Genomic DNA, 57,671 nt, shown 5'->3' on the forward strand with positions numbered 1-57,671 from the left:
ATTAAATTAGTGGCATTGGTGTTAGGAAGCGCATTCCATGATTGACTGATGTTATCAAACGAATACATTGATGGGTTTCCTGTGCCTGTAGCATCAAACCCATTTGCATTTGTTAAAGATCCTGTTATATGAGTTCCTAATTGCCAGTTGTTTGAAATAAATGTACTAGTTGTAACAGGCGAACTTAATAATCTAAAGGCTCTTTTAGCCGAAACGTAGCGTTCTATCGTAGCGTCGCCCACAAAAGTACCTATTCCTGCACCTATTGATGCAGAACCTGTAATATCTGACTGGAACGTAAGTGATCCATAGTTTGTAACGGTACTATTATTTATTATTACAGAATTAGGATTGAATGTTAAAGCGGCACCAGTAGCTATTGTTATACCATAACAAGAATCCAAAATTAAAGTTTGACTGGGAGTAATTACCGGAAAGTTTGTTGCCCCACTTGGAATGCTTATGTTTGATGTTGGAGATAAGCCTGGGCTTACATTGTTTACCCAGTTTCCATTGTTTGTCCAATCTGTGTTGATAGCGCCGCTCCAAACTAGTTGTTCTAATTCAACAGTTACAGTTTGTGTGCAGGTTGTAATATTTCCTGCAGCATCTTTTGCTGTCCAAGTTATAATGGTTTCTCCTACAGGATAGATAGTGGTATTAGTGCCTGTCCAATTAGCAGTTAGTTGGTTGTTATAATTATAAGCAATTGGAGTGTTGTAAGTCGTTGGTGCATTATTAGTAAAAGTTACACCATTAAAAGATTTACCTTCTACCCAATTTGAAGTGGGCCCGTTTAGGGTGAAATTAATCAAAGTAATGTCATAACCGTTGCCAGAATCGTCTTTAATAGTAGTGACACCTGCGTTATTACCTCCAGCAATACCTTCATTAAAATGATATAAAGCAATCAATCCTGGTTGTGCCTCAATTTCGCTATTCATTTCTTTTTGAATTTGTTCCTGTGTGCGGGCAACATTCCAAACATGAACTTCGTCTAAAATACCGCCTAATCCCAAAGGAAAATAGTCATTTAGCAATTGATTAAAGTCGATAGTTGCGGTGAAGGTTGCTAAATCATAATTTGCAGCAATTAACGCGCTTATATTTGGAACAATGGTGCCTACAAGAATACCATTATGGTATACTTTTAGTATAGTACCATCAAAACTTAATGCTAAATGTTGCCATGTATTTACTTTAAATACATCTTTAATAAAATCAAGTTCAGGTGGGAACGATGGATTTTGTAGCCTAGGATATATCCATCCACTTATTGATGCTTGCTCGTTTTCTAGTAATACGTCGGTGAAGTCTGGGATTTTCAAGCCATTACCTATCCCGCCAAAATCTAAAGCATTACCAGTGGTAACACATCCATTGGTTATTGTTGGTATTCCTAGAGAAACATTTTTAGCCCCACATATTCCTGGAGTATTGTTTACAATTATATTGATAGGACAAGAAATAATAGGAGCTTCTGTGTTATTTACAGTGACAGTGACAGTGAATGTGCATTCGGAACTTCCAGAACTGTCAGTTGTCGTTGCTGTAACGGTCGTTTCTCCGATAGGGAACAGACTGCCAGAAGCAGGGGCGTAAGACGTTATTGCGTTTGGTGTTCCTGTAGAGGCTAAGGGGAAATTAACAATGGCTCCACATTCGTTTGGATCATTATTTGTTACAATGTTTTTTGGACATACGTTACAAATTCCTTCTGCAATCCAGTTTGAAGAATCTCCCGTTAAAGTAAACCCATAAAGTGTACCGTTAAAGTTGTTAGGTGAAAGATCATTAAGTGTACTTGTTCCTAGATTAGAACCATTGGGAACGCCTTGATTAAAGTTGTAATAAGCCAAAAGATTATTTTCTTGACCTGTTAAGTTACATTTATTTTTGTTTGATAAAACCTCAGCTTCAGTTAATGGTTTGTCCCAGATTCGGAATTCATCTATTTTTCCTTGATAGTTTCTGTCTGCACCCGCGGAAAACCCTCTTCCAATCACAAAATTAGGAAAAGTTGTTGCAAATGCTGTTGGAGAGGCATCTACTTTTTTAATTCCGTCTAGGTAAATAATGAATTTTCCAGCACTTTGATTACTTATTACAACTACATGGTGCCAATCATCAGATAATATCTCACCATTAGGAACAATCGAATATGCGCCAGAAGTTCCATATACATATAAACGACCAAGCGGCCAGTTGGAACTAAGCTCCATTCTAATTTCACTACCTCCATTTAAAATATCATTTGAATCAAAGATGTTTTGGTAATTAGTAGTTCCATTTGGTTTAAACCAGGTTTCAATAGTCCAGTTATTAACAGAGCCAAGGTTGCCTAAAGCAATATAATCAGTAGGGCCGCCAAAATCAAGTGCTTTCCCAGAAGGGGGTGTCTGGGCATAACTAAATAAAGTAAAGAAAAATAAAAGTAGGGGAAATAAAGATGTTGTGTGTAATTTTGTTTTCATAGAGATTCATGTTGATTAATAGCATTTTTTAACCAAGACATAATAGATAATAGAATATTACTGTTTTGTACTTAATAAATTTAAAAACCAGTAAAAATTATACATTTAGGTAGATTTTTTTGAGGGACTAATTGATGATATTAACGTTAAATAGGGAGTGTTAACGGGTATGATTAAATAGCAAAGCAAAAATAGATTTTTAAACTTTGTAAAAAAATACCACATACATGGTATTACTACGAAATGTTTGAAAATTCCGTCAAAATACACCGTTGTTTTCGCAAAAAATAAGTAACCCTTTTACGTCATGACAATTAGACTTTTTGAAGATGTTTTTTCGGTGTGATATTACGGTGTGAGGGCTCAGGTGAATTTTCAAAGCAATTTGTTTTGTAGTCAACTCCTTTTTTATAAGACTTATTATTTCTATTTCTCTTTTAGTAAATAAATCTAAATGTTCACAATAAATCTTTTCCTTAAAATGCGTGATATTAAATTCGTCTAAAAAAACGTCCCACTCAACAGTGTCATTTGTGTTCATAAATGAAATATCGGTAAGCATGGTCCAGTAACTTACTAAATCACCGTTTTCATCTGTTTGAAAGGGCGCTATTTGGCTAAGTACCTTTAAGAAGGAGCCATCCTTTTTTTGAATTCTAAAGCTTTTGGTTAAAAAATGACTTCCCTTTTTAATAGTGGTTTTATTAATGAAGTCTACACTAGTTTTTATAATACGGTTTACTAATAACTTATCTTCAGGGTGTATTTTATTTAAAACAACATCCATATTAAATTCGTCTTTACTATAACCGAGCATGGAAGTAACGCCCAATGTAAAAACAATTTGTGACTGATTCCAATCTAGAACGTACAGACATTGCTTGTTTGTAACAAAAGGTGTTTTTTTGAGTGTATTAAATTGCTTTTTTATGTTACTTAATCCATGAAAATCTTGAGTAAGCGAAGAAGAGAGGTTAATCATGAATCTTGAATGGATAAATTAATTTTTATTAAATTTTAATAAAATAAATGAGTTCCATACAAATAATCCGACAAAATACAGTAATAAGCACTTAAAAGGCTAATAGTTATTACAGTAAATTATTATTCACACTGTAGTCCTTTGCTTATTTTTTATAATTATTTACGGTAAATTCGTGTTTTACCTATAAAAATTCATCTCATCCAAATACGCCCAAACATTTTCTGGCAACATGGGTTTTACATTTTTAGAATTTTTAACGGCCTTACGTATAAACGTAGAAGAGAGTTCCATGATGGGAGCATCGATGTGATGGATTTTTTCATGCCCATCAAATTGTGTTTCCACGACATCCTTTGAAACACGTGGATAGACATAAATATGGTGGTTTTCAAGAATAATCTCGTAGTTTTTCCATTTATGGAAACTCTTTAAATTGTCTTCACCCATAATTAATGAAAACGTATGTTTCGGGTATTTTTCCTGTAAATAAGCGAGTGTATTTACCGTGTAGTTAGGTTGGGGAAGGTTAAATTCAATATCGCTTGGTTGTAGTTTATCATAGCCTTTTGTGGCTAAAAAAACCATTTCCAAGCGTTGGTAATTATCCAATAAGGAGCTTTTCTTTTTAAACGGATTGTGTGGCGTAACTACAAACCAAATAGCGTCTAAATTACTATATTCTGCCATGTGGTTGGCAATCACCAAGTGCCCAATATGTATGGGGTTGAAAGAGCCAAAATACAATCCGATTTTCATAAAAGCTTTTTTTTAAGAATTCACAAAATCGCTTACCAATTTCTCGGCTTCCTCCAGTGCGTTTTCTAAATGGTCGTTTACCACAATAACATCAAATAAAGGGGCGGTTGCTAATTCGGCCGATGCCTTGGCAACACGCATGTTTATTTTATCTTCAGTTTCCGTTTTGCGGTTTTTTAAACGAATTTTTAGGGCGTCTATACTTGGGGGTTTTACAAAAATGGCTAAAGTTTCATCAGGAAATTTTCGTTTAATACGCAAACCACCAGAAACGTCAATATCAAAAATAACATTTTTGCCCATGGCCCAAATGCGTTCAACTTCCGTTTTTAAAGTACCGTAAAAATTATCGCGATACACTTCTTCCCATTCTAAAAAAGAATCGTTTTTAATGTTGTTTTTAAAATCTTCTAACGATAAAAAATAATAATCTTTAGCATGTACTTCGGTGCCGCGTTTTTCTCTAGAAGTTGCCGAAATAGAGAATTCTAAATCTAATTTTTCAATACCTAATAAATGCCTTACTATAGTTGTTTTTCCTGAACCCGATGGTGCCGAAAACACAATAAGTTTTCCTTTTTTTGTAGTCTCTTGTTTTGTCACGAATACGCTAATATTTTCTATTTACTAATACTATAAAATCCAACTGAATACTTTCAGTTAATTACAGTACATTTAATAATTGTTCCTTAATTTTCTCTAACTCATCCTTCATTTGCACCACCAGTTGTTGCATAGGTGCATAATTACTTTTAGAACCAATGGTGTTTATTTCTCGACCCATTTCTTGGCCAATAAACCCTAGTTTTTTTCCGTTAGAATCTTTAGAATTAATACATTCAATAAAATAATTCAAATGGTTTTTTAAACGCACTTTTTCTTCAGTGATATCAAATTTTTCAATGTAATACACCAATTCTTGTTCAAAGCGGTTTTCGTCGTATTTGCCCTTTAATTCTTCTACACCCTTTAGTAAACGTTCACGCACACCAATAACACGGTCGGGATCCATGGCAATTACTTGCTCCAATAAATCATCAATAATAGCAACACGTTTATTAAAATCCTGTTCCAATACTTTACCTTCATTTAAACGGTGCTTGTTTAAATCTACAATGGCTTTATTAACTTCCACAGCAATGGTTTTCCACTCATTTTCGTCAATTTCTTCACGAACCGTGTTTAAAGCATCTGGAAAACGCACCGCCATTTTTAATAATTCAATATCATTACCAGCAACCACTTGGCGTAATTGCTCGATGTATTGCTTCACAACAGGCGTGTTAATTTGGGTAGATGTGTCTTCGGCAGTTGCTTCCACATAAATAGAAAAATCTACTTTACCACGTTCTAAGTTATCGGCAAGTAACTTTCTAATAGCTAGTTCCTTTTCTCTATAAATAGAAGGCATTCTCGCATTTAAGTCTAAACTTTTGCTGTTTAAAGATTTTAGCTCGATAGTTACTTTTTTGGTGGGCAATTGCAAAACAGATTTTCCATAACCTGTCATTGAATATATCATAAACTGGAGTATTAAGTTGTGCAAAGGTAATTAAAACCTAAACGATAGAAAACACCTATTTTACCTTGTGTGCACTATACTAAATATATAGACAAGTTTTTGGGCGTTACCACAAGGGTCGGGCTATACGTTACAAGTCCGCGCTCGTACCTCGCTGTGGGCTTTCCACTACTATCCCTAACGCGAGCTATCAGCCTTATTGGTTTTATGTTAAAAAAAGCAGTTTAAACCTATAAAGTAGTTTTTAAAGTAATTAATAAATACTTTTGTGACTATAGTTACTTTTTAAAAATAGATTAATGAAAGCCAGAACCCGTATACTTATTACCCTTGTTAGTTTTTTTGTGGTAGTTGCATGTAAAAAACAAAAATCAGATTCAGATGTTTTGACAGCAGATAACAGCCACACAGAACTAAGCGATAGTTTAATTAAAAACCCGCCCCAAGGTATGGTCTGGGTACCTGCAGGAACCTTTTTGCAAGGTGCTGTACCGCAAGATAAAATGGCTATGAAGCATGAAAAACCACAACACCCCGTAGAGGTAGATGGTTTTTTTATGGATATCACCGAAGTAACCAACGCTCAATATTCAAAATTCGTTAAAGAAACAGGTTATATTACTATTGCAGAACGCGTGATAGATTGGGAAGAAATGAAAAAACAATTACCAGAAGGTACACCCAAACCTCACGATTCTATTATGCAACCAGGCTCTTTAATGTTTAAGAAAACAAAAGAATCTGTTGCTAATTTATTCGATTTTTCACAATGGTGGCGTTGGGCCATTGGCGTGAATTGGAAACACCCAAGCGGACCAGATACAAACCTAGAAGGTAAAGAAAACCACCCTGTAGTACATATTGCGTATGAAGATGCACAAGCTTATTGTACATGGGCAGGCAGACGCTTACCAACCGAAGCAGAATGGGAATATGCAGCTAGAGGTGCGAATAATAATACCATATTTTTCTGGGGCGATGATCACGATAAATTATCTAAAAAAGCAAATAGTTGGGAAGGTGAATTTCCTGTATATAATACTTTAAATGATGGGTTTGAAAGAACGGCACCCGTTAAAACATATCCAGCTAATGGTTATGGTTTGTACGATATGGCAGGTAATGTTTGGGAGTTCACCACCGATTGGTATAACATGAACTATTACGACGCGTTGGCTGCCAAAAAAGTTACAACCATGAACCCAAAAGGAGCCGATAGAGCTTACAACCCAAACAACCCTTATTTACAAGAAAAAATAATTAAAGGAGGTTCCTTTTTATGTAGTGATTCCTATTGTGCAAGTTATAGAGTATCTTCTAGAATGGGTACCAGTATGGATTCTTCCGCAGAACATGTTGGTTTTAGAACCGTGGCAACTCCAGATATGCTAGCTAAGAAATAAAAGATACACTTTATCCATAAAAAAAAAGCTTTAGCATAATTGCTGAAGCTTTTTTTTATGGCGGGTAGTTTTAAAAGTAATCTGTTAAACTCAATGTAAACTTATAACTTTTGATATTTTCCAATGTCCGTTTTCATTGTGCCACATAATGATGAACTTGCTTGGTATGGATTCAGCATCTGGTTCTTGATTATTGTAAAATTTGTGAAACCCTATTTGAACAGCTCCATAATTTTTAATGGGATATACTTCAATAGTTCCATCAATTAATTCTCTTGTAACTTTATCGCAAATGTTCTGCTTAGTTCCTTCAATTAGTTCTTTTTTTGAGGTCATTAAACCTCCTTTATCGTGAAAAAACTCAATATCGTCAGAGTAAATTGAAGCCTGCTTTTCCAAATCACAGTCGTTATATGCGTCAAAAAACACCTTGTCCATTGCTTTTATTTCGTCGAATAACTTTTTGTCAACAGGAACATAGTTCCTTATTTGGGCGAATTTTTTTTCAGCTTTTGTTATACACGAAACAAAAGCGGTTATCAGAAATAGAATAGTAAATAGTTTAATTGATTTTTTCATATTCACGTAATGTTGATTTCAGGCTCTGTTTTCGCTTGCAGGTAACGTTTATGTGGCTAGTTTTTTATTTTTAAATAGTCATATATTTCATTGAATTTGTATTTCAACTCAATTATTGGTGTTAAACTTTTAATAGCATTTGGTAAATAACAACTCACATTTATTTCTATAAAATCAGGGTGAATTGAGAATGATTTAAGGTTAAAAGAATTTTCACAATCTTCATAATACTCCAAAGCCCATTCATAAGTTGATTGGTCGAGTTCGGCCTCTTTATCATTCAACATTTCTTTTAATTCTATTTTCTGCTTTTTAAATTGAGTTTCTTTATCCTTGAAAACACGTGTTTTAAATGCTCCTGTTATATCTATTATTTCTGAAAAGTCTAAAGGTTTTCCTGTAATTGTTGAATAGTTAAAGTATTCAGTCCAATATGAACAATATGCTCCGCAACCTTCAGCACTTATGTTTAGAGATAAAATGCCATTCTTGTTATATGTTACTTTAAAATCAATGTCAATAATTTGGTCATGTGCCCATTTTATCAAAGTTGAGTCAATGGAATCGGTCGGATATTCATTTGAGGTGAATTTATTCTTTAAATCAAAATTAATCAAAGAATCAATGCCTTTATTTCCTGTTTTAATAATTGGAAAATTTATACTGTCCGATTGAAGCTGGTTGAAACTATCACTAATCTTTAATTTTACAGTGAGCGTGTCAATTTGAACATTTTGTCCAAAAGCTCCAATTCCAATAAACACTAATAATATTGTTAAGATTTTTGTCATTTTCAAATTAGTGATAATGTTTGTGTAAATGGAAAGTTTCGTTGTTATGCACGTGATGTAGTAAAAAAACTGAATAAAAAATCCGACGTAATTTTCGGAAGTAATCTGAAATTAAGCAATTAAATATACGTGTTGTTGGCAACTAGTTTTTTTTTTCAGACGCTATGTTGCAATTCAATTTCGGGCATTTCATCATAGGTTCGGCCATTTAATTCTCTTCCGTTTTTCTTTTTGTTTTTTCCACCCCATTGTTTAAAGAAAAACGCTACATCAGCCTTTTCGCATTGTTCTTTGATATCAATTACCCAATCAGCATCCATTGGTCTTGGATTGTGTCCGCTTTCTCCGCCAACAATTACCCAATCTATATTTTTTAAATTCAGATTTGGTAGTTCTCCAATTAATGGTTCGAGAGACAGAAATTTTACTCTTGCATTAGTTTTTCTCAAAAAGTCAATTCTATTTTCTACTTTTTGTTCCTCAACAGAAACTCCCATCCAAATGTTATGTGTCCATTTTAATTCTTTATGCAATTCGAATAGTCTTTGGGCTCTTTTAGTCAAAACTTGAAAAACGTGTTGTGGGTTTTCGTTCATAACCTTAAAGACCTTTTTTATAAATTCTAATGGTATTTGTTCGTGAAATAAATCACTCATAGAGTTTACGAAAACTACTTTTGACTTTTTCCAAGTATATGGTGTTTTGAGTGCAGATTCGTGTGTGCGAACCTCGAAATTATCTTTGTATTTTTCAACGCCCATTGCTTGAAGTCGTTTAGACATAATTTCCGCATAACAGAATTTACAACCTTGAGAAACCTTGGTGCAACCAGTTGTCGGATTCCAAGTCATTTCTGTCCATTCTATACTTGATTGTGCCATTTTACTTTGAGATTATTTTATAAGTTACAATATTATCTTTTCTAAACACATTTACATAATTTAAGAAAGGTGATTTTCCTTCATATTCCAACTTACCTTGTTTTTTCATTAGCTTTAATAAATCAACTGCGTGTTGTGGAATATGTCCATTTGAATAAGTGTACATTAAGACAACTTTATTTGTAACGGTTTTTCTTTCTAAAAGTTTGGTTTCTAATTCGTTTTTAAATTTCTCAACTTTTGTCAATTTTTGTCCATCAAACATATCGAGTTGAATCTTACTGTTATCCTCATCAATGTCAAAATCAGCCTCTCCGTTTAAGTTATTTCTTTTCCAAGCTATATTCATAAATTTATCAACTGCGGCATAATTCTTTGCTCCAAATATGATTCCGTAAATATTTCTCTTTTTCTTGATTGAAAATGGAAATAATTTTAATTCCGAATTTTTTGGAAGCCTTGAATTGATTTTATTGAAGACCAAACGATGCATATTTCGATATTGCTCACTTTCCAACTCTTTAATATCTATTTCTAAAGCTTTTTTAAATTCTTCTGTCATTCCATATCTTCTAAAAAAAGAAGACGATACAAAATAGATAAAATCAGTTGTATTTAATCTTTCAAGTTCATCAATATATTCTTGGGAAATGAATTTTACACCGTTTTGGTCTAAATAGACTAATGACGGATATTCTTTAATTGTTGGAATTAGTTTGAAGAATAATTTTTCTGCATCTTCATTGTAATAGTTTACATTAAGGAAATACTTGAATTTTGGGTTTTGCGAAATAAAATCTTCACAATTCTTTTTGAGTAGGTCAAATTTATTCTGTGTTTTTCTATTAGGCTCAAATTCATTGAAGTGTAAAACAATTTTAGTTTTAGTTCTTAAAATATTACCTAAATGCTCATTTATTTTAGATAAAAGGCGAATTGGGCTGCCAGCTATATTGTTTGAATCATAACCTGGTCCAGAAAAAAAGTCAAATATATGAATCTCGCTAAAGTGAGCTTGTGGCAAAAATGTTGGAATCCAAGCTTGAGCATAATCCTCAAATATTTCGAGTTTTGTTATTGTTCCACTATCAAAAGGTTCAGAATGTATGTTTTTTCCACTCATTTTAATTTATATCCGGATGTTTCTTTAGTTTGTTACCTACAAGTGGGGATAGATAATTAATTATCTATCCCCACTGTATATATTCCTTCAAATCTAAAGAATTATATTACATAATAGATTTAAATTTTTTAGATAATTAAATTTTATTTAAGCTATTCTAATCAATCGTGATGTAGATAACCAGAACTTCAGAACTAAGAACAACTATTAAATGGTTGAAATCAAAACATTAATCGCAGAAAAATCAACTTTAAATAAGTTTTAAAGCAGGTTTAAAATCAAGAATTTTCCCTCTAGAAGCCTTTATATTCAAACACTGTACGGTGTTTCTGTTTGATTGTTGGGTGTGTTTCCTGAGATTTCGATTCCTTTTTTAGTATAAAAAGACGTGAAAAGCGTTACTGTATGGTTGCTTTTTTTACATAAAAAAACCTGTTAATCCATTGATTAACAGGTTTTAAGTACTCAAGGCGGAAATCGCCACCGTTAATTAACTTTTTTTACTAAGTCTTTAAAACCGCTGTAACCCCTTTATTTTTAAACACTTGTTAATAAAAACAACTAAATATTTATTAAAAGAGATTAAGCTAAATTAAATAAAATTAAGTACTTTTCGGCAAGAAATCGGCAAAATATTTTAAGGTGAATTTAAAATACTTTATAGTTAAAGGTAAAAAAAAATATTTAAGTATATATGTGCGTTTTTGGGATAGTAAACGAATCGACCAAAAAACCCGTACCGGAATAAGTGTTTTATATAGTGATTGGTCAGAAAGTAAGCAGCGATTAAAAATTAAAGCAACAACTACGAACGTTGACTATATTAATAACAAACTAAATAACTTAGAAGTATTTGTTATTGATAAATACAATAAAGATTACAGCAACAAAAAACACATTTCTAGCACCTGGTTAAAAGATTGTGTTACCAATTTTTTTGGAAGAGTAGAAGGCGATGAAGAACATAAGGCTTATTTGGTGCCTTGGGTTAAAAAGTTTGTTAAAGAAGCTCCAGACAGACTGCATAAAGGCAAGCAAATTAAAGCCAGATCGGTTAAAAATTATACAACTACTTTAAATAAATTAATTTCGTTTGAAGAACATCAAAAAAGGAAGTATCGTTTTGAGGATATAGATCTTAATTTTCATCAAGAATTCATTCATTATTGCCGAGACATTGAAAAACTTAACAATAACTCAATAGGTAATATTATATCACGTATTAAGACGTTTTGTAGAGAAATTGAATTTGATGGTTACGCTATAAACCCACAATATAAAAGCAGCAATTTTAGCGCACCAAAAAACGAAACGTTCGACACTTACCTTAACGAAGAAGAAATAAATAAAATTTTCAACCATGATTTTAGTAAATCTGAAAGGCTTGATAATGTTAGAGATTTATTCATTATTGGGTTAAGAACAGGTTTAAGGGTTTCAGATTTTCTAAGAATTAAAAAGGAAAATATTTTGGGCAATGTTATAAATATTACAACCCTAAAAACGGAACAAAACCTTACAATACCTATACACCCACAATTTCAAAAAATCCTAGATAAACGCCAAGGCGGTTTTCCTCAAAGTATTTCAGACCAAAAATTTAATAAATACATCAAAGAAGTATGTAAGGAAGCTGGAATTGATACACCAACTTACGGTTCTGGTGTTAAGGAAGGTGAAAAAAAGAAAACGTTAGATATTTTTCCTAAACATGAATTAATAACCAGTCATTGCTGCCGAAGAAGTTTTGCAACCAATTTGTTTTTAGCTGGATTTGATAACGCAACTATAATGGCTGCAACGGGACACAAATCAACTAAACAATTTATTCAATACGTTAAAGCTTCTAATGAAGAGCATATTAAAAAGTTAAGTGAATATTGGGAGAAACAAAATAAAAAAGGAAATTAGAATGGAATTCTATAACAAAATTGGACTTGGAAATTATTACAACAAATCAATTTATGAGAAGGTTGATTTATTATTAGAAAGTGGTGCTTTTAAAACCCATTTGGTTGGTTTTGATATAGCTGATTATTTTAAAGAGGATTTTGAGGATGATTACTTAATTAATAAACACGATGATGAAATTGCTAAATTACCTGGTCTTTATGTTAATCCAGACGTTTTAAAGGAAATTCATGGTGTTGTTTTAAAGGGAATCATTGACGACCCATATCCCCAAACATATATAGGTATTGAATTAATTGATGACTATCAATTCGGATTAATGGCAGTAACTGACAATGAATCTAAAAAAGAAGTTATTAAGGGTTACTTAAAAGAGACGGTTAAATTATTTTCAAAATTCTGTGGCTCTGATACATCCCTTGGACTTGTTTTCACCATGGGATTTAACAAAGAAGAATTCTTTAAGTATGTCTATGATTATTATAATACTCAGAATACTTTAAGACAACCAAATAGTTACTTTGTATTGAAAATGGATGTTATAGCTCATTTGTGTCCTCCTAGTGATAAAGCCGATATCAAGTCTTACCTGTCCGCAGTTGATTTCATGGTAATTAAAGATTATTATTGTCATATAGAGTTTTTAAAAGAGGAGTTGTTAAAATGTAATCAGTTTCAAAAAACAAGGCTTACACCACTTCAGCAAGTGTGTTACATACATAAATTGAAGGAAAAACCACAAGTGTTTTTTTCTCTTGATATTCAAGAAAAATTAAGACATTTAAACAATATGACAGGAGGAAAAAACCCCAATAAAGAACTTCAATTAAAAACGTTAGAATGGTTAATTGAATTAGATAGTTTCAAACATGATGAGTTATTAGAAAATATTTCTGAATATGCAAGGAAGCTTAATGAAATATGTGAAAACGATTTATCAAATTTACGTAAAGCAATTAGATCCTTATATTGTACAACTCCTATTAAATCGAAAAACATAAAATCAAATAAAGATATTCTCCATAATGAAAAGTATAATAATGAACAGAAAAAACTAAGATTAGCCTTTGATAAAATTTATGACTTTTTTTAGATTTGGGTAATGCTTGGGCATACCCAATTGTTTAAAAGCTATTAATCACCATTAAGTTTGCCTTATAGAAACAAAAAATAAGGAAATAATGGTCAAACAAATTCTACAAATCGAAAACACGGAATCTTCCGAATTCATTCCAAAAATTCTAAAAGGCTTCCAAGACATATTAAATAAACAAAATAATACTTCAAAAGATGATGAAGTTTTATTAACAAGGGAGAGTGCTGCAGAAATGCTTTCTATCAGCCTTGTTACGTTGTGGAAATATACAAAGGATGATATTATCCCTGCGTACCGCATTGGCACGAAAGTGAGGTATAAAAAAAGCGAAATTCTACTTGCTTTAAAACAGATGAACAAATTCTAACATAAAGAAACCCAATTACATTGGTAGTGTAATTGGGTTTTATATTTTTTATAGCAGCAGACAAAAACAAAACACGATGCAAGATAAGAATTTAATATTGGATTCAATAGATTCCATTGAAAACAAGATAGATAAATATGTTTTATCAAATAAAGAAATTGCAATTAACGAACTTAATAAAGTTATTTCTCTACTTCCAATCGAAATAAGAGATTTTATTGAAGGAGCATTTAAATACAAAAGAATACCTAAAGAATATTTATTAAGTTCTATTCTATTTGCTTTTAGTAATGCGGCTGGGTTAGCTTTCAAAATTGATTGCATGAACCATACAAACTACCCAAACTTATACTTTGCCATTGTTGGGAGCAGAGGAGATACCAAATCTTCTGCAATGGATCTAGCAACAGCACCACTTAATGAGGTTGATAACAAAGAATATAAAGAATTTAAACAAAAGGAAAAAGAGATGAAAGAACTGCCTTCTGAAGATATGGAAGAATTAAAAAGGACTCAATTGTTCGTTCAAAACGCCACGATAGAAGCTACCATGTATGTTCATTATAAAAATCCATATTCAGTAGGTGTGTTTGTTGATGAACTTACTTTTTTAATTGAAAAGATGGCTAATAATAATAGTAGTGAAGGTGCTGGTTGGAGAACTTTTCTTTTACAAGGTTACACCAACCAACATATAGATATTTCAAGGAAAACAACTGATTCTTATAGAATTAATACATCATGTCCATCTCTTTTGGGATCCATTCAGCATCAGTTCATTCCTAAAATGCTAGCGAATGGTAATTTAGAAAGCGGATTAATCGATAGGTGGCTTTTTGCTAATAAATTAACCGGTAATACAGAATTTTCCAAAGAGATAATGCCGAGTTCAATGGCTGCAAATTATAATTATTTGTTACTTAATTTATATAAGTACAGAAAAAGTGTAGAAGAAAACAAGCATGAGTACAACATCCCATTAAGCGCAGAATCTATAAATAGAATAGGTAGTTATTCTCAAAACCTTCTTAATAAACAAGAGGGTTTAGGAGAGTATAATAAGGAATATATTTCTAAAATGTTGATTAGCATCCATAAATTGGTTTTACTGGTGCATTTGATAAAAAACGCTGCTAAAAGTACTTTTAAAAATACCATAACAATTGATACTGTTGAACTAGCGATACTTTTAAATGAATTTTACTTTACAAATTTCAAAATTGTCATAGATAGTAAAGAAAAATCTTTTGATGAAAAATCATTAGTTAAAGAAATTTTTATAAAAGCTATCAAAAATGGAGCTAATCAGACAGATGTTATTAAAATAACAGGGTTATCAAAAGGATATGTTTCTAAGAAGTGGAATCACTATTTAAAGGAAGGAAACAGGAAACAGGAAACAACACCTCTAAACAGCTAAAACGACTAATTTTACTGGCTTTGTGTAACTTTATATCTATTGTTGGAGTTTACTTTAAATTCTTAAAAAAAAGAAATGGAAACTTTTTAATGTTTAATAAAACTGTCGGAACTATTGGTTTTTCTAGTTTGTAATAGAATTTTGCACAGTGTTTCTTGTTTCCAGTTTCCATAAGCTATTTATAAGATGCTAAAAAAGTTAAATATTAAATACAGCTTTGAAAAGAAAAGAAATTTCAATATTACTACTCCCTGTTGCAATAATAATAATAAGGATGGTAAGTTTGTAAATTATCAAGGTTTGCCTATTAATTATGGCTACTGCCATTCGTGCGGTAAAGCAAGTTTGCCAACTCAAATTTATAAAGATGATAAAGGCGATCACTATTTATGGGATGAAATAACATCTAAGTTTATCAACTTTACTAATGATATAATTCCAAACAGATTAATTAAAAATGAAAAACAAATATCCAATCCAACCGAGAATAGGACAATAAATTATGTTTCAGAGGTAGAAATATGGAAACATTATTTAATTGAACCTGAAAACAATTTACTTAAATATTTAAGAAAGACTTATGGAAACAAGAAAGTTGATTTAGTTAAAGAAATGTATGTTATTGGCACTTGTACCAAAGGTGGAACTGTTTTTTGGAACATAAGTAAAGAATTAAACGTTCAAAAATCTAAAGTTTGTTTTTATGACACTAATGGCAAAAGGACTAATCGGTTTCAAGTTCCATATAAAAATGAGGATGGTTTTTATTCATGTTTATTCGGAGAACATTTAATTCTTGATAAATATAGAGGTAAACAAATACTTGTTTTGGTAGAAAGTGAAAAAACCGCTATTGTAGGCGATATTTGTATGCCTAAATACACATGGTTAGCTTATGGGGGTTCAAATGGGTTAACGGAGGGGAAATTAAAGCCTTTAATAGGTCATAAAGTTCTAATAATTCCAGATATATCAAGAACTGCAACAGATATAATGCTTAATAAAATACCATATTTAATTAAGCTAGGAATTAATGCGAAGGTATGGGATATGACTTATGGTAAATCAGATGAGGAACTTAATGAGGAGGGTGTTTATAATAAGGATTTGGAAGATTTGATTAGGGATTTGATTAATTATTAAATCAGATTTTTTCACCAAGTACACCCACTTTTCTTTACGGGTGTGGGTACAGGTTTAAACTATATTATATCCCTAATATAGGTTCGTAAGAACAAAAAAATACACACCCTCATTTTTTTACGGGTGCGGGTACAGGTTTAAACCATATTATATACCTAATATATCATCGTAAGAAGCAAAAATAAACCCACACCCGTATTTTTTTTACGGGTGTGGGTACGGTTCAGACCATGATATATACCTAATATATGATCGTTAGAAGAAAAAATAAACCCACACCCGTATTTTTTTTCGGGTGTGGGTACGGGTTTAGACCATGATATATACCTAATATATGATCGTTAGAAACAAAAATACACCCACACCCGTATTTTTTTACGGGTGTGGGTTAGAAAAGATGTTCAAGAAAATCTAAAATATGGGTGGAAAAACCAAGAAAGCACCAATAAACCTAAAAACACCCGGAAACACACAACATTAATCATCATAACCACCAATCAAATTTTGTTGTATGTAACCACCCATAAAGCAACAAAAATCATAGATTTAAAAATCTAATATATATATATAAGAATTAAATGTTTTTATTTATAAACAGACATGAAATTATTATCATTTTTAAGAGCCAATAAAAGTTCTATTTTAAAAATTTCTTTTCAATTTATTTGTCCTATTTGTAATCTTCAACATGTTCAAATAAGCTAGATCCTGACTTTTTTTATTCCTAAAAACTGGTAGTATAGGCATTCTTTTTTTATCTAAATAACCCCATTAATTCACATTTTTCAAGAAATACACTTTTTATAAAACCATAACTGGATAAAGGAATATGCTTTGCATCTATTATTTGAGATTCTAAATATTGTTCTTTGGTCAGAGTTGAACCCAGCGCTTTGGCTGTATTGTAACCATCAATAATAGAAGTGAACCAAGTGATTCCTTCACTTTCATTGCACAATAGTGCCTTGTATCTCTCATCTATCGCGAAAACTCTTTGCCAAGCTTCTATTTCCTCATCAAAGCCAAATGATTCTATTTTCAAATCTAAGTCTTTTGGTTTTAGATTTATAATATCGTTGGAATTCAAGTCTATAGTAATTTTAAAATCAGTGATAGCAGGATGAGAATTTGAGTATGGATAAAATGCCTTATTTCTATTTGTTGTTGTCCCAATAATGGATTTTGTTCCTTTATAACTTGAATTACAATCGTTGCACATAGGCGCAAGATTTTTAAAATTTATACTATTGAAAGGATAGTTGCCTTTGGGTATGTAATGGTCATATGCTTCCTTTTTTGTATGATGTATTCCTTTTAAATCTCTAATACCGCAGAATGGACATTTCCCCTTTTTGTTAGAAGAGAAAAATTCTTTGTAATGTGTTGGAAGAAGCTTTGTTTTTAAAGAACCAAAATCGGACAAATTAAATGGTGATTCACTTCCATATAAATTACCATAAAATGCCTTTAGCTCTTTATGTAAATTCGCTTCTTTGGATTTTAAATCATCATAGGTTAAAACAGGAAGTTTTGGGTCTCTACATATTTGTTCAATATTATTATTGTTAGAATAGTAGTCAATTAGTTCTAACTTGAAAGCATCATCATTCACATCAGCAAAAGCTTTGTATATCTTTTCAATAGAACTATTAAAAAAATATGCAGATTTACCTTTCTCATTTTTTTTGGCGTTTTCAGGGTCAAAATCTACTTTGTCTAATTCTAAATAGATGTCATATAATTCTTTATTCTTATCTAATTTTGATGCATGAAAATCGCCTTCAGCAAAGAGCCAAACATCAGTAAATAGAAAGTCTAAATACCCTTGAAGTTTTTCAATATCGTGTGTTATGTAGGTGTAGTTAAATAACAATTTTCAATTATTTTAATTTTTTATAAGCATCATTTAATAGCAATAAACGTTCTACTGATTCCCCCATTTCTGATTTTACTTTTGAAATGAATAAGTCTAAATTATCTGGAGATTTTATTTCTTTTAATTCTTCTTTATAATCGGTAATTCGCTTTTGTGCAACCTTACCAATTGTATTGGGCATATTAAATATTTTAATACCTATTGAGTTTATTGAAGTTCCAAAAGTTTGAAAGTCTGGATGAAATGGCTTTTCTCCTTTTTTGAATACTTGGACATACTTAGAATCGCTATCTGAAAGTAAATAGGGAGAGTGTGTTGTAATTAACATTTCTCGCATAGTTTCGTTGCTGTCTTTTTCTTGTTGCTCGAAACAAAAGCGTAAGCTAGACAAAAATTTCGCTTTCCAGCTAGGGTTAAAATGCGTTTCCGGCTCATCTAATAAAAATAAGCTACGAGTGTCTTTAAATAATAAACATAAACCTAGAGAGTGTAAAAATTGATGTTCTCCATCTGATAATGCCTTAGTATAAATATTCTTTTCTAAACCTTTTTTCTTGATTTCAAAATTTTTGATATTTAATACCCTTTTAGATTCAATAGGTCTAAAGTTTATAGATTCACTTAGAAATATATTCTCTGTAGAATACGTGTTATTTTTGCTTTCTTGACTTACGGAATGTATTTCTAATATCAAAAGCAACTGAAACAACTCAAAGAGTTTTAAAGGGTTGTTTTCAAAATGAAATTGAAAAGCTTTAAAAGTAGCTTCATTTACTTTGTAATCTAGAATGAGATAGCTACTGCTGTTAGATTCATTTTCATAAAAATCATAATTCTCTTCTTCATACCAAGTAGTAGCACACTTTTTTAATTTTTCTAAATATGAACTTGTATTTTTGCCTTCTCTTTCTGCATCAAAATCAATATTGTTTAATAATGGATATTCCTTGCCTTCAAATTTTTTAAGAATATCTGTTTTAATGATTAACCGAAAAGAGTCTATTCCTTCAATACCAACATATTCCTTAAAAGGCGATAGAATATCCTTTTCTGAATCACTATTGGTATACATTAGTAAATTAGCTAATAAAATAAACTGGCTATAAGATTTGTCTACATAAATTAAAGAACTTTCAGGACTTGGGTCAATTATAGACTCGGTAATAAGATTATTGTAATATGCGTCATATTGAATAAAGCGACTTTTAAAAAAAGGGAAACTTAATGTTTCGTTTTCCCCTGATGCATAACCTACTACGTATTCTGGTAACAATGATTTTATTTGAGAACTTGAAAGCTTTTCTTCAAAATCAAAATCAGTTTTATTTACCCATTCAACAATAGGCCTAAAGCTTTCTTTCTTTGTAATGTGTATATGAGCAAATTTAGATAATGCTTTTTTATTACCTATTTCAGTAAAATATTTGTTATCAATAAAAATTAAATATTCTAACTCATACTCATTGACTTTATAAACTTTAGGGTCATAGTTTATTTTTTCTTCATTTGTTAAATCTTCGAAATCATCCCCGGAGTATTCTTCTTCATTGTTAAAATAACTAGGTTTATTGCTCAGATAAATACAATCTAAATGATAAAATATTTCTGATAAAGCTTCTAGTACATTTGATTTTCCACTACCATTTTTACCCGCAAATACATACGGATTAAAAGCCGTTGCTTGCCTCCAGTCATTTTTGTCAAGAAAAAACAGCTCAAAATCTTTTTGTAAAGACCTAAAACCATCTTCTTGATTTATTTTAAGCCTTAAAAGTTTCATCTGTTAGTTTAAGTTTTACCGTTGCAGTTTCTTCTTCAAATATTTGTTGTAATAATGGTGGTTTTGCTTCCAAAAACTTGAAAATTATTTGCTGCCAATTGGTGTTTGGAAAATCCATATCTCCTCCGTGATAAAAGAATTGATGTAGCTTTTCTTCAATATCTTGAAGTGTAAAAGACTCATCTTTAGTGAAATTGTCTTTTAGTAAAAATTGATAAAATTCATCACGACTGATTAAATCAAATATCCATTTCTCTTGTGTAGCTATAATTTCATCTGGAATACCTAAAAACGTAGCCAAATCAAGGTTCGTTATATCTACTTTTTCACCTTCTTTTTTTTTTATTTCAGACATAAGCGAGTCTTTTTTTTTAACGTCTTTTTTCGAAATTTCTATATAGCCCTTATAAGCCTCTTGCAGCAAACTATTGTACAAATGTTCTAACTCGGTTTTAGATTGGATTAAGGTTTTCTTTTGTGCTTGTATGTTGCGGTAAATAGTCTCGAATTGGTTTTGGAGTTCGATCGGTGGAATATGAATATTAAGAGATTTAATATCATTGAAATTTAAGCCTGATTTAGCAGCTCCCTTATTATATCTCTCTAATAAATGTCTTCCGCCTAAAGAAGAAATATATGCACTTATAAAGTATGGATTTAATTCATCATTAAACCTTAATAAGGCAATATGTTGGTTAATGAAAGTATCTCCAATGTCATCTGGAACAACAGCTGTTCTGCCTAAATCAGCTGTAATAGATAATAAAACGTCTTTAGGCTGGATTTTAGTTCTTTTTGCTTCCGCTGTATTGGGTGTGTCAATAAATTTAAGTTCCTCTAAATTAAGATTATTGTAACCAAGATTATTAATTCTTAAAAATTTATCACCAGTTTCACGATAGTATTTTGCCCATCCTCTGGAGCCACTTGTCATAAAGTCTAAGAATATTCCTAATTCATCAGATTTCCAGTTTTTTATATTAGTTGGAGCTTCCCCAAACATCTCCAAAAACTGAGCTCTTAATAGCTCGTCTAATTGCGTAATGCTTTCTTCTCTTTTTTTAACCAAAACATAAGCTTTGTCCAGTAGAGATACTATTTTGTTTTGGGTTTCTATTGGTAAAATCGGAATATCAAGATTCTGAATATATTTTTTAGAAATATGCTTTAAACCCGCTCCTTTAAAACCTCTTTCAAGAATATGAATATTTCCGAATAAATAATAATAAACAAACTTTTCGTTAAATTCTTTCTCTTCTTTTTTGACAGCTACAATACAATCCGTTGAAGTTGCAAAAGGTTCATTTGCAAAATGAACACTTGCACTACCACCAGTACCAAATATTAGTGCATCTTCAAAATATTGAGCTGTATCTAATCGTTTTTTTAAAATAGAACTAGAAGTATAAAAAGGGTATTTACCTTCTTCTATTCCATCACCTGCTTTAACTTTAGATTTTTTAGCAAAATCAAATAGGTTTTCAAATTTTTCAGTTATCATCCTATCAAGTCATTTAATTCTTCCATATCCGCTAAAATGACTTTTTCCATTTCAATTAATTTAGCTAAAATCTCTTTTGGTGGCTCATAGGTTTGCTCAGTATATTCATATTCTTTGTAACGGTTGTGGCTTAAGTCTAGGTCATTTTCTTGTATTTCGGCAAGTGGCACGAAAAAGTGGTTTTTACGGTCAGGATATTCAGTTGTTTTTCTAGCTGTATATTCACTTTTTACAATGGGTAATGGGTTTTCTGGTAATTTTCTTCGGTTATCGTCTAAACTATATCCATCATTTTCCATAGCATAAAACCAAACTTTTTCCGTATGCCATTTTTTACTGTCTTCTTCTACTTTGGTAAACACCAAAATAGCTGTTTTTACACCTGTATAGGGTTTAAATGCACCTGCTGGTAATGAAATTACTGCTTCTAGTTGGTTGTCTTTTAATAAAATTTCACGAGTTGCTTTTTGCGCTTTAGAACTTCCAAATAAAACTCCTTCTGGTATAATTACCGCAGCTTTACCACCAGCACGTAGCATTTTAGAAATTCGTGCTAAAAACAATAGTTCTGTAGAACCTGTATCAATACCTAAGTCTGGGTTTACATCTCCTTTGTCTAACTTACCCGTAAAAGGTGGGTTGGCTAATACTATATCATAATCGCCAGTTTCATTGTAGTTCTTACTTAAAGAATCTTTGTATTCAATATGAGGGTTGTCTATACCGTGCATCATTAGGTTCATTAATCCCAAACGCACCATAGTGGTATCTATATCAAAACCATAAAAACAATCGTTTAATATTTGCTTGTTTTTATCGTCTAAAACAGATGAAATAGAAGCTCTTTCAAAACCATCTTCATCTGCTACTAATAATTCGGGTTCTTTTTTACGTACTAAGTCTGATAAAATATATTGGTAAGCACCCAATAAAAACCCACCAGTACCACAAGCTGGGTCGGCTATTTTATGCCCTAACTTAGGTTCTGTTAATTCTGCTAATAATTTTATTAAATGCCTTGGTGTACGGAATTGCCCGTTTTTACCTGCCGTAGCAATTTCGCTAAGTAGCATTTCATACACATCACCTTGTATATCTTGAAATGCTTGTTTACCGTCTTTTGCGTCTTCTGCTATTTCTAAAAATATTTCATCTACTTTTTTAACTGATTCTACCAATAAATTTGGTTTTTCTATAATGAAAACTGCGTTCTTCATATACTTGGTAAATGAAGACGTTTCATCATTTAAATCTTTTATATGCGGAAATACATTGTTTCTAAAATGTAAAAGCATTTCATCAGCAGGTTTAGTTCTAAAGAAGCTCCATTTTAATTCTTTTTTTGGTCTAGGAGCTAGGGCTTCTTCTCTTTTTTTGTATAATGCAGTTTTTTCTATTTCGCTAGCATCGGGTTTTGGACGATAAAGACTTTCATCTATCCAAGGAGTGTATTCGCCATCAAATTTAGATTCATACGCTTCTCCTGTAAACACAGCATCACGTTCTCTTTTACTTTCTAATTCATCTAATCTTTTCACAAATAACAAATACGTGATTTGTTCTATTGCAGTAAGAGGATTGGCAATACCGCCACTCCAGAAGGTATTCCAAAGACTGACGATTAAACCTTTTAATTTTGGATTATTTTGTAACATTATGCTGCTAATATTTTTGTTGTTAGTTGTAGTATTTCGTTAATTTCTTTAGGCGAAAATACGCCTCTTATTCCTTCTGGGTGAATCATTGTAAATGGCGATTCTATCAAGTTTTTCTTTTCTAGGTTTCCTTTTTCTAGAATGTATTTTTTTAAGATATCTAAAAACTGTAATTGTCTGCTAGATAAATAATTATGTTCTTTAACAAAGGCATCAAAAGCATTTGCAACGCTATCACTGAATGTTTCTAATACTTCAAGACCTAAAATATGTTTGATAAACTGTAAAAATTTGGCTTTTCTGTTTTGATAGACCCTTTGCAATAATCCAATGGTAATATGTGGGTTTTCTTCGTGTAATTCTTGAGCTAGTGTTTCCACTTCTTCTTCAGTTATCGCATTACCACCAATTATTTTTTGAAGTATTGGATTTGAGTCGGTTAACTCTCTTATTTTTTCCTCTACCATTTCTTTGTAACGAGTAATACTTACTGCTTCATTTTGTGGTCCAAACTCTACCATTTCTTTGGCTACGAGTTCGTCTTCAAAGTTAAATTTAGAAGGTCCAGAGGTAGTGTCTCTAGTATCAATATATCTAGCTAATGGAGATAATTTATCAATTAAATTATTGAAATCATTTTCTTTAATGTTGTTCCAGAAATGATTGCGTTGAGCATCTTTAATAAGCTCCTGTTGTTTAGCTACTATGTTTAATGATAGCGGTAAATCAGAAATACGTTCTATTAAAGCACCTTTAAGCATATCGTACTTTTCTGCTTCATTTTGCATTTTAGCCAAAGAAACCTCCAAAACATCTTTCTCAAAACGCATAGCTTTATAGTCTACGCCAGAAATAGTTCGCATTAGAGGAAGTATTTCAGCTTTTAAGAAGTTTATTTTATCAGAATTTATATCCTCCCAAAAATTTGGGTCGTTAACGTTTGAAACCGCTTTGCTATTATCTTTTATGACTATTGAGTTTGCAGATAGCAATGCTATTTGTTTTAGAAGTCTTTTACTTTCTTCTAAAATGGTTTCTTGTGCACTAGCTTCTATAGCTGCATCTAATTTTTTCAGCCTTAAACCAAATAATTTTACTGGTATAGGTATGCCTTGTTTTAGTTCTTTTCCTTTCGGCTTTAGCTTGAAGTATTCAAAATTATCCCAACAATCTAAAATTAAAAACACGTCTTTTTCCGTACACCAAGATTTCATTTGAGTAGGTTCTAGCAATCGAGTTCCTCTACCTATCATTTGCCAAAATTTAGTGTAAGAGTATACTGGTTTAGCAAATACTAAGTTTACCAACTCTCTAATATCAATACCAGTATCTAACATATCTACACTGATAGCAACTCTCGGAAAATCTTTCTTTTTAAACTGGTCTAGTAAACCACCTTTTCCGTGAACTCTTGAATCTTCAGAAACCATTACTTTGGCTAACTCACCATTGTATTGTGGATAGAGTTGGTCAAATATTTCTTCAATACGTCTTGCGTGAGCAATATTGGCACAGAAAAATATTGTTTTCCCAGGCAATACACCATTGATGTCTTTTATGGATTCCTCCATAAATTCCTTTACAATTAAAGTATTCGTGCCTTTATTAATAACTTTCTTTTCAAGTTCCGTTCCTTCAAAATTAATTTCCGCAACTTCTTTTCCTTCAAGAATTAGTTTTTTTTGATCTTCTAAAGAAATCGTTCTTTTACTAATGCCATCCGTTTGAAATTTGGTTTTAATTTTCATTACTTGAAAATTGCACAAATAGGGAGGTACATTATTTACAGCTTCTTCATAAGTGTAAGCAAAAGAAGGTAAACCATCTTCACAATTAAATATTTTAAAGGTGTTGTGGTCAATTACATCTGTTGGGGTAGCTGTTAAGCCAATAGTTATTGTATTAAAATAATCTAGGACTTCTTTGTATGTGTTATAGATACTTCTATGACTTTCATCAATTACTATTAAATCAAAAAAGTGAGGTGATAAGGTTTCTTTTTCTTCTCGAACAATATTGAGCATTGTTGGATATGTTGAAATATAAATTCGTCTATCCTTTGCAATACTTTTCTCTCCTTGTTTAGGCCATCTAGGTTCGTTAGGTAAATGTTCCTTAAAAGCCTCAAGTGCTTGGTCTCTTAATGCTATTCTATCGACTATGAACAGTGCTTTTTCTGCCCAGCCTGCTCGCATAAGTGCCTCAACTAAAGCAATGGTTGTTCTAGTTTTACCTGTACCAGTTGCCATTACTATTAAAAATGTTCGTCTTTTTTGTTCCAGTCCATCCATTACCGAACGAATAGCTCTTATTTGGTAGTCTCTACCTGCAACCTTTGTGTTTATAAGTTCACTAGTAAGTGGCTTTTTTGCTTCTCTTATGTATTGGTAGCGTTCCAAATCTTCTCTGGTTGGATAGCCAACAACTTTTCTTGGAGGTGCATTTTCTAAGTCCCAAAAAAAAATGTCGTGACCATTAGTGTAAAAACAAAACGGTAAAATATCATTGGTTTTCTTTTGAATATTGTAGCAGTATTGTTTTGCCTGCTCCTTACCAATATTAGCATCTTTAGAAGATTTTTTTGCTTCGACAACTGCTATAGGCTTACCATTTTTGCCTAGTAAAACATAGTCAGCGAATTGATTGTTACTATAGGTTTCACTTGTCTCATTAACATTATTAACTACGAATTCAGCAACTACTTGAGTTCTGTCAACAACATCCCATCCAGCTTCTTTGAGATGTATATCTATTAGTTCTTTTCTTGTAGTTGATTCGTTCATTTCTATTCTTTTTTAGAACCTATAAAACCTTTAAATTAAATGGATAACGCGTCTGCTTTTTTATAAGCATTTGTTATATTAACTATTCAGAATCTCTTATATACACTGATTATTAAAATACCATTTCAGCAACTAATGTAAATAGATTTTTTAATTTCATTTTATTAAATGGTGAATTTTCTTCAATAGTTCATCAAAACATGTAATTGTAAGTTAAAGTGAATAATAAAATTTAACCAACCATAATTAAAGTACTGTTTTAAAAAAAGATTTATTTTCGGCAAAATTTCGGCATAAAACCAATAAAAAAACCTATAAAATATTGATTATTAATATTTTATAGGTCTTAAAAGTACTCAAGGCGGGAATCGAACCCGCACTCCGAAGAACCGGATTTTGAATCCGGCGCGTCTACCAATTCCGCCACTTGAGCTTGAATACGACTGCAAAAATATATATTTTTTCCATATTATTCATAAAAATACTGCGCAATATACTTTTTAGGTTAAAATAAATGCATAAATTTGCACCTCGTTTAAAATAAGGCGTGCTTTTACGCTATAAAACAACATGTTAACTATGCCACTTGTGATTACTGAAGCTAAAATTTTTGCGTGTACTCAAAGTAAAGTACTTGGAGAGAAAATTGCTAAATCATTTGGAGTAGAATTAGGTAATGTTATTACCTCTACTTATAGCGATGGCGAGTTTCAGCCATCTTACGAAGAATCTATTAGAGGAACCCGTATTTTCATAATAGGGTCTACCAATCCTGGCGCTGAAAATTTAATGGAAATGTTGTTAATGATTGATGCTGCGAAACGCGCTTCAGCAAGACACATTACCGCAGTGTTACCTTATTTTGGATGGGCAAGACAAGACAGAAAAGATAAACCAAGAGTGCCAATTGCAGCGAAATTAGTTGCTAAAATGTTGGAAGCAGCAGGCGCAACGCGTATTATCACTATGGATTTGCATGCAGACCAAATACAAGGTTTCTTCGAAAAACCTGTAGATCATTTATTTGCATCCACTATTTTCTTGCCTTATTTACAAAGTTTAAAACTAGACAACCTAACTATTGCTTCACCAGATATGGGTGGTTCTAAAAGAGCCTATGCCTATTCAAAAGCATTAGGAAGCGATGTTGTAATATGTTATAAGCAGCGTGCAAAAGCCAATATTATTTCGCACATGGAATTAATTGGTGATGTAACTGGTAAAAACGTAGTGTTGGTTGATGATATGGTTGATACCGCAGGAACCTTAACCAAAGCAGCCGATTTAATGATGGAACGTGGCGCACTTAGTGTAAGAGCCATTTGTACACACCCTATATTATCTGGAAAAGCTTACGATAATATAAACAATTCAAAACTAGAAGAACTTATAGTAACCGATTCTATACCTGTTAAACCGTTAAGTGATAAAATTAAAGTTTTAAGCTGTGCAGATTTATTTGCAGAGGTTATGGAAAAAGTACACAACAACAAATCTATCAGTTCAAAATTTGTGATGTAAGCTTTAAAAGGCTTACCAAAAAAGAATAATTATTAATAACTATATATTTTAAAAATGAAGTCAATTACAATCAACGGATCTCAAAGAGAAAGCGTGGGCAAAAAAGCAACTAAAGCCTTACGTAATGCTGGTCAGGTTCCTTGCGTATTATACGGAGGAGACAAGCCAGTTCATTTTAATGCAGAAGAATTAGCGTTCTCTCATCTTGTCTATACACCTAATGCGCACACAGTTGTGATTGTTTTAGAAAATGGCGATAAATACAACGCAATTCTACAAGACATCCAATTTCACCCAGTAACAGATAAAATTCTACACATCGATTTTTACCAGTTATTCGAAGACAGAGAAATCTCTATGGATATTCCTGTAGTATTTGTTGGAAACTCTCGTGGTGTTAAAAATGGTGGTGTATTACGTAAAAACAAACGTAGTTTACGTGTTAAAGCGTTACCAGCTAACTTGCCAGATTTTATCGAAGCAGATATTACGCCTCTTAAAATTGGAAGTAAACTTTATGTTACTACTTTAGAGAATGAAGCATACAAATTCATGCACCCAGATAATACAGTAGTATGTCTTGTAAGACGTTCTAGAGCTGCAATTATCGATGATGAGGATGAAGAAGAAGGAGCAGAAGGAGCAGAAGCTGCACCAGAAGCAGAAGCTACTCAAGAATAAATACATTCTTATATTAAATATTAAAAGCATCCTGAATTATTCAGGATGCTTTTTTATTTTTACACAGTTAATACAAACCACTGGTGTATAAAAAGTAAAGCAATTAAAAATTTGGGCGTTACCACAAGGGTCGGGCTATACGTTACAAGTCCTCGCTCCCCCGAAAAGGCGGGGCGCTGTGGGCTTTCCACTACTATCCCTAACGCAGGTATCAGCAATCAAAAAACAAAACCATGTGGCAGTTTTTATCAAACATATTTAAAAAGAAACCGCAAAGCGAACAACAAGACACAATGAAAAAATATTTAATAGTTGGTCTAGGAAATATTGGCGCAGAATATGCCAATACCCGACATAATATAGGATTCAAAATATTAGACCATTTTGCAGCCCAAGAGAACATCACATTTCAAACGCAAAAACTAGGTGATGTTGCCACCTATAAACTAAAAGGTAGAACCTTCATTTTTCTAAAGCCAAGTACCTACATGAATCTAAGCGGAAAGGCAGTGGTATATTGGTTAACTAAAGAAAATATTCCGTTAGAAAATTTGTTGGTAATAACCGATGATTTAAACCTGTCTTTCGGAAGTATTCGTGTAAAAACCAAAGGAAGCGATGGTGGCCATAACGGACTAAAAGACATTCAAGCCAAATTAAACACAGCAGCCTACAACCGTTTTAGGTTTGGTATAAGCGACGCTTTTAATAAAGGGCAACAAGTAGATTATGTGTTGGGTGAATGGACCGATGAAGAAAACCAAGAACTGAAAGAGCGTCTAGATACATCCATCGAAATAATTAAATCCTTCGGGTTGGCAGGCATCAATATAACCATGAATACCTTCAATGGTAAATAAATTGTAAGCCTCATTACTACGAGTAAATCGTCAAGGCTAGGTACGAAACAATCTCAAGTTGTATGCTTCAAAGCACATTCAGGTTGAATGATGAGATGGCTTCGTACCTAGCAATGACGTTAATATTTGGCTTTTAAACACTCCCTTTTACTCAATAATAATTTTCTTTGTAGATTTCCTCAAACCATCACTCACAATTAATAAGTACATACCCGATTGTATATTATTTAATTGTAATTCTTGACGGAAATCGCCACCATTAGGGAATTCATTTTCATAAATACGTCTGCCTCTCATATCATAAACAGAGGTGTTTACAGCGCGTTCTAAAGATCCATTTAATTTTATAATAAACTTGCCGTTATTAGGGTTGGGATATACAGAGAAGTTCTCAAAACCAAATTCCTCAATAGCAAGTGTTGGCATAATGCTTAGTGTGTAATCTTCAACTTCACCATCAAAACTATTTTCGCAGGCGGTTGGTTGTGAGCCATCTTTATATTTGGTGGTCACCCTCATGACAGTGTTTCCTAAATTAGCTCCCACAGGAACCGTAATTGAAAGCGGTGAATTGCTTGTGGCTCCATTTGTTTTATTGGTAGTATCACCTAAAATATATTCCTCTCCAGCATCATCAAAACTACAGTTCTGGTTCCAGTCTATCCAAACTTTGGTAGTTGTAGTAAAGTCTCCATCTGTATTAGCGTTCACGCTTAAATTGTAAGTGTTATCTCTTTTTACATTAGTAGAAATACTTTGGTAATTTGAGTAGCCAGACGGTTTGGTAGAAAAGTTGTTAATAGTGTTGAAAAGTACTAATGATGTACTTGTGTTGAACGACGTGTTTGCAATAGATTTACAATGGTTGTTGTAATACGGGAAATTTAAATCCTTGGTTTTAGTTTTGGTTGTTGCTGTACCTGTAAGGGTAATGGTGTAGTCGCCTAAAGTTGCTCCAGATAAATTACTAATAGTCATAGTTACAGATCCAGAAGTACTTAAATTTGTAGGCGAAAAGGTAACCGAAGAACCACTTGGGTGTCCGGAAGCGCTAAATACGGTATTTTCAGAAAAACCGTTAGCTGTTACATAATCAAAATGAAAAGTAGCGGTTGTTGCTGCGCATGCAATAGGGTCTAGAGTTTCTTCAACCATGAAAAAATTGGGCTCAGCGGAAATTGAGAAATCAAAATTAGAAACGTCATAAAAAATATTATCAGCAGCTTCAATGTATAGTCTTGCTGTGTCTGTATCTGGAATTGAAGGCACGGTATAGGTGTGTGTACCATCATTAGGCGTGTTGGACGCAATAGTGATTGGGAATGTTAATCCGCCATCAGTCGATAACTTAATGTTTACGTTCTGGCAGTTTATAGTCGCGTTTTTAGTTTGTCCAATTTCCCAATTTATAGTTACGTTGCCACCTTGAACCCATGATGTGGGGTTCGTTACTGTAAAGGGTGTTACATCTTCAACCGTAATTTTCATAGTATCAAAACTACTTTGGCCACCACTTGCAGCAGCAGGGGCTCTATCTCTTATGGTTAAGGCCCAATTTAAAGTACGACCAACAGTGGAAACTGTTTCCCAATCACTCCCTAAAGTCGGGTTTGTTTGTGTGGTTTTGCCAGCTAATACACTGCTTAATTTGGGGATGTATCTATTAGAATCTGTGGTTGGTGGTAGTGATCGGTTGGTAGAACCTGTAACTAAATCGGGTCCGAAATTTAAATAACTTACCAAATCACTGTCTGTTTGTTCCCAGCAGTATGTTAGGTTGTCGGTGCCATCCGCATCGGTACCAATTCCTTTTAGAATATAGGCGGTTCCTTTGGGGATACTAAAATCGGCACCTGCATTAGCTATGGGTGGGTTGTTGGTAATTGTTTCTGTTGTTTGACAGCTTTTAGTAGCTAATCTGGCAAGTATTTGTTTAATACTGTGATAATGAAAATACGGGCCGCTATTGGTCGCAACATTATTAGAGCCGGTAATACCTGCGTAGGCCATAATGGTGGTGCCACTTCCTGGTTCAGAGTTTACACCCGCGCCTTCTATTTCGTAGGCAAATGTATGGCTGGCTCCCATTTGGTGCCCTATTTCATGAATTACAAAATCGATATCAAAAGTGTCGCCTTCAGGAACTCCGTTAGACGGCGAGGTGAATCCGCTTCCTTTTTTGTGGTCGGTTGTACTAATGGTATCATCGTCGCATACACAACCAATGCACCCTGCAATACCGCCACCACCAGTAGCTCCAAATAAGTGTCCAATATCATAAGCAGCATTGGCTTGAAGAATGGTAGCTCCTAACTCGTTAGATAGTGTGTTTTGAAGTTGAAGACTCCAGCCTTCAGCACTTTCAAAATTATCGGTATTTGCACCTATACTGGCTTCAGAGTAAGGGTCTGTTGTCGCATTCGTATAAATCAACTGTGTCGCATCAATAAGTTCGAAAGTAACAGCCATGTCTGTTTCAAATATTTCGTTAACACGACTTAAAGTTACATTAATAGCAGCTAGAGCATCAGCAATGGCATCACCATTTAAATCATTTTTGTCGTTATGATATTCTGTATATTCCGAAGTTGTAGAAATGGCGATTCTGAATTTTTGAAGTGTTTTGTTGTTGGCACCTCCTTCGTTCAAGGTTGTTTTTGAAATGAATCCGCTTTTACTAAATGTTTTATTAACCTCGTCAAACGTTTTACATTCAAATCTATCTTTTGTAAATTCTTTAGCGCTTCTATTATATAATATATATTCCTTAGAACCTTTTGTAGTAGGTTGCATAAAAACCATTGCGTTATCACTATAAGAAATCATGGTTTGCACGCCTTGTGGCGACACACTCATACGCAAGCGGGCTCCAGAATTTGTTGTACTTACACCAACATACGATTTAATATCGGGGTATTTCGCTGCTAAACTTGGTGCGAATACAGAGGCTTCATACACTTTAAAAGTTTCTAAAGTGCCTGCTTCTCCAGGAATAGAAATAACCGTCGATTTTTGTTTTGTTTTAGAGTTTCTTCCAATAGTTCCTGTAAGTGATTCTGTTAACGAGGCGGTGTTAAGTTCGAAATTAAGAACCTTCTTTTCATCTAAATGTAATTTTGAAATGATATCAGAATTTTTGGAGCTTTCAATTTTTTTCCAAGAAGAATTTTGAGAAGACACCGAAAAGATAGACAAAAATATTGCTATTGATAAAACATAATGTAGTTTTGCTTTCATAAAAAGTATTTGGGGCTGTTTTTATTGAACACGAATACCAAATTTAGCTTTTTTTAATCAAAATAGCAATTAACTGCTTGTTATGAGCAAAATTAAAAATATCAACGCATATAAATCTGTAGAACCTAGTATAGTTACTATAGGTACTTTTGATGGGGTCCATGTTGGGCATCAAAAAATAGTGAAGCGTTTAATTAATATTGGAAATCAAACCCAATTAAAATCGGTTATCCTTACTTTTTTTCCGCATCCGCGTATGGTGTTGCAAAAAGATTCGGGTATTAAATTAATAAACACCATAACCGAGCGTGGTGCTATTCTAGACGCCCTAGGTTTAGATTACTTGCTTATTAAAAAATTCACCAAAGCCTTCTCCCGACTGTCTGCTGAAGATTTTGTGAAGAAAATTTTAGTAGACACACTCAATGTTAAAAAAGTAATTATTGGGTATGATCACCGGTTTGGTAGAAATAGAAATGCCGATATTAATGACTTGAAGAAGTTTGGCGATTTGTATGGTTTTGAGGTGGAAGAAATTTCAGCTCAAGATATTGACGATGTCGCGGTAAGTTCTACAAAAATTAGAAAAGCGTTAGAGGAAGGCGATATTGCTAAAGCCAATGCCTTTTTGGGCTATCCGTTTATGTTAACCGGAAAAGTGGTAGAAGGCAAAGCTTTGGGTAGACAAATTGATTACCCAACAGCAAATATTCAAATTGCTGAAGACTATAAACTAATTCCTAAACATGGTGCTTACGTGGTGAGTGCCGTTATAAATAAGAAGTTGGTTTATGGTATGATGAATATTGGCTTTAACCCAACGGTGGAAGGGCAAGAAGAAACCATAGAAGTTCACTTTTTCGATTTCAACAAAAATATTTATAGTAAAACCGTTCAAATAGATTTGTTACATCGCCTACGTGACGAGCAAAAATTCGAATCGGTTAATGCTTTAAAAGATCAATTATTAAAAGACAAAGAGGTGTCTCTTAGCTATATAAAATCTCATTTTAATTAGAATTTTGGTTGAATGGAGCCTGTTTCAGTATCGCAGGTTACTTTCAAACTATTAATTTGATTTTACTTTCAAAAGAAGTCCAATTATATGCGCAATTCATTAAATTTGTCGCTTAAATTTTCAAGACATGTTACAAGTCCCTTTTATTAGAGAAAACAAAGATTTAGTAATAACTAGATTAGCAAAACGAAATATAGATGCTACTCAAATGATAAATGATGTTATTTCTTTTGATGAAGAAAGAAGACGCATTCAAACCGAGTTAGATAATACCTTGGCAGAATCGAACGCGCTTTCAAAAGAAATAGGCAACTTGTACAAATCTGGCGAAGCACAAAAAGCCAATATTTTAAAGGAAAAAACAAGTCAGTTAAAGGAAACATCTAAAGAATTGAATGATGCCCTTAATACGAAATCAGACGAGTTAAATCAATTGCTTTATAAAATTCCGAATGTTCCAAATGAAATGGTGCCAAACGGAACTGCAGATACTGATAATTTAGAGGTTTTTAAAGAAGGCGCTATTCCTGTGTTGCATGAAGGTGCTTTACCGCATTGGGAATTAGCTAAAAAATACGATATCATCGATTTTGAATTGGGTAATAAAATTGCTGGTGCAGGATTTCCTGTTTATAAAGGCAAAGGTGCTAGATTACAACGTGCTTTAATTGCTTATTTTTTAGATAAAAACACGGCTGCGGGTTATACCGAATACCAATTACCACACTTAGTAAACGAAGCGTCTGGTTTTGGTACAGGGCAATTGCCAGATAAGGAAGGGCAAATGTATCACGTTACCGAAGATAATTTATATTTAATTCCAACGGCAGAAGTACCAGGAACCAACATTTTTAGAGATGTGGTTTTAAATGAAAGTGAATTGCCTGTTAGTATTACAGGTTATACACCTTGTTTTCGTCGTGAAGCAGGAAGTTATGGGGCGCATGTACGTGGGTTAAACAGATTGCATCAATTTGATAAAGTTGAAATTTTACGTGTGGAGCATCCAACAAAATCTTATGAAGCGTTGGACGGGATGGTTGCCCATGTAAAAACCATTTTACAAGAGTTAAAATTACCTTATAGAATATTAAGACTTTGCGGTGGCGATTTAGGATTTACATCGGCATTGACTTATGATTTTGAAGTATTCTCTACAGCACAAGATCGATGGTTAGAAATATCTTCGGTGTCAAACTTTGAAACTTTTCAAGCCAATCGTTTAAAACTACGTTTTAAGAATAGTGATGGTAAAAACGAATTAGCACATACTTTAAATGGTAGTTCTTTGGCATTACCACGAGTTTTAGCAGGTATCTTAGAAAACTATCAAACGGAAGCTGGTATTGTTATTCCAGAAGTTTTACAAGCATATACAGGCTTTAAAATTATTGATTAACACTAAGTAAGTCACAAGTTTAAAATCTAGTAATAACTTGATTTTAAACTTTATCGACATGAATAATCGACGAAATACACGTTAATGACGTTGTTTAACGATTTTCTGTCGATTTTCTTTGTGTGATTAAAAATATTTTCGAAGTTAGAGGCACCAAATCTATTAAACCACTAACCATGAAAAATTTCAAACGCTTAGTAATTTTAATTACACTCATTTTTTTCGCAGGCAAAGTATTGTTTTCAGATTTTGAAATCTCAAAATCCGAAAACAAAATCACTGCTATTGTGAGTAAATAAGGGAGTTGATTCTTTATGTAATGATTGTCCCCAATCAGTATTGCGCCGTTTTTTTTAAAAACGTTAGTTAATAGAACATTTATTTTGGTTGGTAAATGCCCGAATTTTTATTCGGGCATTTTTTTATAATTATATTAGCAGAAGCTACACAGCGCATTTGTTATCTTTGCCACATGAGAATCCTATTTGTTTTATGCTTTCTATTTAGTGCCCTTGTGTATGCGCAAGATGATGCATTGGCTTTAGATTACTATAAAAACGGGCATTTTGAAAAGGCCTTACTTGAGTATACGAAGTTGTATGAACAGGCACCTTCAAGTATTGATTATATTTCTAAAATAATTAGTTCTCATCAAGAATTAGAGCAATACGACAAGGCTGAAACATTTTTGTTGAAATTAATGGACCGCGTTTCTTATCCGCCATTTATGGTGGAATTGGGTTACAATTATCAGCTTAGAAATAATTTACAACAAGCTAATTTCTACTATAATAAAGCCTTAACAAGTCTGGATGAAAAGCCGGCTTACGTGTCTCATATTGTTCGAGTTTTTCAAAGTCATTCCTTGGTAAATGAAGCTGTTATTGCTTACGAGAAAGTTATGGGGCTAAAGCCAGAATATAATTTTCATTTGCAACTAGCACAATTATATGGCGAGCAAGGAAATATAGAAAAAATGTTTTCCAGTTATATTGTTTTTGCGCAGACTAACCCAATTGCTCTCCTTAATATTAAACGTGCTGTAAGCGATTTTATAAGTGAAAATAGCGAGAATGAAAACAACATTTTATTTAGAAAAATTTTACTTCGGAAGGCGCAACAAGAACCAGACATTCTTTGGAACGACTTATTAAGTTGGTTGTTTATTCAGCAAAACGATTTTAAAAAAGCATTTGTACAAGAGAAAGCGATCTTTAATAGGCAACCAGAAAGTTTAGATAGAATAGAAGAATTGGCAGCCATTGCCTTGAATAAAAATGAACAAGAGATGGCTAAAGAAATTTATACGTTTATAACGATTACGGCTCAAGATTTAGATGTTTTATTAGAAGCGCATTATAATTTAATTCAATTAGAAACAAAGCAAAGTACAAAAGAAAATTACGATGCTATTGATGCGCATTATCAAGCCTTGTTTACTAAATTCGATACTTTTTCACAAACTTTAAAACTTCAAATAGCCTATGCTCATTTTTTAGCATTCCATAAAAATGAAACAAAAAAGGCAACTTCTTTTTTAGAAAAAGCATTGGAATTACCGCTGTCTGATAAACAACAAGCTGAAGTGAAATTAGAATTAGGCGATATTTTAGTTTTACAAGAAAAGTTTAATGATGCCTTAATTTACTATACGCAAATACAACGAAATGTAAAGAACAGTATCATTTCGCAAGAAGCGCGTTTTAAAGTTGCTAAAGCAAGTTATTATAAGGGTGATTTTAAATGGGCAGAATCGCAACTTAAAATTTTAAAAGCATCAACATCACAACTTATTGCGAATGATGCCTTAGATTTAAAACTGCTTATTACCGATAATAAATATGAAGATTCACTGCAACTCGCTTTAAAAAAGTATGCTAAAGCAGATTTATTGTCCTTTCAAAATAGAAATGACGAGGCGATTGCACTTTTAACTAGCATTTTAAACGAACACAAAACGGAACCTATTATACCTCAGGCTTTATATAAACAAGCGCAATTATTTGAAGATAAAGCGCAGTTTGAAAAGGCTGAAGCCAATTATAATGCCATAATAGCTAATTACAGCGAGGGTATTTTAATAGACGATGCTTATTTTAAGTTGGCAGAACTGTACCAATATCAATTGAGCCAACCTGAAAAAGCAAAAGCATTATACGAAAAAATTATTTTTAATCATGCCGATAGTATTTACTTTGTAGATGCTAGAAAGCGTTATAGAGCTCTACGCGGCGATGCTATTAATTAGCCGTTATTTCACCTAACAAATCAATAAAACAATTCAACCTTACATGTACATATATAACGTTACCTCAAGTATAGACGATAGCATCCACCAACAATGGTTAACTTGGATGAAAGAAGAACACATTCCGCAAGTTTTAGCTACCGGTAAATTTGAAAAAGCAACCCTTTCTAGAGTATTGATAGAAGAAGATATGGGTGGTGTTACCTATTCGGTACAATATAGAGTGGCTTCTCGTGAAGTTTTAGACGCCTACTATAATGAAGACGCACCAAAATTAAGAAGCGAAGGCCTTAGAAAGTTTGCCGATAAAGTATTAGCATTTAGAACAGAGCTTGAAATTGTTGATGAGTATTCAGTTACATTCAATTAACAATTTCAATTAATTTTAGGTCTCGGCTTCTTTGCGAGCAAAACTTAGTATCTTCGTAAATATGCCTTCAAACAACAAAAACATCCGTAAATCTGTGTCAAATACCCCAAATCAACATCAAGTTAAAGCAAAAAAGCATTTAGGTCAACATTTCTTAAACGATGAGCTTATCGCAGAAAAAATAGCCGATACACTCACCCTTAATAATTACAACACCGTTTTAGAAATTGGTCCAGGTATGGGTGTGCTTACCAAATACTTGCTTAAAAAGGAGGTTACTACACATGTTATTGAAATAGATACCGAATCGGTAGCCTATTTACAAGCTAATTACTTAAATCTGGCATCTCGAATTATTGAGAAAGATTTTTTAAAATACGATTTAAACGAGGTGTTTAAAGGGGAATCTTTTGCTATTATTGGTAATTTCCCGTATAATATTTCAACTCAAATTGTATTTAAAACCTTGGAGATGCGCGATCAAATTCCTGAATTTTCAGGGATGTTTCAAAAGGAAGTAGCACAGCGTATTTGCTCGAAAGAAGGCAGTAAAGTATACGGTATTTTATCGGTGTTAACACAAGCTTATTACGAGGCAGAATATTTATTTACAGTACCGCCATCGGTATTCAACCCGCCACCAAAAGTAGAATCAGGTGTATTACGACTTACAAGAAAAGCAGACTATTCATTACCATGTGATGATGCCTTATTTTTCAAAGTTGTAAAAACAGCCTTTCAACAGCGCAGAAAAACACTTAGAAATAGTTTAAAAACATTCAATTTAAGCGATAGTTTAAGAGAAGATAGTATATTTGACAAACGTCCAGAACAATTAAACGTGCAGCAGTTTATTCAGCTTACGCAATTAATTGATAAAGACATGTAAACATCGCATTTTGTCTGAAGAAATAGAAAACATACAATTTGAACTAACCGATGATTTAATCAATCAGGTAGAACGTCTCATTGAAGCAAGCGATGACAAAGCCCTTCATAAACTTTTAAAAGACTTTCATTACGCCGATATTGCCGAAATTCTAGATGAATTAGATTTAGACGAGGCTATTTACATCATCAAACTGTTAGATTCGGAAACTACGGCCGATATCTTAATGGAGCTCGATGAAGACAATCGAGAAAAAGTTTTAAGAAATTTATCGTCCAAAGAAATTGCAGACGAAATTGGTGAATTAGATACCGATGATGCTGCCGATATTATTTCTGAATTACCCGAATCGCGTAAGCGCGAAGTCATCTCTCATATTGAAGACGAAGAACACAAGGCCGAAATTGAAGAATTACTGGCCTATGATGAAGATACAGCGGGTGGACTTATGGCAAAAGAGCTTGTTAAAGTTTATGAAACCTGGACTGTTGCTGGCTGTTTACGTCGTATAAGAGGGCAAGCCAAAGAAGTAAGGCGTGTACACTCCATTTACGTTGTCGATAAAAAAGACAAATTGGTTGGGCGCCTATCTCTAAAAGATCTTATTGTTGCTAAAAGCGACCAAAAAATAGCAGAACTGGCCAACTCTAGTGTCGATTATGTAAATGTACATGACGATGTTGAAGATGTGGCCCGTGTTATGCAGAAATACGATTTAGAAGCCATTCCTGTAGTAGATGATAATCATATACTTTTAGGAAGAATCACCATTGACGATATTGTAGACGTCATGAAAGAAGAGGCCGAAAAAGATTATCAATTAGCCGCTGGTATTACAGCCGATGTCGAGGCTGATGATAGTATTTGGGAGCTCACCAAAGCCCGCTTACCATGGTTATTAATAGGTATGTTTGGCGGTATTGGGGCAGCAAGTATTATTAATGGGTTTAGCGATGCCATGCTAAAATTCCCGGCGCTATTAATGTTTATTCCACTTATTCAAGCAACTGCCGGAAATGTGGGGGTGCAATCATCTGCTATTATCGTTCAAGGTTTGGCAAACGATTCTATAGACGGGAACATTTTAAGCAGACTTTTTAAAGAGTTTTTACTAGGCTTAGTCAACGGGCTTGCCATTGCTTGTATCGTTTTGGTTATCAGTCATTTTGCATTTCATACTACGTATTTAGAGTCTTTAACCATCTGTGTAGCCTTAGTTTCTGTAATTATTATGGCTGCATTAATAGGCACATTTATTCCTATATTTTTAGACAAACGCGGTATCGATGCAGCCGTAGCTACGGGGCCATTCATTACCACAAGCAACGATGTATTTGGTATTTTAATGTACTTCTTAATTGCAAAGTTTATATTAGGTTTTTAAATAATTTGGGCGTTACCCTATCGGGTCGGGCTATCCATTACAATCTTTCTAAACGTCTTTGCGAGGACGAATGACGAAGCAATCTGCCAATTTATATTTCTATCAAAGTTGAGTTCTTTTTTAGTTTAAAAAGGATTTCCATTTCTATCCCTAACGCGGTCGTATCTGTAAAGTACAGTTAGAGTTCTATTTTCAGTTTTGTTTGTTTAAAACTTCCTAAATTTACAGCCTAATTTGTGTTCATGAAACTTTCATAATATTCTCCCGGATACCTAAGAGAATAATTATAAGGAAGCAGCATATGGCCATAAAAAATAAGCATTTAAACACATGAAAATTCTCCACCTAGATACCAACCACGAGTTGTTAATCAATCAATTATCCAATTTAGGCTTTACCAATCATGAAGATTATACCTCTTCAAAAAATGATATTGAAGCTAAAATTAAGGACTACGATGGTATCGTTTTAAGAAGTCGTTTTTCCATAGATAAACAATTTCTAAATGCCGCAACCAACCTAAAATTTATAGGTCGAGTAGGTGCAGGATTAGAAAATATAGATTGTGCGTATGCCGAACAAAAAGGCATTACATTAATCGCAGCCCCAGAAGGCAATAGAAACGCGGTTGGCGAACACGCTTTGGGTATGTTACTGTCACTTTTCAATAAACTAAACAAAGCCGATCAAGAAGTTAGAAATGGTAAATGGCAACGCGAAGCCAACCGAGGTATCGAACTCGATGGTAGAACCGTAGGGCTTATTGGTTACGGCAATATGGGAAAAGCTTTCGCTAAAAAACTACGCGGTTTTGATGTTGAGGTTTTATGCTACGATATAAAAGAAGGTGTGGGTGATGCCAATGCAAAACAAGTAACACTTAAAGAATTTCAAGAAAAGGTTGAGGTAGTGAGTTTGCATACACCACAAACCGCTTTAACGTTAAACATGATGGATGCCACTTTTATCAACCAATTTAAAAACTCATTTTGGTTTATAAACACAGCACGTGGTAAAAGTGTAGTGACCCAAGATTTGGTTTCCGCATTAAAATCTGGTAAAATTCTTGGAGCAGGTTTAGACGTTTTAGAATACGAAAAAGCATCCTTTGAAGATATGTTTACTTCCATCATGCCCGAGCCCTTTCAATATTTAATAGCAGCTCAAAATGTGTTGTTAACACCACATGTTGCCGGTTGGACTATGGAAAGCAAAGAAAAACTAGCACAAACCATTGTCGATAAGATTAAAGCAAAATTTTGTTAACTTTAGATTTCTAAAAGTTAGCACTATGCAATACGAGGCCAATTCACCTGAAGATTATATTAATCAACTTCCTGAAGACAGAAAGGAGGCTATTACAAAGTTGCGTGCTATCATTAAAAAAAACTTACCAAAAGGTTTTGAAGAGACTATTAGTTATGGTATGATTGGTTATGTGGTACCGCATGCTATATATCCAGATGGGTATCATTGCACCCCAGAACTACCTTTACCATTTATGAATATTGCATCCCAGAAAAACTCAATAAACGTGTATCATTCGGGTGTATATGCTAAAAAAGAATTGTACGATTGGTTTGTTGCCGAGTATCCAAAACATTGTAAACGTAAACTCGATATGGGAAAAAGTTGCGTGCGTTTTAAATATTTAGATGATATTCCGTATCAACTCATTGGCGAATTAGCATCCAAAATGACGGTCGAGACATGGATAACTATTTATGAGAAAAATATAAAAAAGACATAGACATGAAAAAGCGAGTTACAGGTATTGGCGGATTGTTTTTTAAAACCAAAAACCCAGGTGATACCAAAGATTGGTATAAAAAACACTTAGGTTTTAATATAAATGATTACGGTGCTACTTTTTGGTGGAAAGACAAAGAAGGGAAAGACTGCACGACACAATGGAGTCCGTTTGCCGAGGACACGAAGTATTACGAGCCATCAAAAAAAGACTTTATGTTCAATTATCGGGTTGAAAATTTAGTTGAATTACTGCAAGTATTAAAAGAAGAAGGCGTTACCATTGTAGGGGAGATGGAAGAATACGAATATGGAAAGTTTGGTTGGATTTTAGATAACGACGGTAACAAAATTGAACTTTGGGAACCTATAGATGCTGCTTTTAAGTAAATATCATATATTTTTACCCATCAATTAACACAGACCAACCAATTTGACCTATTTCGAAATTCTAGAATCTTTTCATTTATCCGTATTACAATGGGCTGCCATTGGTTTTGCGGTGTTTTTATTAGGCATGTCAAAGTCAGGTATTAAAGGCATCGGTATAATTATAGTTGTTATCCTCGCTTTTGTTTTTGGAGAAAAAACATCTACAGGTATCTTACTTCCTCTGTTAATTTGTGCCGATATTTTTGCTGTGGTGTATTATAACAAGCACGCGCAATGGCATTATATAAGAAAGCTGTTACCCGCTATGGTTATTGGTGTTTTAGTGGGTGTGTGGATAGGAAATGATATTTCTGAAGTTGTTTTTAAACGCACTATGGCGGTTATCATTATTGTTTCGGTACTTATAATGTTTTACATGGAAAACCGAAAATCCACCGACATACCAACAAATAAATGGTTTTCAAACGGCTCGGGCTTTCTTGCGGGGTTTACTACGATGGTAGGTAATTTGGCAGGGCCAATTTCCAATATTTATTTTCTAGCCATGAGAATGCCTAAAAACGAGTTTATTGGTACAGCTGCTTGGTTATTCTTTATAATAAACGTCTTTAAATTACCCTTTCATTTCTTTGTATGGAAAACAGTTAGTTTAGATACCTTAATTTTAAATTCGGTTTTAATCCCCATGGTTATTTTGGGCTTTTTCCTGGGCGCTTATATTGTAAAACTTATTTCGAATGTAAATTACAGACGCTTCATACTTATAGTTACTGCTTTAGGCGGTATCATAATGTTGTTTCGATAAGGTTTGAAGTTCAAAAAATAGAGGTTTTAATCTCCGTTGTTTTCTGATAATTTACGTTCCAATTCTGCTTGAAATTCTTCCATAACAGGGCGTACCGTGCTTTCTGGTAAGTCGGCTATTTTAATGTACATCAACCCATCTACCGCATTGTTAAATAAGGGATCTACATTAAAAGCGACCAAACGTGCATTTTGTTTGATGTACTTTTTTAGAAGTACTGGTAAACGTAAAGCACCTGGCTCTATTTCATCAATAATTTTATCGAACTTATTTAAATCGGCTTCCGTTTCATCAAAAACAAAGTCTTTATCGGCATCTTTTAGTTTTACCTTAAATTCCTTTTTGGGGTGCACATATTGCGCGATGTAAGGGTCGTAATAATGAGAGCGCATAAACTCAATCATTAACGATTTTGAGAAATTTGAAAACTGGTTACTAATACTCACACCACCAATTAAAAACTTATGCTCTGGATAGCGTAGGGTTGTGTGCACAATACCTTTCCAAAGTAAAAAGAGCGGCATGGGGCGTTGTTGATATTCTTTAATAATGAAGGCGCGTCCCATTTCGATAGACTGGCTCATCATTTTATGTAATTCGGGTTCAAATCGAAACAGGTCTTGTAAATAAAAACCATCGATACCATAACTCTCAAAAATTTTAGAGCCTAAGCCCATTCTGTAAGCACCGGCAAGTAATTTAGTTTCATTGTCCCAAAGAAACATGTGGTGGTAATAATTATCGAAAGTATCTAAATCTATGGCTTCATTAGTCCCTTCACCTACTTCTCGAAACGTAATTTCACGTAAGCGTCCAATTTCGCGAAGTATGTTCGGTATTTTGGTGGCTTGAGCTAAAAAGACTTCGTAATTTTTACTTTGTAACAATCTGGAATTGTCGTTGCGTAGCGCATCAACTTCATTAATCATTAAGGCATTATCAACCGGAGTTACAATGTTTTTGGGTGTTTTAGGTGTTTTTAAAGTAGACTGAATATTATCTAATATTTTCGATTTGTGTTCAAAAGCATGCGATAGTATATAGGTTTTTCGTCTTAAAAATTCTGAAAAATCGTCAAGAGATGTATGTTCTTTTTGGTCTTCTACCGAGATAGGTTTACCTATTCTAACTTTTATAATTCTACGTTTTTGTGTGAGTACTTCTGATGGTAATTTGGCGGTTCTAAACGTATCGCTAATTTTTGATAGCTTATAAAATAATCGGCTGTTTTTAGCATGAAAGTAAATAGGTACTACGGGTACTTCGGCTTTCTTTACCAATTTCATGGCCGATGCTTCCCAAGGTTTATCTACCATTAATTTGCCATCTCTATACGTGGATACTTCGCCTGCTGGAAAAATACCTAGAGGTTTGCCTTCGCGTAAATGTAAAATGGCGTTTTTAAAACCTACAATACTTGATTTTACATCTTTTCGATCCTCGAAAGGGTTTACCGGCATAATGTAAGGAATCATAGGTTCAATACGGTGCAATAAAAAGTTGGCAATTATTTTGAAATCGCTGCGTTGCTCAAGCATCAATTTTAAAAGTAAAATGCCATCGATACCACCTAACGGATGGTTTGAAACGGTAATGTAAGCACCTTCTTTTGGAAGTCGTTTTAAATCTTCTTCAGGGATTTCGAACTTAATTTGAAATTCATCTAAAATTTTATCTAAAAAATCAACACCTTCAAGGTGTTTGTTGCGGTTGTAAAATTTATTTAAAGTGGATATTTTAAGCACTTTCATTATTAGCCAACCTATAAACGTACCTATAAAACCATAGTTATCTACGTTTAATACTTTAGCTACTTCTTTAGCAGTAACTAATCCGGAATCTTGTTGTTTGGTCATGACTGTAAATGTACTAAATTGTTTATTTACTTACTACTTGAACAGTTTCTTGTGTTAATTGTTTTAATAACACGGTTTTACCTTCTTCGATTTGGTTAATTGCATTTTGGGTATAATGTCGAATCGTGTAAAGCGATACGTTTTCATGACAAGTTACCTTGAATTTTGCTTTTAAATGATGTAATAACTTGTCAAGATTATTGTAAATATTATCGATGCATACTGAAAAACTAATGGCTGAATTCTGAATAACATCTACCTTCATTTTATATAAATGTAATAAATTAAATATGTCGCTAATGTTTTCTTCTACGATATATGAAAAATCTAAGGACGATAATGAGATTAAAACTTGGTTTTTCTTCACAATAAAACAGGGTACCATAGGGTCTAAAGTAATGTTTTTACCTATGCGTGTTCCGGGAGCTTCCGGGTTTAGAAAGGACTTTACATATAAAGGAATTTCTTTGCCTTGTAAAGGTTGTAAGGTTTTTGGGTGAATTACCGATGCGCCATAAAAGGCTAATTCGATGGCTTCACGATAGCTTATTTTGTTTAGCAATTGGGCATTTTCAAAATAACGTGGATCGGCATTTAGTACACCAGGCACATCTTTCCAGATGGTTACATGATCGGCATTTAAGCAATAGGCGAAAATAGCAGCCGTATAATCACTCCCTTCTCGGCCTAATGTGGTTGTAAAATTATTAGGATCGCTGCCTAAAAACCCTTGCGTAATATTTAAAACGTTTTTATTGAAGTTGGATGAAATACGTTGTTGGGTGTCTTCCCAATTTACATGGGCACTTCTATAATAGTTATCGGTTTTAATATGCTCTCGAACGTCTATCCAATTGTTTTTTATGTCGATAAGGTTTAAATACTCACTAATTATAGTGGTCGAAATGAGTTCGCCATAGCCTATAATTTGATCGTAAACAAAATTATAGTCTGGCGATTTATTCGATGATAAGAATTGGTTGAGTTCGTTGAAAAATTTGGCTACTTTGTTAAATACTTGGTGGTTTTCGTTCTCAAATAAATCTAATATAATTTCATTATGGTATTTTTTAACCTCTTGTAAAGCACTTTGTAATTCGGCATTATTGTCAAAATAATTTTTAATAACAAGTTCTAGAGCGTTGGTTGTTTTTCCCATAGCAGAAACAACAATGAGGGTGTTTTTATAGCCTACTTTAATTAATAATGCCGCTACGTTTTTTACACCATCTGCATCTTTAACAGATGCACCACCAAATTTAAATACCTGCATATTATAGCTTAGAAATATAGTTTTTTATGCTTTGTTCATCCATATGAACCACGCGCCATTCTTCTTTAATTGTAGCGCCTTTTTGTTTGTAAAATTTAATTGCTGGTTCGTTCCAATCTAGTACTTCCCAATTAATACGTTTTACACCCAATTCGTGACCAAATTTAACAATTTCATCTAAAAGCGCAGAACCTAATCCAGTACCTCTGGCTGCTTCATTAACCATCAAATCTTCTAAATGCACGGTTTTACCTTTCCAAGTAGAATACCTAAAATAACCTAAAGCAATACCTTCAATTTTTGAATTTATTTCGGCGACAAAACAAAAGAATGCAGGCGATTCGCTAAAGCCATCATTCTCTAAATCTTGCAAAGTTACTTCAACCGCATCTGGTTCATTCTCAAAATGTGCCAATTGATTTATTAATGATAGCACCTTTGGCATATCTTCCTTTTTCGCTTTTCTGATTGTGAAACTCATAATATTTTTTAGTTATTTCAAAGATAACTTAAAGTTGAATATATAAAAGATTAATCTTGAGCGAAAACGTTGTAGTTCATTAAAAATAGTAGATATTTGTAGGATAAAAATCTATTATATGTCTCATAAAAAGCAAACCTTAGGGGAATTTATCATTGAAAATCAATCTTCTTTTAAATATTCCTCAGGTGAATTATCGAGTCTTATTAACTCAATTAGACTAGCTGCCAAAGTTGTAAATCATGAAGTTAATAAAGCTGGATTGGTAGATATTATTGGTGCAGCAGGCGATACCAATATACAAGGTGAAGACCAACAAAAATTGGATGTGTATGCCAACGAAAAGTTTATTCAAACACTTACCAATAGAAATATTGTTTGTGGAATTGCTAGTGAGGAAGAAGATGATTTTATTGCCATTAATAGTCAAGATGAAAACCACCAGAATAAATATGTGGTTTTAATTGATCCTTTAGATGGTTCTTCAAACATTGATGTAAATGTGTCTGTAGGAACTATTTTTTCAATTTACAGACGTGTAACTCCCGTAGGGAGCCCTGTTACTATTGAAGATTTTTTACAAAAAGGAAGCCAACAAGTGGCCGCAGGTTATGTGGTTTATGGAACTTCCACCATGCTCGTTTATACTACCGGAGCTGGTGTTAATGGATTTACTTTAAATCCTGCCATAGGCTCGTTTTATTTGTCGCATCCAGATATGCAGTTTCCTGAAGATGGCCATATCTATTCTGTGAATGAAGGGAATTATATTCACTTTCCACAAGGGGTTAAAAATTATATTAAGTATTGCCAACAGGAAGAAGATGATAGACCTTATACGTCTCGATATATTGGGTCTTTGGTATCCGATTTTCATAGAAATATGATAAAAGGTGGTATTTATTTATACCCAAAAAGTTCCTTAAACTCTAACGGTAAATTACGTTTGTTATATGAATGTAACCCGATGGCCTTTTTAGCTGAACAAGCGAACGGGAAGGCTAGTGATGGTTTTACGAGAATTATGGATATTAAGCCAACTGAATTACATGAACGTGTGCCTTTTATTTGCGGTAGCAAGAATATGGTTGCTAAGTGTGAAGAGTTTATGAAAAACGCTCAATAAAGAAAAACATATTTTAAACAAAAAAATGCGAACTTTTCAGTTCGCATTTTTTGTTCAGGTCGATTCTTTTTGAAGCAATCGTCCCATTATTTAAAGTTTTAACTTTTAGATTTAATATGCTTAATACATTCATCGAAGGTATTAAATATATGCTCTCTTGGCATTAAATCAGGAATAATATCAATACGTTCCATCAAGTATTTTGGCTGATCAAGTAAATCAACAAAGTACGCTGTAATTTTATTTTTATTAAGTTCCTGAAGCACATCTTCCATGGCATATAATCCAGATTGATCCATATACTGCATACGGTCTAAACGAATAATAACCATAGAGGCTGTATTAGGAATTTGAGCAGACAAACTTTGAAATTCACTAGTAGAACCAAAGAATAAAGGGCCTTTGATGTGTTTTATGAACACTTTTTCTTTTAATTGCTCAGGGAAATCCAATTCATCTTTCCATGCTTCTTCTTTTAAAGATTTAACATCGGAACGTTCTGCAGTTAAATCTCCAATTTTTTTCATGAACATTAAAGATGCAATGATAAGTCCAATACCTACGGCATACACTAAATTCCAGAAAGTTGAAAGAAGTAAAACAACAAACATTATAATCACTTCTGAACTTATTTTGATAGGTCCAATTTTAGCATCTCTTGGTAAACTTGGTATGGCTTTAAGACCTTTATAATCCATAACTCCAATACCTACTGTAATTAATATACCAGCAAGAACTGCGGCTGGAATTCTTGAAGCAATAGGTCCAAGACCTAGTAAAATAACAAGAAGCATGATACCTGCAATCATACCTGAAAGTTTTGTTTTTCCACCAGAATTGATGTTTACAACCGTTCTTATGGTTGCTCCAGCACCTGGAATACCACCAAAAATGGCAGCAATACTGTTACCAATACCTTGACCAATAAGTTCTTTATTAGGTTTGTGTTTGGTTTTGGTCATATTGTCGGCTACCACACTGGTTAATAACGAATCAATAGCTCCTAATAAGGCTAAAGTTAAAGCTGTAAATATGAAAGGCGTAATACCTGAAATACTAAAGTTTGCGAAAATTTCCAGATTTGGAATTGGAATTCCACTAGGTATTTCCTCAATTGGTCTGTAGTTTAATCCAAAAGCTATGGCCGCACCAGAAACCACTACCAAAGCCACCAAAGTACTCGGTATTTTCGTGGTAATGCGTTTAAACCCATAGATAATGATAATGGTTGAAAGCGCTAAAATTAACTCTAACCAGTTAATGTTTTGAAGCGCCCTTGGCAATACTTTTAAGGTTCCTAAAACACCTGAAGCTTCATTTTTAGCGAGTGTTTTTGATTCTTTCATGATATCTTCTTCACCTATAAATTGGGCTCTGGTAACAGTTTCTTTAAAGTTTTCTAAAACCAAAATACCTTCACCAGCTTCTTCTTTCAAGATGTTTTCTAAAATCAATTCTTCCGCTTGCGGTTTAAATTGGTCTACAAATTCAGTGTCTTCTTTAGGGTAATATCCAATAGAAGGCAATACTTGTGTGATTAAAATAATAACACCAATGGCCGTCATAAACCCGGAGACCACGGGGTAGGGAATGTATTTTATATACTTACCAAACCCTAAAGCACCAAGCCCTACTTGCATTAAGCCCGCAAGTAAAAACACGGTTAGTATGGCAGGTAAGGCCTTTTCAACATCCCCATCATTAACAGCTATAATTCCAGCAATTACAACCATACTCACAGCCGTCATAGGTGCTGTTGGTCCAGAAATTTGAGTATTTGTGCCTCCAAAAAGAGCCGCAAAGAAACTTAAAAATATGGCACCATAAAGTCCAGCACTTGGGCCTAAACCAGATGAAACTCCAAAAGCTAATGCTAGTGGTAATGCAACAATACCTGCGGTTATACCTCCAAAGGCATCTCCTTTTATGTTTGAAAAAAGTTTCTTCATAGTTTATTTAGTTTAATGGTTATAAATTTAGCTGTATTAAAATTTAAAAAGTAACAAAGGTTATCAAGTTAAATTGGTCTCTACTACTGGTTTCGAATATTTGATTCATATAACCAGCTTCTATTTTAATATTTTTATTTATTTGATGCCCAATACCTGCATAGACTCTATTTCTATCAAAAATAGCGCTTTTAGTATTTAAAAACACTTCATTGTAGCCAGATAAATAAAAAGAACCTGTTTTAGTTATAGGAACATTTAATCCTAGAAAATAACGAAAACGCATTTTATAATCATCTTCAACAAAACGTTGTTCAAAACGGTAGCGGTGGTTTAATGTGAATTTACCAATAGCTTGTTTTGATGTAAGCTGCTGGAAAATACGGTGTTCATTGACGCTTACTTTTTCGTCTGTCTCTCCAATATAGTTTTCAGAAAGGATATAGCCATAGCCTAATAAAAAGTTGTTTTTGCCTTCGTTAAATGTGTAGCCCAAGCCCGTTCTTAAAAGGAGTTGTTCTAAATCTCCAATGGCATTGTAGTTTCGATGTTGCACTTCATGATGGATATTCCATTTAGAATTTATTTTTTTATTTCCAATGTAAATAAGCCAATTCCCAAAATCACTGTCTTGCGCGCTCATAAAGTTAGGCAACACTAACGCTAACGTTAGTGCTACCATACTTAATCTCTTTTTCATAATATGTTTTTTCTTTCTATTCAAAAAATGCAACTTCACCTGTATTAATATCATACATGGCTCCAACAATAGCAATCTCATTGTTGTCTTCCATTTCTTTTAAAACTGGGCTTTGTTTTCTAATGTTTTCTATAGCGATAATTACATTTTTTTCTGCAACATTGTCTACGAAATCTAGGTTTTTAGAATTTCTTAAGCTTTTATCAGTAGGTTCAGCTACAGCTTCAACAGCAGGTTTTATTTTGCCTAACATACCTGTTAAATTACCAAGTTTTGCATCGTCGCAAGCGCCTTTTATAGCACCACAACTAGTGTGACCTAATACTACGATTAATTTTGTTCCAGCTAGTTTAGAAGCAAATTCCATGCTTCCTAGAATGTCTTCATTTACAAAGTTACCTGCAATACGAACACTAAAAATGTCGCCTAAACCTTGATCGAAAACCAATTCAGCCGAAACACGAGAATCAATACAGCTTAAAATCGTAGCGAATGGAAATTGCCCATCGCTTGTATCATTTACTTGCTCTAATAAGTTACGATTTGCTTTTAAATTATTTTGAAATCTTTTGTTTCCTTCTTTTAAATATTCTAATGACTTCTGTGGTGTCATTGTAGACTGGGTTTCTCTTGTGTGTGCTTTCATAATGTTATATTGTTTTATGTTTTAATGAATAATTTTGGTTACTTGTTAACAGGAGCGAGACATTAAGTTTTTTTATCATTGACTTAACCTCTTGCGTTTTTGTTTTGTTTTTTGCGCCATTTTCAAATCGGTCTACACATAACAAGTTAATGTTATTTTTAGAAATGTAATTTGAAAGGTTATTAATGGCATTGTCATTTTGTTCAAATACATATTCTACGGTATCAATATGTGTTGAAAAATTTTCTTGATTCAATCCTTTCGATTTTTCAAGTATTTTAAATGATTTTAACGGCTCTTTGGTGTTCGCTAATAATGTTTCAGTTAAAGAGTTATTTAGCATAGCATTCATGCTATTTAGTACGCCTAACGATAGTTCTTTACTAGAATCCAAACTGTTATTGGGGTCTGCAATTAGAATGGTGCCGTTAAATTGTTTTATAACAAATTGAATAATTTTATTGCCACCTACATGTAATAAATTGTTTTTTTTATTTCCTAAAACAATAATATCTGGTTGCTTTTCTTCAATACAATTTGCTATTTCGTGTTTTACATTACCGAATGCAAAGGAGTAATTTAGATTTATTTGATGATTCTCGGAAACTGATTGAATTAACTTTTTTAATTTTTTATCAGTAGCGAGGTAATCATGGTTAATGGTGCGTATAGCCGATAATTGGTTGTCTCTCTCAACAACTTCTGAAGCACTTTTTACATGAAAAAGTTCTACTTCAGCGCCAATCATTTCAGCTAAGCTAAGGGTGCTTTTTAATGTAGTGCTTGTCGATTTTTTTAAATCGGCAAGCACTAATATTTTATATTTATTTTTTTTCATGACGTTTTAGCTTAAACTTAAAGTCGATTTTGGTCTTTCATTGAAGAACTTAATAAAACTTGACGGATTTTCAACAATACCACGTTTTGAAACAAGCTTAATATCAATATTTCTTTCTTCAGCTTTAAACAGAAAATCTTCAAGAATTTCTACAATATCGTGGTCCAAATATCTAGTTTTAATAAGATCCAATTCTAAATAGGTGTCTCTTGGTAAACTGTCTAATTCTTTAAGAATCGCTCCTTTATTGAAAAATGTCACTTCTTCTGCCAAGGTCATTTTTATTTTATGTTTCCCGTTACTTTTGTCCTCGATGTGAAGAAAATGTGAATTTTGGTAGCTTTTTAATAAGATTACTACAACACCTACCATAAGTCCTAAACTAATACCAAATAATAAATCAGTAAACACAATACCAACTACGGTTACTATAAACGGAATCCATTGTTTCCAACCTAATTCATACATTTTTTTGAATAAAGCTGGTTTTGCTAATTTGTAACCCACAACTAAAAGGATAGAAGCTAATACAGATAATGGAATCAGATTGAGCAAACGCGGAATTAAAATTACCGATATTAAAAGAAGAAAACCATGTAATATGGTAGATAATTTACTTTTTCCGCCAGATTGTACATTGGCAGAACTTCTTACTATAACTTGAGTAATTGGTAAACCTCCAATTAATCCAGAAACAATATTTCCAGCACCTTGTGCAAATAACTCTCTATTTGTAGGTGTTACGTTTTTATCTGGATCTATTTTATCTGAAGCTTCCACACATAATAAGGTTTCTAAACTTGCAACTAAGGCAATTGTGAAAGCTATAACCCAAACGTCTGGATTTGTAATAGCTGAAAAATTTGGAAAACTAAATTGATTTAGAAAGGAGCTTGCATCTTCTGGAATTGGTACGCTTACCAAATGTTTTGGTAAAATTGCTAAACCATCATTACCATTAGTTATAAAAACATAGATAATACCAAGTACTACGGCAACAAAAGGGCCTTGTATAACTTTAAAGAATTTTGCTTTTTTAGAAAGTACTAAGTCCCAAAAAAGAATGATAGCTAAACCAATAAGTCCTATAAGCATAGAGCCTAGTGTAATGTTATCTGCGATATTCAAAATTGCCGAAAAAGTGTTCTCTCCGGATACTTCCATAAAACTGTCTGCACCTTCTGGTTCAGCATCATATCCAAAGAAATGAGGAATTTGCTTTAATATAATAATGATACCTATACCAGTAAGCATTCCTTTTATTACAGAGGAAGGGAAGTAATACCCGATTACTCCAGCCTTTAGTGCTCCAAAAATGATTTGGATAACACCAGCAATAACTACGGCTACTAAAAAATTCTGGTACCCACCTAGGCTACCTATAGCGGTTAAAACTATGGCAGCTAAACCCGCAGCAGGGCCACTTACACCTACTTTAGAGCCACTTAAGCCCCCAACAACAATTCCTCCAATAATACCAGCTATTACTCCTGAAAACAGGGGTGCGCCACTGGCTAAAGCAATACCTAAACATAAGGGTAATGCTACAAAAAACACGACAATGCTCGCTGGCAAGTCGCTTTTAATACTTTTAAACATATTATAATAGTTATTCTACTTTGGCTATTAGAGCCAAAGGTTGTTAAACGTGATTAATAGACTTTTTATGAAAAGTCAGAAAAAAACAGAAATTATAATATGATGTGCTCTGGAGGCGGGGAAATTAAATTGAGATGAGGTTTTGGATAGTTTTTAAATTGGTAACTGAAGAATCGTTGCGTTTTTAATTTAAAACCGATTATACTATCACTGTTTAATAATGAAAAAGGTGAAACCAATTTTTTAGTTTTTCCGTTTTCTTCCTCTTCTGCAATTGAATAGAAAATAGAAGTGTCAATAGAATCATCTAATACAACAATAACAGATGGCGCCATGATAAGTGCCATAAATAAAGTTGTAAAAAATATTGCTACTGCTTTTCTAATCATTAAAATGGGATTATTAGGCGCAAATATAATGTTTCGCACTTTCTATTATGTTAAATATTTTTTAAATGATTTAATATTTTTTCCATTTTGATGTTTTTGTGGGTTTAGTCTAGTATCCTTATTGATATAGCATAAAAAAGCCCTCTATTACGAATAATAGAGGGCTTTCTGAGATTAATATGAGTTTCTATAAAGCTACTAAATCACCTGTCTCATTTTTAGAAGGTAAATCTGATTTGCCTTCTAAATAAAGATCTACTTGACGTGCTGCTTCACGACCTTCTGAAATTGCCCAAACAATTAATGATTGTCCTCTTCGCATATCACCAGCGGCAAATATGTTAGGGATGTTTGTTTGGTATTTACCGTATTCTGCTTTGTAGTTAGAACGGGCATCTTTTTCAAGGCCTAATTTATCTGCAATAGTGCTTTCTGGACCTGTAAATCCTAGGGCAAGTAATGCTAAATCACAAGGCCATGTTTTTTCAGTACCTGCAACCTCAATTAATTGAGGACGTTCTCCAGGAACCATTTTCCATTCAACGTTTACAGTTTTTAAAGCTGTTAATTTACCATTAGCGTCCTTAACAAACTCTTTGGTGTTTATTAACCAGTTACGCTCAACACCTTCTTCATGTGATGAAGATGTTTTTAATTGTAATGGCCAGAAAGGCCAAGGCGTTGTAGGTGAACGGTGCCCTGGTGGTTTTGGCATAATTTCGAAATTCACTACCGATTTTGCACCGTGACGGTTTGATGTTCCAACACAATCTGATCCTGTATCTCCACCACCAATTACGATAACATTTTTATCGGTTGCTAAAACTTGGTCTGTAACCTCTTTACCAAATAATACTTTGGTTTGTTGCGTTAAGAAATCCATAGCTTGTACTACACCATCTGCATCTGCTCCAGGTGTTGGCAACGCTCTTCTTTCTGTAGCTCCACCACAAAGTACGACAGCGTCAAAACTTTTAAGGTCTTCAACATCGTAATTTACACCAACATTTACATTGGTTTTAAAGGTGATACCTTCAGCCTCTAAAATAGCGATTCTACGGTCTATGATGCCTTTTTCCATTTTAAAGTTAGGGATACCATAACGTAGTAAGCCTCCAACTTCATCATCTCTTTCAAAAACGGTTACTGTATGACCTGCTCTATTTAATTGTTGCGCTGCAGCTAAACCAGCAGGACCAGAACCAACAACTGCTGTTGTTTTTCCTGTTCTCACTTTAGGTGGTTGTGGTTTTATCCAACCTTCCTTAAAGGCACGCTCTACAATTTGTTTTTCTATATTTTCAATAGAAACGGGGTCTTCAATAATACCTAATACACACGATTTCTCACAAGGTGCAGGGCATAAACGACCTGTAAACTCTGGAAAATTGTTTGTAGAATGTAATAACCAAGAGGCTTTTTGCCATTCACCTTGGTGGACCATGTGATTGAAATCTGGTATTAAATTACCAAGTGGGCAACCACTGTGGCAAAAAGGAATACCACAATCCATACAGCGTGATCCTTGTTTTGTAATTTCCGCATCGTCTAAAGGAACGGTAAATTCTTTATAATGTTTTACACGCTCTTTTGCTGGCGCATAACTTTCATCTTGTCTTTCAAATTCTTTAAATCCTGTTACTTTTCCCATGACATTATGCTATTGTTAGTTCTTCTACCATTTGTTCTTCAGTCTCTAAGCGTATTAAAGCTTTTTTGTATTCGATAGGCATCACTTTCACAAAGTTTTTTAAACTAGTTTCCCAGTTTGCTAATAATTCTTGACCTCGGTTACTATTTGTATATAGAACATGTTTTTCAATCAATGCTTTTAAATCTTTAGCATCTTCATTTAAAACTTCTTCAAATTCTATTGTTTCTGTGTTACATAAACCGTTTGTGAATTTATTTTCAGGGTCATATACATATGCAATACCACCACTCATACCTGCAGCAAAGTTTCTTCCGGTTGTACCTAGAACAACTACTTTACCACCAGTCATATACTCACAACCGTGATCTCCCAGACCTTCTACAACTGTAATAGCACCAGAGTTTCTTACTGCAAAACGCTCACCAGCAATACCATTAATATAAGCTTCACCTTGCACGGCGCCGAATAAACAAACGTTACCAACTATGATGTTGTTTTCTGCAATGAAATCGGCTTTTGTAGGTTTCTTTATAATTAATTTGGCTCCAGATAAACCTTTACCTAAGTAATCATTCGTATTTCCTTCTAAAATAAATGTTAAACCATTCGCTCCAAAAGCACCAAAACTTTGACCCGCAGATCCTGTAAAGTTGATATTAAGTGTGTCTTCAGGTAAACCTAAATGACCATATATTTTAGAAATTTCATTACTAACGATAGCACCCACAGTACGGTTTGTATTGTGTATTGGGTATGCCAAAGTCATTTTCTCTTTTCTATATAAAGCTCTGTGAGAATCTTTTAATATTTTAAAATCAAGAACGTCTTCTAAATTATGATCTTGTTTTTCAGTGTTTTTAACAGTTTTAAGCTTGTAAGCTTCTGGTCTGTGTAAAATCGCCGATAAATCTAAACCTTTAGCTTTGTAATGAGTTATAGCTTTGTTCGCATTAATTTTGTGGGTTTGCCCAACCATTTCTGCTAAAGTTCTAAACCCTAATTGTGCCATAATAGCTCTTAATTCTTCAGCAATATAGAAGAAGAAGTTAATAACATGTTCTGGTGTACCTTTAAAGTTTTTACGTAACTCTTTATCTTGAGTTGCGATACCTACTGGACATGTATTTAAGTGACACTTACGCATCATAATACAACCAGAAGCAACAAGAGGAGCGGTTGCAAAACCAAATTCTTCTGCACCAAGTAAAGCAGCAATAGCAACATCACGACCTGTTTTTAATTGGCCATCACATTCTACAACGATACGGCTTCTTAAGTTGTTTAATACTAAAGTTTGTTGTGCTTCGGCTAAACCAAGTTCCCAAGGTAAACCTGCGTGTTTTAATGATGTTAAAGGAGAAGCTCCTGTTCCACCATCATAACCAGCAATTAATACGACATCGGCTTTGGCTTTTGCTACACCAGCAGCAATAGTACCAACACCAACTTCAGATACTAATTTTACATTAATTCTAGCTTCGCGATTCGCGTTTTTTAAATCGAAAATTAATTGTGCTAAATCTTCAATAGAGTAAATATCGTGATGCGGTGGCGGTGAAATCAATCCAACAAATGGGGTTGAGTTACGTGCCGCAGCAATCCATGGTAATACTTTTTCGCCAGGTAATTGTCCGCCTTCACCAGGTTTTGCTCCCTGAGCCATTTTTATTTGAATTTCCTTCGCGTTGGTTAAGTAATGTGATGTTACACCAAAACGGCCAGAAGCTACTTGTTTAATAGCCGAGTTACGACTATCCCCATTTAAATCTGGATGGAAACGTTTTCTATCTTCTCCACCTTCACCAGAGTTTGATTTACCACCAATACGGTTCATCGCAATGGCTAAGTTTTCATGTGCTTCTCTAGAGATAGACCCGTAAGACATGGCTCCCGTTTTGAAACGTTTTACAATATCAGTCCATGGTTCTACTTCTTCTAATGGAATTGGGTCTAATTTGTCAAATTCAAATAAACCACGAATCGTCATTAAATTTTCAGCCTGCTCGTTTATGGCTTTTGCATATACATCATAACTTGCTTGGTCACTTAACCTTACAGCTTGTTGTAATTTAGAAACAGTAGTTGGGTTAAACATATGGCGTTCACCATTACGTCTCCATCTGTAGTCTCCACCAATATTTAAGCCTAAACGTTTGTCAATTAAGTTGTCTGGGTAGGCGTATTTATAACGTTCGTTAATTTCTTTTTCAATTTCATACAAACCAATACCTTCTATTCTTGAAGCTGTATATGGGAAGTATTTTTCAACAAATGAAGAGCTGAATCCAACTATTTCGAAAATTTGAGAACCTCTGTACGAGTGAAGCGTAGAGATTCCAATTTTATTCATAACTTTTAATATACCAGAACCAATCGCTTTGTTGAAGTTATTCACCGCTTTTTGCTCATCCATACCTGTGATGAAGCCTTCTTTTACTTGCGATCTAATAATTTCGTTTACCATATAAGGGTTAATAGCACTTGCACCATAACCAAATAAAGTAGCAAAATGATGTGGTTCACGAGGCTCTGCAGATTCGATAATGATATCGAAATAAGA

46 protein-coding genes and 1 tRNA gene (1 of these 47 running past the window's edge) are annotated in these 57,671 nt (G+C 33.5%); 20 read left to right on the top strand and 27 right to left on the bottom strand.

The annotated features are described in order from the left end of the window. The 5 genes from Q5N74_RS14680 to Q5N74_RS14700 all read right to left on the bottom strand — a co-directional run. Positions 1-2,474, bottom strand: a 2,474-nt coding sequence (locus Q5N74_RS14680) for a LamG-like jellyroll fold domain-containing protein (RefSeq protein WP_304389685.1), incomplete at its 3' end; no start/stop codon positions are given. A 259-nt stretch (positions 2,475-2,733) separates the two neighbouring features. Continuing rightward, entirely contained in the window at positions 2,734-3,456 is a 723-nt protein-coding gene (locus Q5N74_RS14685) for a LuxR C-terminal-related transcriptional regulator (RefSeq protein ID WP_304389686.1), read from the bottom strand. Between the two features lie 180 nt (positions 3,457-3,636). After that, positions 3,637-4,215 carry a nicotinate (nicotinamide) nucleotide adenylyltransferase gene (nadD, locus tag Q5N74_RS14690; protein ID WP_304389688.1) on the bottom strand — a complete coding sequence of 193 codons (579 nt, stop codon included), beginning with the start codon at positions 4,213-4,215 and terminating at the stop codon, positions 3,637-3,639. A gap of 12 nt (positions 4,216-4,227) precedes the next feature. Beyond that, positions 4,228-4,818, bottom strand: coding sequence for a guanylate kinase (gmk, locus tag Q5N74_RS14695; protein ID WP_304389690.1), 591 nt, complete (start codon positions 4,816-4,818; stop codon positions 4,228-4,230). Between the two features lie 61 nt (positions 4,819-4,879). Beyond that, a complete protein-coding gene (locus Q5N74_RS14700; RefSeq protein ID WP_304389692.1) occupies positions 4,880-5,737 on the bottom strand; it encodes a YicC/YloC family endoribonuclease in 858 nt (285 codons plus the stop codon). 299 nt (positions 5,738-6,036) lie between these two features. Between Q5N74_RS14700 and Q5N74_RS14705 the strand changes: the two genes are divergently transcribed. Continuing rightward, on the top strand, positions 6,037-7,140 hold the full coding sequence (locus tag Q5N74_RS14705; protein WP_304389694.1) for a formylglycine-generating enzyme family protein: 1,104 nt from the start codon (positions 6,037-6,039) through the stop codon (positions 7,138-7,140). A gap of 90 nt (positions 7,141-7,230) precedes the next feature. On the opposite strand, the gene Q5N74_RS14710 is transcribed toward Q5N74_RS14705, so the two are convergent. The 4 genes from Q5N74_RS14710 to tcmP all read right to left on the bottom strand — a co-directional run bounded on the left by Q5N74_RS14710 (position 7,231) and on the right by tcmP (position 10,514). Next, positions 7,231-7,719 carry a nuclear transport factor 2 family protein gene (locus Q5N74_RS14710; RefSeq protein WP_304389695.1) on the bottom strand — a complete coding sequence of 163 codons (489 nt, stop codon included), beginning with the start codon at positions 7,717-7,719 and terminating at the stop codon, positions 7,231-7,233. 56 nt (positions 7,720-7,775) lie between these two features. Beyond that, positions 7,776-8,510 (bottom strand): hypothetical protein, encoded by a 735-nt coding sequence (locus tag Q5N74_RS14715; RefSeq protein WP_304389697.1) that lies wholly within the window; start codon positions 8,508-8,510, stop codon positions 7,776-7,778. Positions 8,511-8,665: 155 nt separating this feature from the next. Next, a complete protein-coding gene (locus tag Q5N74_RS14720; protein ID WP_304389699.1) occupies positions 8,666-9,391 on the bottom strand; it encodes a DUF5131 family protein in 726 nt (241 codons plus the stop codon). 1 nt (position 9,392) lies between these two features. Then, positions 9,393-10,514, bottom strand: a complete 1,122-nt coding sequence (gene tcmP / locus Q5N74_RS14725) for a three-Cys-motif partner protein TcmP (RefSeq protein ID WP_304389700.1) — start codon at positions 10,512-10,514, stop codon at positions 9,393-9,395. Positions 10,515-11,156: 642 nt separating this feature from the next. Between tcmP and Q5N74_RS14730 the strand changes: the two genes are divergently transcribed. From Q5N74_RS14730 to Q5N74_RS14750, 5 genes are all read left to right on the top strand, one after another. Further along, entirely contained in the window at positions 11,157-12,425 is a 1,269-nt protein-coding gene (locus Q5N74_RS14730) for a site-specific integrase (RefSeq protein WP_304389701.1), read from the top strand. Between the two features lies 1 nt (position 12,426). Next, positions 12,427-13,518 (top strand): hypothetical protein, encoded by a 1,092-nt coding sequence (locus tag Q5N74_RS14735; RefSeq protein WP_304389702.1) that lies wholly within the window; start codon positions 12,427-12,429, stop codon positions 13,516-13,518. Positions 13,519-13,606: 88 nt separating this feature from the next. After that, positions 13,607-13,888 (top strand): helix-turn-helix domain-containing protein, encoded by a 282-nt coding sequence (locus Q5N74_RS14740; RefSeq protein WP_304389703.1) that lies wholly within the window; start codon positions 13,607-13,609, stop codon positions 13,886-13,888. A 76-nt stretch (positions 13,889-13,964) separates the two neighbouring features. Next, entirely contained in the window at positions 13,965-15,308 is a 1,344-nt protein-coding gene (locus Q5N74_RS14745) for a DUF3987 domain-containing protein (RefSeq protein WP_304389705.1), read from the top strand. A 186-nt stretch (positions 15,309-15,494) separates the two neighbouring features. Next, positions 15,495-16,451 carry a DUF6371 domain-containing protein gene (locus Q5N74_RS14750; protein WP_304389707.1) on the top strand — a complete coding sequence of 319 codons (957 nt, stop codon included), beginning with the start codon at positions 15,495-15,497 and terminating at the stop codon, positions 16,449-16,451. A 754-nt stretch (positions 16,452-17,205) separates the two neighbouring features. Here the strand turns inward: Q5N74_RS14750 and Q5N74_RS14755 are convergent. The 6 genes from Q5N74_RS14755 to Q5N74_RS14780 form a co-directional block, all read right to left on the bottom strand. Beyond that, on the bottom strand, positions 17,206-18,324 hold the full coding sequence (locus Q5N74_RS14755; protein WP_304389708.1) for an HNH endonuclease: 1,119 nt from the start codon (positions 18,322-18,324) through the stop codon (positions 17,206-17,208). Between the two features lie 7 nt (positions 18,325-18,331). After that, on the bottom strand, positions 18,332-20,107 hold the full coding sequence (locus Q5N74_RS14760) for a restriction system-associated AAA family ATPase (protein ID WP_304389709.1): 1,776 nt from the start codon (positions 20,105-20,107) through the stop codon (positions 18,332-18,334). Next, positions 20,088-21,608: a restriction endonuclease subunit S gene (locus Q5N74_RS14765; protein WP_304389710.1), complete on the bottom strand. Its 1,521-nt coding sequence runs from the start codon at positions 21,606-21,608 to the stop codon at positions 20,088-20,090. Before Q5N74_RS14765 ends, Q5N74_RS14760 begins: the two co-directional genes overlap by 20 nt. Next, positions 21,605-23,263, bottom strand: a complete 1,659-nt coding sequence (locus tag Q5N74_RS14770) for a type I restriction-modification system subunit M (RefSeq protein WP_304389711.1) — start codon at positions 23,261-23,263, stop codon at positions 21,605-21,607. The genes Q5N74_RS14765 and Q5N74_RS14770 overlap by 4 nt, the downstream gene beginning before the upstream one ends. Beyond that, entirely contained in the window at positions 23,263-26,046 is a 2,784-nt protein-coding gene (locus Q5N74_RS14775; RefSeq protein WP_304389712.1) for a DEAD/DEAH box helicase family protein, read from the bottom strand. The genes Q5N74_RS14770 and Q5N74_RS14775 overlap by 1 nt, the downstream gene beginning before the upstream one ends. A 353-nt stretch (positions 26,047-26,399) precedes the next feature. Next, a tRNA-Leu gene (locus tag Q5N74_RS14780) sits at positions 26,400-26,479 on the bottom strand. Between the two features lie 146 nt (positions 26,480-26,625). Here Q5N74_RS14780 and Q5N74_RS14785 point away from each other — a divergent pair. From Q5N74_RS14785 to pth, 3 genes are all read left to right on the top strand, one after another. Beyond that, complete coding sequence (locus tag Q5N74_RS14785; RefSeq protein ID WP_304389713.1) at positions 26,626-27,567, top strand: ribose-phosphate pyrophosphokinase; 942 nt, start codon at positions 26,626-26,628, stop codon at positions 27,565-27,567. Positions 27,568-27,621: 54 nt separating this feature from the next. Continuing rightward, positions 27,622-28,248, top strand: a complete 627-nt coding sequence (locus Q5N74_RS14790; protein ID WP_304389714.1) for a 50S ribosomal protein L25/general stress protein Ctc — start codon at positions 27,622-27,624, stop codon at positions 28,246-28,248. A gap of 233 nt (positions 28,249-28,481) precedes the next feature. After that, positions 28,482-29,108 (top strand): aminoacyl-tRNA hydrolase, encoded by a 627-nt coding sequence (pth, locus tag Q5N74_RS14795; RefSeq protein ID WP_304389717.1) that lies wholly within the window; start codon positions 28,482-28,484, stop codon positions 29,106-29,108. 147 nt (positions 29,109-29,255) lie between these two features. Here the strand turns inward: pth and Q5N74_RS14800 are convergent, their stop codons facing one another. Beyond that, complete coding sequence (locus tag Q5N74_RS14800; RefSeq protein WP_304389721.1) at positions 29,256-32,345, bottom strand: reprolysin-like metallopeptidase; 3,090 nt, start codon at positions 32,343-32,345, stop codon at positions 29,256-29,258. A gap of 82 nt (positions 32,346-32,427) precedes the next feature. Between Q5N74_RS14800 and Q5N74_RS14805 the strand changes: the two genes are divergently transcribed. The 10 genes from Q5N74_RS14805 (at position 32,428) to Q5N74_RS14850 (ending at position 42,600) form a co-directional block, all read left to right on the top strand. After that, the gene (locus Q5N74_RS14805) at positions 32,428-33,363 is read left to right on the top strand and encodes a bifunctional riboflavin kinase/FAD synthetase (RefSeq protein ID WP_304389723.1); all 936 of its coding nucleotides are present in this window, start codon (positions 32,428-32,430) and stop codon (positions 33,361-33,363) included. 127 nt (positions 33,364-33,490) lie between these two features. After that, complete coding sequence (gene serS / locus Q5N74_RS14810; RefSeq protein WP_304389725.1) at positions 33,491-34,762, top strand: serine--tRNA ligase; 1,272 nt, start codon at positions 33,491-33,493, stop codon at positions 34,760-34,762. Positions 34,763-35,234: 472 nt separating this feature from the next. After that, positions 35,235-37,010: a tetratricopeptide repeat protein gene (locus Q5N74_RS14815; RefSeq protein WP_304389727.1), complete on the top strand. Its 1,776-nt coding sequence runs from the start codon at positions 35,235-35,237 to the stop codon at positions 37,008-37,010. Between the two features lie 43 nt (positions 37,011-37,053). Continuing rightward, positions 37,054-37,380: a DUF4286 family protein gene (locus Q5N74_RS14820; RefSeq protein WP_304389729.1), complete on the top strand. Its 327-nt coding sequence runs from the start codon at positions 37,054-37,056 to the stop codon at positions 37,378-37,380. 61 nt (positions 37,381-37,441) lie between these two features. Beyond that, the gene (rsmA, locus tag Q5N74_RS14825; protein ID WP_304389731.1) at positions 37,442-38,269 is read left to right on the top strand and encodes a 16S rRNA (adenine(1518)-N(6)/adenine(1519)-N(6))-dimethyltransferase RsmA; all 828 of its coding nucleotides are present in this window, start codon (positions 37,442-37,444) and stop codon (positions 38,267-38,269) included. Between the two features lie 10 nt (positions 38,270-38,279). After that, on the top strand, positions 38,280-39,653 hold the full coding sequence (gene mgtE / locus Q5N74_RS14830; protein ID WP_304389732.1) for a magnesium transporter: 1,374 nt from the start codon (positions 38,280-38,282) through the stop codon (positions 39,651-39,653). Positions 39,654-39,983: 330 nt separating this feature from the next. After that, complete coding sequence (locus Q5N74_RS14835) at positions 39,984-40,919, top strand: 2-hydroxyacid dehydrogenase (RefSeq protein ID WP_304389733.1); 936 nt, start codon at positions 39,984-39,986, stop codon at positions 40,917-40,919. Positions 40,920-40,944: 25 nt separating this feature from the next. After that, on the top strand, positions 40,945-41,403 hold the full coding sequence (locus Q5N74_RS14840; protein WP_304389734.1) for a DUF1801 domain-containing protein: 459 nt from the start codon (positions 40,945-40,947) through the stop codon (positions 41,401-41,403). Between the two features lie 2 nt (positions 41,404-41,405). Beyond that, positions 41,406-41,792, top strand: coding sequence for a VOC family protein (locus Q5N74_RS14845; protein WP_304389735.1), 387 nt, complete (start codon positions 41,406-41,408; stop codon positions 41,790-41,792). Between the two features lie 43 nt (positions 41,793-41,835). Beyond that, positions 41,836-42,600, top strand: coding sequence for a sulfite exporter TauE/SafE family protein (locus Q5N74_RS14850; protein WP_304389736.1), 765 nt, complete (start codon positions 41,836-41,838; stop codon positions 42,598-42,600). A gap of 26 nt (positions 42,601-42,626) precedes the next feature. Here the strand turns inward: Q5N74_RS14850 and Q5N74_RS14855 are convergent, their stop codons facing one another. From Q5N74_RS14855 to Q5N74_RS14865, 3 genes are read right to left on the bottom strand one after another with little or no spacing between them, the layout of a single operon-like run. After that, positions 42,627-44,456: a lysophospholipid acyltransferase family protein gene (locus Q5N74_RS14855; protein ID WP_304389737.1), complete on the bottom strand. Its 1,830-nt coding sequence runs from the start codon at positions 44,454-44,456 to the stop codon at positions 42,627-42,629. 22 nt (positions 44,457-44,478) lie between these two features. Beyond that, entirely contained in the window at positions 44,479-45,729 is a 1,251-nt protein-coding gene (locus Q5N74_RS14860; protein WP_304389738.1) for an aspartate kinase, read from the bottom strand. A 1-nt stretch (position 45,730) separates the two neighbouring features. Next, positions 45,731-46,210 carry a GNAT family N-acetyltransferase gene (locus tag Q5N74_RS14865; protein ID WP_304389739.1) on the bottom strand — a complete coding sequence of 160 codons (480 nt, stop codon included), beginning with the start codon at positions 46,208-46,210 and terminating at the stop codon, positions 45,731-45,733. 118 nt (positions 46,211-46,328) lie between these two features. Here Q5N74_RS14865 and fbp point away from each other — a divergent pair, with 118 nt between their 5' ends. Beyond that, entirely contained in the window at positions 46,329-47,336 is a 1,008-nt protein-coding gene (gene fbp / locus Q5N74_RS14870; protein ID WP_304389740.1) for a class 1 fructose-bisphosphatase, read from the top strand. Between the two features lie 98 nt (positions 47,337-47,434). On the opposite strand, the gene Q5N74_RS14875 is transcribed toward fbp, so the two are convergent. From Q5N74_RS14875 to gltB, 8 genes are all read right to left on the bottom strand, one after another. Continuing rightward, positions 47,435-49,285 (bottom strand): SulP family inorganic anion transporter, encoded by a 1,851-nt coding sequence (locus Q5N74_RS14875; protein WP_304389741.1) that lies wholly within the window; start codon positions 49,283-49,285, stop codon positions 47,435-47,437. A 43-nt stretch (positions 49,286-49,328) separates the two neighbouring features. Next, entirely contained in the window at positions 49,329-49,985 is a 657-nt protein-coding gene (locus Q5N74_RS14880) for a DUF2490 domain-containing protein (protein ID WP_304389742.1), read from the bottom strand. Between the two features lie 16 nt (positions 49,986-50,001). Beyond that, positions 50,002-50,631, bottom strand: a complete 630-nt coding sequence (locus Q5N74_RS14885; RefSeq protein WP_304389743.1) for a carbonic anhydrase family protein — start codon at positions 50,629-50,631, stop codon at positions 50,002-50,004. Between the two features lie 4 nt (positions 50,632-50,635). Continuing rightward, positions 50,636-51,469, bottom strand: coding sequence for a universal stress protein (locus Q5N74_RS14890; RefSeq protein ID WP_304389744.1), 834 nt, complete (start codon positions 51,467-51,469; stop codon positions 50,636-50,638). A gap of 6 nt (positions 51,470-51,475) precedes the next feature. After that, positions 51,476-53,068: a SulP family inorganic anion transporter gene (locus Q5N74_RS14895; protein WP_304389745.1), complete on the bottom strand. Its 1,593-nt coding sequence runs from the start codon at positions 53,066-53,068 to the stop codon at positions 51,476-51,478. A 92-nt stretch (positions 53,069-53,160) separates the two neighbouring features. Beyond that, positions 53,161-53,457, bottom strand: a complete 297-nt coding sequence (locus tag Q5N74_RS14900; protein ID WP_304389746.1) for a hypothetical protein — start codon at positions 53,455-53,457, stop codon at positions 53,161-53,163. A gap of 187 nt (positions 53,458-53,644) precedes the next feature. Beyond that, positions 53,645-55,108 carry a glutamate synthase subunit beta gene (locus Q5N74_RS14905; protein WP_304389747.1) on the bottom strand — a complete coding sequence of 488 codons (1,464 nt, stop codon included), beginning with the start codon at positions 55,106-55,108 and terminating at the stop codon, positions 53,645-53,647. 4 nt (positions 55,109-55,112) lie between these two features. Continuing rightward, positions 55,113-57,671, bottom strand: partial view of a glutamate synthase large subunit gene (gene gltB, locus Q5N74_RS14910; RefSeq protein WP_304389748.1) — the 3' portion only. The gene runs 1,956 nt beyond the window's last position; the window shows 2,559 of its 4,515 coding nt (coding positions 1,957-4,515); its start codon lies beyond the right edge, outside the window — the gene reads right to left on this strand; its stop codon occupies positions 55,113-55,115.

Origin of the sequence: Mariniflexile sp. AS56 (genome assembly GCF_030552475.1) — a bacterium.
Classification (GTDB): domain Bacteria; phylum Bacteroidota; class Bacteroidia; order Flavobacteriales; family Flavobacteriaceae; genus Mariniflexile.

Coding starts and splice junctions, on each gene's coding strand:
- Q5N74_RS14685 (WP_304389686.1), bottom strand. CDS start 3,456: ATGATTAACCTCTCTTCTTCGCTTACTCAAGATTTTCATGGATTAAGT.
- nadD (WP_304389688.1), bottom strand. CDS start 4,215: ATGAAAATCGGATTGTATTTTGGCTCTTTCAACCCCATACATATTGGG.
- Q5N74_RS14700 (WP_304389692.1), bottom strand. CDS start 5,737: ATGATATATTCAATGACAGGTTATGGAAAATCTGTTTTGCAATTGCCC.
- Q5N74_RS14705 (WP_304389694.1), top strand. CDS start 6,037: ATGAAAGCCAGAACCCGTATACTTATTACCCTTGTTAGTTTTTTTGTG.
- Q5N74_RS14710 (WP_304389695.1), bottom strand. CDS start 7,719: ATGAAAAAATCAATTAAACTATTTACTATTCTATTTCTGATAACCGCT.
- Q5N74_RS14715 (WP_304389697.1), bottom strand. CDS start 8,510: ATGACAAAAATCTTAACAATATTATTAGTGTTTATTGGAATTGGAGCT.
- Q5N74_RS14720 (WP_304389699.1), bottom strand. CDS start 9,391: ATGGCACAATCAAGTATAGAATGGACAGAAATGACTTGGAATCCGACA.
- tcmP (WP_304389700.1), bottom strand. CDS start 10,514: ATGAGTGGAAAAAACATACATTCTGAACCTTTTGATAGTGGAACAATA.
- Q5N74_RS14735 (WP_304389702.1), top strand. CDS start 12,427: ATGGAATTCTATAACAAAATTGGACTTGGAAATTATTACAACAAATCA.
- Q5N74_RS14740 (WP_304389703.1), top strand. CDS start 13,607: ATGGTCAAACAAATTCTACAAATCGAAAACACGGAATCTTCCGAATTC.
- Q5N74_RS14745 (WP_304389705.1), top strand. CDS start 13,965: ATGCAAGATAAGAATTTAATATTGGATTCAATAGATTCCATTGAAAAC.
- Q5N74_RS14750 (WP_304389707.1), top strand. CDS start 15,495: ATGCTAAAAAAGTTAAATATTAAATACAGCTTTGAAAAGAAAAGAAAT.
- Q5N74_RS14760 (WP_304389709.1), bottom strand. CDS start 20,107: ATGAAACTTTTAAGGCTTAAAATAAATCAAGAAGATGGTTTTAGGTCT.
- Q5N74_RS14765 (WP_304389710.1), bottom strand. CDS start 21,608: ATGATAACTGAAAAATTTGAAAACCTATTTGATTTTGCTAAAAAATCT.
- Q5N74_RS14770 (WP_304389711.1), bottom strand. CDS start 23,263: ATGTTACAAAATAATCCAAAATTAAAAGGTTTAATCGTCAGTCTTTGG.
- Q5N74_RS14775 (WP_304389712.1), bottom strand. CDS start 26,046: ATGAACGAATCAACTACAAGAAAAGAACTAATAGATATACATCTCAAA.
- Q5N74_RS14785 (WP_304389713.1), top strand. CDS start 26,626: ATGCCACTTGTGATTACTGAAGCTAAAATTTTTGCGTGTACTCAAAGT.
- Q5N74_RS14790 (WP_304389714.1), top strand. CDS start 27,622: ATGAAGTCAATTACAATCAACGGATCTCAAAGAGAAAGCGTGGGCAAA.
- pth (WP_304389717.1), top strand. CDS start 28,482: ATGTGGCAGTTTTTATCAAACATATTTAAAAAGAAACCGCAAAGCGAA.
- Q5N74_RS14800 (WP_304389721.1), bottom strand. CDS start 32,345: ATGAAAGCAAAACTACATTATGTTTTATCAATAGCAATATTTTTGTCT.
- Q5N74_RS14805 (WP_304389723.1), top strand. CDS start 32,428: ATGAGCAAAATTAAAAATATCAACGCATATAAATCTGTAGAACCTAGT.
- serS (WP_304389725.1), top strand. CDS start 33,491: ATGTTACAAGTCCCTTTTATTAGAGAAAACAAAGATTTAGTAATAACT.
- Q5N74_RS14815 (WP_304389727.1), top strand. CDS start 35,235: ATGAGAATCCTATTTGTTTTATGCTTTCTATTTAGTGCCCTTGTGTAT.
- Q5N74_RS14820 (WP_304389729.1), top strand. CDS start 37,054: ATGTACATATATAACGTTACCTCAAGTATAGACGATAGCATCCACCAA.
- rsmA (WP_304389731.1), top strand. CDS start 37,442: ATGCCTTCAAACAACAAAAACATCCGTAAATCTGTGTCAAATACCCCA.
- Q5N74_RS14835 (WP_304389733.1), top strand. CDS start 39,984: ATGAAAATTCTCCACCTAGATACCAACCACGAGTTGTTAATCAATCAA.
- Q5N74_RS14840 (WP_304389734.1), top strand. CDS start 40,945: ATGCAATACGAGGCCAATTCACCTGAAGATTATATTAATCAACTTCCT.
- Q5N74_RS14845 (WP_304389735.1), top strand. CDS start 41,406: ATGAAAAAGCGAGTTACAGGTATTGGCGGATTGTTTTTTAAAACCAAA.
- Q5N74_RS14855 (WP_304389737.1), bottom strand. CDS start 44,456: ATGACCAAACAACAAGATTCCGGATTAGTTACTGCTAAAGAAGTAGCT.
- Q5N74_RS14860 (WP_304389738.1), bottom strand. CDS start 45,729: ATGCAGGTATTTAAATTTGGTGGTGCATCTGTTAAAGATGCAGATGGT.
- Q5N74_RS14865 (WP_304389739.1), bottom strand. CDS start 46,210: ATGAGTTTCACAATCAGAAAAGCGAAAAAGGAAGATATGCCAAAGGTG.
- fbp (WP_304389740.1), top strand. CDS start 46,329: ATGTCTCATAAAAAGCAAACCTTAGGGGAATTTATCATTGAAAATCAA.
- Q5N74_RS14875 (WP_304389741.1), bottom strand. CDS start 49,285: ATGAAGAAACTTTTTTCAAACATAAAAGGAGATGCCTTTGGAGGTATA.
- Q5N74_RS14880 (WP_304389742.1), bottom strand. CDS start 49,985: ATGAAAAAGAGATTAAGTATGGTAGCACTAACGTTAGCGTTAGTGTTG.
- Q5N74_RS14885 (WP_304389743.1), bottom strand. CDS start 50,631: ATGAAAGCACACACAAGAGAAACCCAGTCTACAATGACACCACAGAAG.
- Q5N74_RS14890 (WP_304389744.1), bottom strand. CDS start 51,469: ATGAAAAAAAATAAATATAAAATATTAGTGCTTGCCGATTTAAAAAAA.
- Q5N74_RS14895 (WP_304389745.1), bottom strand. CDS start 53,068: ATGTTTAAAAGTATTAAAAGCGACTTGCCAGCGAGCATTGTCGTGTTT.
- Q5N74_RS14900 (WP_304389746.1), bottom strand. CDS start 53,457: ATGATTAGAAAAGCAGTAGCAATATTTTTTACAACTTTATTTATGGCA.
- Q5N74_RS14905 (WP_304389747.1), bottom strand. CDS start 55,108: ATGGGAAAAGTAACAGGATTTAAAGAATTTGAAAGACAAGATGAAAGT.